Source organism: Gilliamella sp. LMG 34361, assembly GCF_984569075.1.
Map to the genome: position 1 here is coordinate 2129410 of NZ_OZ474903.1, position 57671 is coordinate 2187080.

Annotated in this window: 51 protein-coding genes and 2 pseudogenes (2 of these 53 only partly in view); 16 read left to right on the forward strand and 37 right to left on the reverse strand. The window is 34.5% G+C overall.

What is annotated here, in order from left to right; genetic code table 11:
• From AC5LXI_RS10080 to AC5LXI_RS10090, 3 genes and pseudogenes are all read left to right on the forward strand, one after another.
• Nucleotides 1-88, forward strand: the final stretch of a protein-coding gene (locus AC5LXI_RS10080; RefSeq protein ID WP_493442200.1) for an alpha-2-macroglobulin. The gene continues 5945 nt to the left of window position 1, outside the view; 88 of the gene's 6033 nt are visible here — the last part of the coding sequence; its start codon lies off the left edge, out of view; the stop codon is at nucleotides 86-88.
• A 108-nt stretch (nucleotides 89-196) separates the two neighbouring features.
• The gene (pbpC, locus tag AC5LXI_RS10085; protein ID WP_493442201.1) at nucleotides 197-2554 is read left to right on the forward strand and encodes a penicillin-binding protein 1C; all 2358 of its coding nucleotides are present in this window, start codon (nucleotides 197-199) and stop codon (nucleotides 2552-2554) included.
• A gap of 169 nt (nucleotides 2555-2723) precedes the next feature.
• A pseudogene (locus AC5LXI_RS10090) lies at nucleotides 2724-2933 on the forward strand (bifunctional aspartate transaminase/aspartate 4-decarboxylase); the annotation flags it as partial.
• Nucleotides 2934-2942: 9 nt separating this feature from the next.
• Here AC5LXI_RS10090 and AC5LXI_RS10095 read toward each other — a convergent pair.
• The 11 genes from AC5LXI_RS10095 to yejK all read right to left on the reverse strand — a co-directional run bounded on the left by AC5LXI_RS10095 (nucleotide 2943) and on the right by yejK (nucleotide 14448).
• Nucleotides 2943-3869 carry a hypothetical protein gene (locus tag AC5LXI_RS10095; protein ID WP_493442202.1) on the reverse strand — a complete coding sequence of 309 codons (927 nt, stop codon included), beginning with the start codon at nucleotides 3867-3869 and terminating at the stop codon, nucleotides 2943-2945.
• Between the two features lie 407 nt (nucleotides 3870-4276).
• Nucleotides 4277-5203, reverse strand: a complete 927-nt coding sequence (locus AC5LXI_RS10100) for a hypothetical protein (protein ID WP_493442203.1) — start codon at nucleotides 5201-5203, stop codon at nucleotides 4277-4279.
• Nucleotides 5204-5535: 332 nt separating this feature from the next.
• The gene (locus AC5LXI_RS10105; RefSeq protein WP_493442204.1) at nucleotides 5536-6462 is read right to left on the reverse strand and encodes a hypothetical protein; all 927 of its coding nucleotides are present in this window, start codon (nucleotides 6460-6462) and stop codon (nucleotides 5536-5538) included.
• A gap of 52 nt (nucleotides 6463-6514) precedes the next feature.
• Nucleotides 6515-6772 (reverse strand): hypothetical protein, encoded by a 258-nt coding sequence (locus tag AC5LXI_RS10110; protein ID WP_493442205.1) that lies wholly within the window; start codon nucleotides 6770-6772, stop codon nucleotides 6515-6517.
• Between the two features lie 54 nt (nucleotides 6773-6826).
• Nucleotides 6827-7438, reverse strand: a complete 612-nt coding sequence (locus AC5LXI_RS10115; RefSeq protein ID WP_493442206.1) for a hypothetical protein — start codon at nucleotides 7436-7438, stop codon at nucleotides 6827-6829.
• Between the two features lie 332 nt (nucleotides 7439-7770).
• On the reverse strand, nucleotides 7771-8697 hold the full coding sequence (locus AC5LXI_RS10120; protein WP_493442207.1) for a hypothetical protein: 927 nt from the start codon (nucleotides 8695-8697) through the stop codon (nucleotides 7771-7773).
• Nucleotides 8698-9031: 334 nt separating this feature from the next.
• A complete protein-coding gene (locus tag AC5LXI_RS10125; protein ID WP_493442208.1) occupies nucleotides 9032-9976 on the reverse strand; it encodes a hypothetical protein in 945 nt (314 codons plus the stop codon).
• A 334-nt stretch (nucleotides 9977-10310) separates the two neighbouring features.
• Entirely contained in the window at nucleotides 10311-11267 is a 957-nt protein-coding gene (locus AC5LXI_RS10130) for a hypothetical protein (protein WP_493442209.1), read from the reverse strand.
• A gap of 330 nt (nucleotides 11268-11597) precedes the next feature.
• The gene (locus AC5LXI_RS10135) at nucleotides 11598-12587 is read right to left on the reverse strand and encodes a hypothetical protein (protein ID WP_493442210.1); all 990 of its coding nucleotides are present in this window, start codon (nucleotides 12585-12587) and stop codon (nucleotides 11598-11600) included.
• A 4-nt stretch (nucleotides 12588-12591) separates the two neighbouring features.
• Nucleotides 12592-13434, reverse strand: coding sequence for a deoxyribonuclease IV (gene nfo / locus AC5LXI_RS10140; protein ID WP_493442211.1), 843 nt, complete (start codon nucleotides 13432-13434; stop codon nucleotides 12592-12594).
• A 9-nt stretch (nucleotides 13435-13443) separates the two neighbouring features.
• Entirely contained in the window at nucleotides 13444-14448 is a 1005-nt protein-coding gene (yejK, locus tag AC5LXI_RS10145; RefSeq protein ID WP_493442212.1) for a nucleoid-associated protein YejK, read from the reverse strand.
• 181 nt (nucleotides 14449-14629) lie between these two features.
• Between yejK and AC5LXI_RS10150 the strand changes: the two genes are divergently transcribed.
• Nucleotides 14630-16015 (forward strand): MATE family efflux transporter, encoded by a 1386-nt coding sequence (locus AC5LXI_RS10150; RefSeq protein WP_493442213.1) that lies wholly within the window; start codon nucleotides 14630-14632, stop codon nucleotides 16013-16015.
• Between the two features lie 106 nt (nucleotides 16016-16121).
• Here the strand turns inward: AC5LXI_RS10150 and AC5LXI_RS10155 are convergent, their stop codons facing one another.
• Nucleotides 16122-17156, reverse strand: a complete 1035-nt coding sequence (locus AC5LXI_RS10155; protein ID WP_493442214.1) for an SEL1-like repeat protein — start codon at nucleotides 17154-17156, stop codon at nucleotides 16122-16124.
• A 741-nt stretch (nucleotides 17157-17897) separates the two neighbouring features.
• On the opposite strand from AC5LXI_RS10155, the gene AC5LXI_RS10160 reads away from it, so the two are divergent.
• Nucleotides 17898-18104, forward strand: a complete 207-nt coding sequence (locus AC5LXI_RS10160) for a hypothetical protein (protein WP_493442215.1) — start codon at nucleotides 17898-17900, stop codon at nucleotides 18102-18104.
• A gap of 56 nt (nucleotides 18105-18160) precedes the next feature.
• Here AC5LXI_RS10160 and AC5LXI_RS10165 read toward each other — a convergent pair whose 3' ends face one another.
• From AC5LXI_RS10165 to AC5LXI_RS10175, 3 genes are all read right to left on the reverse strand, one after another.
• Nucleotides 18161-19069, reverse strand: coding sequence for a hypothetical protein (locus AC5LXI_RS10165; RefSeq protein WP_493442216.1), 909 nt, complete (start codon nucleotides 19067-19069; stop codon nucleotides 18161-18163).
• Nucleotides 19070-19239: 170 nt separating this feature from the next.
• Complete coding sequence (locus tag AC5LXI_RS10170; protein ID WP_493442217.1) at nucleotides 19240-20127, reverse strand: DMT family transporter; 888 nt, start codon at nucleotides 20125-20127, stop codon at nucleotides 19240-19242.
• A gap of 11 nt (nucleotides 20128-20138) precedes the next feature.
• Nucleotides 20139-21005, reverse strand: coding sequence for a YicC/YloC family endoribonuclease (locus tag AC5LXI_RS10175; RefSeq protein WP_493442218.1), 867 nt, complete (start codon nucleotides 21003-21005; stop codon nucleotides 20139-20141).
• 164 nt (nucleotides 21006-21169) lie between these two features.
• On the opposite strand from AC5LXI_RS10175, the gene rph reads away from it, so the two are divergent.
• The 3 genes from rph (at nucleotide 21170) to AC5LXI_RS10190 (ending at nucleotide 23798) form a co-directional block, all read left to right on the forward strand.
• Nucleotides 21170-21886: a ribonuclease PH gene (gene rph / locus AC5LXI_RS10180; protein WP_493442219.1), complete on the forward strand. Its 717-nt coding sequence runs from the start codon at nucleotides 21170-21172 to the stop codon at nucleotides 21884-21886.
• A 13-nt stretch (nucleotides 21887-21899) separates the two neighbouring features.
• Nucleotides 21900-22547, forward strand: coding sequence for an orotate phosphoribosyltransferase (gene pyrE, locus AC5LXI_RS10185; RefSeq protein WP_493442220.1), 648 nt, complete (start codon nucleotides 21900-21902; stop codon nucleotides 22545-22547).
• Between the two features lie 144 nt (nucleotides 22548-22691).
• Nucleotides 22692-23798 (forward strand): SIMPL domain-containing protein, encoded by a 1107-nt coding sequence (locus AC5LXI_RS10190; protein ID WP_493442221.1) that lies wholly within the window; start codon nucleotides 22692-22694, stop codon nucleotides 23796-23798.
• Between the two features lie 84 nt (nucleotides 23799-23882).
• On the opposite strand, the gene AC5LXI_RS10195 is transcribed toward AC5LXI_RS10190, so the two are convergent.
• Nucleotides 23883-24587 carry a GntR family transcriptional regulator gene (locus AC5LXI_RS10195; RefSeq protein ID WP_493442222.1) on the reverse strand — a complete coding sequence of 235 codons (705 nt, stop codon included), beginning with the start codon at nucleotides 24585-24587 and terminating at the stop codon, nucleotides 23883-23885.
• A gap of 173 nt (nucleotides 24588-24760) precedes the next feature.
• Between AC5LXI_RS10195 and AC5LXI_RS10200 the strand changes: the two genes are divergently transcribed.
• Together AC5LXI_RS10200 and AC5LXI_RS10205 are read left to right on the forward strand one after the other, a co-directional pair.
• Nucleotides 24761-26632, forward strand: a complete 1872-nt coding sequence (locus AC5LXI_RS10200) for a glucose PTS transporter subunit IIA (protein ID WP_493442223.1) — start codon at nucleotides 24761-24763, stop codon at nucleotides 26630-26632.
• Nucleotides 26633-26645: 13 nt separating this feature from the next.
• The gene (locus AC5LXI_RS10205) at nucleotides 26646-28082 is read left to right on the forward strand and encodes a 6-phospho-beta-glucosidase (protein WP_493442224.1); all 1437 of its coding nucleotides are present in this window, start codon (nucleotides 26646-26648) and stop codon (nucleotides 28080-28082) included.
• 80 nt (nucleotides 28083-28162) lie between these two features.
• On the opposite strand, the gene dinB is transcribed toward AC5LXI_RS10205, so the two are convergent.
• The 11 genes from dinB to ilvI form a co-directional block, all read right to left on the reverse strand.
• Nucleotides 28163-29218, reverse strand: coding sequence for a DNA polymerase IV (dinB, locus tag AC5LXI_RS10210; protein ID WP_493444288.1), 1056 nt, complete (start codon nucleotides 29216-29218; stop codon nucleotides 28163-28165).
• A gap of 65 nt (nucleotides 29219-29283) precedes the next feature.
• The gene (gene cptA, locus AC5LXI_RS10215) at nucleotides 29284-30984 is read right to left on the reverse strand and encodes a phosphoethanolamine transferase CptA (RefSeq protein ID WP_493442225.1); all 1701 of its coding nucleotides are present in this window, start codon (nucleotides 30982-30984) and stop codon (nucleotides 29284-29286) included.
• Between the two features lie 387 nt (nucleotides 30985-31371).
• Nucleotides 31372-32280, reverse strand: coding sequence for a LysO family transporter (locus tag AC5LXI_RS10220; protein ID WP_493442226.1), 909 nt, complete (start codon nucleotides 32278-32280; stop codon nucleotides 31372-31374).
• 104 nt (nucleotides 32281-32384) lie between these two features.
• Nucleotides 32385-33311, reverse strand: a complete 927-nt coding sequence (locus tag AC5LXI_RS10225; RefSeq protein ID WP_493442227.1) for a VirK/YbjX family protein — start codon at nucleotides 33309-33311, stop codon at nucleotides 32385-32387.
• Between the two features lie 217 nt (nucleotides 33312-33528).
• Nucleotides 33529-34830, reverse strand: coding sequence for a phosphopyruvate hydratase (gene eno, locus AC5LXI_RS10230; protein ID WP_065578227.1), 1302 nt, complete (start codon nucleotides 34828-34830; stop codon nucleotides 33529-33531).
• Between the two features lie 46 nt (nucleotides 34831-34876).
• Nucleotides 34877-36514 carry a glutamine hydrolyzing CTP synthase gene (gene pyrG / locus AC5LXI_RS10235; protein ID WP_493442228.1) on the reverse strand — a complete coding sequence of 546 codons (1638 nt, stop codon included), beginning with the start codon at nucleotides 36512-36514 and terminating at the stop codon, nucleotides 34877-34879.
• Nucleotides 36515-36795: 281 nt separating this feature from the next.
• Nucleotides 36796-37488, reverse strand: coding sequence for a Crp/Fnr family transcriptional regulator (locus tag AC5LXI_RS10240; RefSeq protein ID WP_065578225.1), 693 nt, complete (start codon nucleotides 37486-37488; stop codon nucleotides 36796-36798).
• Between the two features lie 128 nt (nucleotides 37489-37616).
• Nucleotides 37617-38777: an MFS transporter TsgA gene (gene tsgA / locus AC5LXI_RS10245; RefSeq protein ID WP_493442229.1), complete on the reverse strand. Its 1161-nt coding sequence runs from the start codon at nucleotides 38775-38777 to the stop codon at nucleotides 37617-37619.
• 32 nt (nucleotides 38778-38809) lie between these two features.
• Nucleotides 38810-39517 carry a purine-nucleoside phosphorylase gene (gene deoD / locus AC5LXI_RS10250; protein ID WP_065578223.1) on the reverse strand — a complete coding sequence of 236 codons (708 nt, stop codon included), beginning with the start codon at nucleotides 39515-39517 and terminating at the stop codon, nucleotides 38810-38812.
• A gap of 178 nt (nucleotides 39518-39695) precedes the next feature.
• On the reverse strand, nucleotides 39696-40190 hold the full coding sequence (gene ilvN / locus AC5LXI_RS10255; RefSeq protein ID WP_493442230.1) for an acetolactate synthase small subunit: 495 nt from the start codon (nucleotides 40188-40190) through the stop codon (nucleotides 39696-39698).
• A complete protein-coding gene (ilvI, locus tag AC5LXI_RS10260) occupies nucleotides 40190-41908 on the reverse strand; it encodes an acetolactate synthase 3 large subunit (RefSeq protein WP_493442231.1) in 1719 nt (572 codons plus the stop codon). The genes ilvN and ilvI overlap by 1 nt, the downstream gene beginning before the upstream one ends.
• Before the next feature lie 307 nt (nucleotides 41909-42215).
• Here ilvI and ygfZ point away from each other — a divergent pair, with 307 nt between their 5' ends.
• Nucleotides 42216-43091 carry a tRNA-modifying protein YgfZ gene (gene ygfZ, locus AC5LXI_RS10265; RefSeq protein ID WP_493442232.1) on the forward strand — a complete coding sequence of 292 codons (876 nt, stop codon included), beginning with the start codon at nucleotides 42216-42218 and terminating at the stop codon, nucleotides 43089-43091.
• A 55-nt stretch (nucleotides 43092-43146) separates the two neighbouring features.
• On the opposite strand, the gene AC5LXI_RS10270 is transcribed toward ygfZ, so the two are convergent.
• From AC5LXI_RS10270 to ppdD, 5 genes are all read right to left on the reverse strand, one after another.
• Nucleotides 43147-44313: a M20 aminoacylase family protein gene (locus AC5LXI_RS10270; protein ID WP_493442233.1), complete on the reverse strand. Its 1167-nt coding sequence runs from the start codon at nucleotides 44311-44313 to the stop codon at nucleotides 43147-43149.
• 187 nt (nucleotides 44314-44500) lie between these two features.
• On the reverse strand, nucleotides 44501-45235 hold the full coding sequence (locus AC5LXI_RS10275) for a prepilin peptidase (RefSeq protein WP_493442234.1): 735 nt from the start codon (nucleotides 45233-45235) through the stop codon (nucleotides 44501-44503).
• Entirely contained in the window at nucleotides 45235-46404 is a 1170-nt protein-coding gene (hofC, locus tag AC5LXI_RS10280) for a protein transport protein HofC (RefSeq protein ID WP_493442235.1), read from the reverse strand. Before hofC ends, AC5LXI_RS10275 begins: the two co-directional genes overlap by 1 nt.
• A gap of 6 nt (nucleotides 46405-46410) precedes the next feature.
• A complete protein-coding gene (locus AC5LXI_RS10285; protein ID WP_493442236.1) occupies nucleotides 46411-47526 on the reverse strand; it encodes an ATPase, T2SS/T4P/T4SS family in 1116 nt (371 codons plus the stop codon).
• Nucleotides 47527-47559: 33 nt separating this feature from the next.
• A complete protein-coding gene (ppdD, locus tag AC5LXI_RS10290; RefSeq protein WP_493442237.1) occupies nucleotides 47560-47991 on the reverse strand; it encodes a prepilin peptidase-dependent pilin in 432 nt (143 codons plus the stop codon).
• A 225-nt stretch (nucleotides 47992-48216) separates the two neighbouring features.
• Between ppdD and ampD the strand changes: the two are divergent.
• Nucleotides 48217-48774, forward strand: a pseudogene (gene ampD / locus AC5LXI_RS10295) (1,6-anhydro-N-acetylmuramyl-L-alanine amidase AmpD); the annotation flags it as partial.
• 15 nt (nucleotides 48775-48789) lie between these two features.
• Nucleotides 48790-49089 (forward strand): YqcC family protein, encoded by a 300-nt coding sequence (locus AC5LXI_RS10300; RefSeq protein ID WP_493444289.1) that lies wholly within the window; start codon nucleotides 48790-48792, stop codon nucleotides 49087-49089.
• 68 nt (nucleotides 49090-49157) lie between these two features.
• Here the strand turns inward: AC5LXI_RS10300 and mltG are convergent, their stop codons facing one another.
• The 3 genes from mltG to AC5LXI_RS10315 all read right to left on the reverse strand — a co-directional run bounded on the left by mltG (nucleotide 49158) and on the right by AC5LXI_RS10315 (nucleotide 53166).
• Complete coding sequence (gene mltG, locus AC5LXI_RS10305) at nucleotides 49158-50171, reverse strand: endolytic transglycosylase MltG (RefSeq protein WP_493444290.1); 1014 nt, start codon at nucleotides 50169-50171, stop codon at nucleotides 49158-49160.
• 6 nt (nucleotides 50172-50177) lie between these two features.
• The gene (alr, locus tag AC5LXI_RS10310; protein ID WP_493442238.1) at nucleotides 50178-51263 is read right to left on the reverse strand and encodes an alanine racemase; all 1086 of its coding nucleotides are present in this window, start codon (nucleotides 51261-51263) and stop codon (nucleotides 50178-50180) included.
• Between the two features lie 295 nt (nucleotides 51264-51558).
• Nucleotides 51559-53166, reverse strand: coding sequence for a hypothetical protein (locus AC5LXI_RS10315; protein ID WP_493442239.1), 1608 nt, complete (start codon nucleotides 53164-53166; stop codon nucleotides 51559-51561).
• A gap of 353 nt (nucleotides 53167-53519) precedes the next feature.
• Here AC5LXI_RS10315 and AC5LXI_RS10320 point away from each other — a divergent pair, with 353 nt between their 5' ends.
• From AC5LXI_RS10320 to AC5LXI_RS10330, 3 genes are read left to right on the forward strand one after another with little or no spacing between them, the layout of a single operon-like run.
• A complete protein-coding gene (locus AC5LXI_RS10320; RefSeq protein ID WP_493442240.1) occupies nucleotides 53520-53873 on the forward strand; it encodes an ArsC family reductase in 354 nt (117 codons plus the stop codon).
• Nucleotides 53874-53889: 16 nt separating this feature from the next.
• On the forward strand, nucleotides 53890-55023 hold the full coding sequence (gene dapE / locus AC5LXI_RS10325) for a succinyl-diaminopimelate desuccinylase (RefSeq protein WP_493442241.1): 1134 nt from the start codon (nucleotides 53890-53892) through the stop codon (nucleotides 55021-55023).
• Nucleotides 55024-55080: 57 nt separating this feature from the next.
• Nucleotides 55081-55266: a YpfN family protein gene (locus AC5LXI_RS10330; RefSeq protein WP_493442242.1), complete on the forward strand. Its 186-nt coding sequence runs from the start codon at nucleotides 55081-55083 to the stop codon at nucleotides 55264-55266.
• Nucleotides 55267-55293: 27 nt separating this feature from the next.
• On the opposite strand, the gene cysZ is transcribed toward AC5LXI_RS10330, so the two are convergent.
• Both cysZ and AC5LXI_RS10340 read right to left on the reverse strand, forming a co-directional pair.
• Nucleotides 55294-56085 (reverse strand): sulfate transporter CysZ, encoded by a 792-nt coding sequence (gene cysZ, locus AC5LXI_RS10335; RefSeq protein ID WP_493442243.1) that lies wholly within the window; start codon nucleotides 56083-56085, stop codon nucleotides 55294-55296.
• A gap of 97 nt (nucleotides 56086-56182) precedes the next feature.
• Nucleotides 56183-57671, reverse strand: partial view of a tRNA(Met) cytidine acetyltransferase TmcA gene (locus AC5LXI_RS10340; protein WP_493442244.1) — the 3' portion only. Its footprint extends 383 nt past the window's final position; the window shows 1489 of its 1872 coding nt (coding positions 384-1872); its start codon lies beyond the right edge, outside the window; its stop codon occupies nucleotides 56183-56185.

Here is a 57671-nt window from a genome sequence, read left to right on the forward strand (position 1 = left end):
ACCTCCAGCTTATGGTGAAGCAATGTATGATCGCGATATTCAAGCTGTATCTAAAGGTGGAAATAAGATTATTATTGAGCCTCGTTAATTAGTTACTGGCAGAGGGTCACGCCTTCCCTCTGCTATTTTGTATTTATTGCATGATTATTAACATTAGTTTTTTAATTTTATATCATCATTAGTGTAACTTAATAAAATGGTAAAAAAATCTAGGTATATTGGGAATATTATTGTTACCTTTATTATTCTTTCTTTAATCTTCATCGCCTTTCGTTTAACCCCTAACCCACCGTTAAACCAATCGCTAAATTTTTCCACTATTTTGTATGATGAAAACGACAAACTATTGCGCATAACTTTAGCAAACGACCAACGATATCGAACATGGACACCTCTGGAAAAAATTTCTCCACACATCATTAATGGCCTTCTATTACATGAAGATCAGTGGTTTTATTATCATTTTGGATTTAATCCGTTTAGTTTGATAAGAGCATTTGGAGCAACTTATATCGGGGGCGGTAATCGACAAGGCGCATCGACCATTACTATGCAACTGGCACGTATGCATTGGAAAATTAATACTAAAACAATAGCTGGTAAATTATTGCAAATATTTAGAGCTATTGAATTAGAGTTAAAATACTCTAAACATGACATTTTAGAAGCCTATCTTAATTATGCCCCTTTCGGTCGCAATATAGAAAGTATCGGAGCGGCATCGTTAATTTATTTTGATAAAACGCCTGATAAGGTTAACTTACCTGAAGCGTTAACATTGACGGTTCTTCCTCAATCACCTACTTATCGTATAGACAAGAAAAAAGGCATTGCAGGTAAAGCATTAGTTAATGCTAGACAACGATTATTTGAACGTTGGCAAGAACACTATGCAACCGAAGATAATATAGCTGCGCTATTTGACTTACCACTAATGATGCGTCAACCTGAGCAATTACCGTTTATCGCCCCCCATTTCACCAACCAAATACTTCAGCAACAAATTCAAAAAACTAATGCTGAACAACAAGTTATTAAAACTACATTAAAAATAGAACTACAAACAATTATTGAACAACAAGTCAGCGCCTTTATTGAACGCAATAAAATAAAAGGGATTTATAACACATCTGTATTGTTAGTTGATAACAACACAATGGAGGTGAAAGCATTAGTTGGATCTGCCGATTATTTTAATCGTAGCATTCAAGGGCAAGTTAACGGAACTGCTGCTAAACGTTCACCCGGCTCAACACTAAAGCCTTTCATCTATGCTTTGGGTATGGATCAAAGTATTATTCATCCTAGAACAGTAGTAAAAGATGTCGCAACAGATTTTGGATTTTATACCCCTGAGAATTTTGATCACCATTTTAAAGGTCCTATCTCTGTTACAGATGCGCTAATTCACAGTCGTAACATTCCTGCGGTATATGTTGCTGGTAAATTAAAAAAACCTTCATTTTATCAATTTTTAAAACAAGCCCATATTCGCGATATGAACACAGAAGATCATTATGGTTTAGCTTTAGTTCTTGGCGGAGGTGAAGTGACAGCCCAAGAATTAGCAACACTATATGCCATGTTAGCTAATCAAGGTATTTGGCAACCGTTAAGAATGACAAGAAATACCGATAATCAACCACATTTAACTCAGCGTCTGTTGAGTCCTGAAGCGAGTTTCATGACATTAGATATGTTATTAAAAAACACGCGCAATGAAGATATTTTAGCTAAAAAACAGCAATCTCTAACACCTATATATTGGAAAACAGGCACATCTTGGGGATTTCGCGATGCTTGGACAGCTGGAGGATTTAATAATTATACTCTTATTGTTTGGATGGGTAATTTTGATGGACATAGCAATAATGCTTTTATTGGTGCTAATGCTGCAGCTCCCCTATTTTTCAATATTATTGATTCAATAACAGCTTATTATCCAAATCATAAAGGTTATCAAAACGCAATTCCACCTAACTTAACACAAGTGGATATTTGTTTACCTAGTGGGAATTTAGTTACGCAGTGGTGTAAGATAAAGGGTAAAACATGGTTTATACCAGGTGTATCACCGATTAATATTGATACAGTTTATCGCCCTGTTGTGATTGATAATAAAACCAATAAAGTTGCTTGTCCTCCTTTCAATCCGAAAGATACACATGTAGAAGTTTATGAATATTGGTCTTCAGACTTAGTTAAAGTATTTGCTAAAGCAGGAATTCCCAAAAAAACGCCACCTAATAGTGCGCATTGCGAAACAACGCAAAATTATATAGGTTCTCCTCCACGGATTACTTCACCATTAAAAAACGTTGTTTACAAAGTAAGGTTAAGTAATAAAGAGAATGAGAAAATTACGTTAGATGCCATTGCTGATGGTGAGGTTAAGAAATTATATTGGTTTGTCGATAAAAATTTTCTTGGGAGTAGTTCAGTTGAAAACACACTGAATTGGGTTCCTAACAAAAGTGGTATTTACAAAATATCTGTAATCGATGATCTAGGGCGAAGCGACAGCAGAAAATTAAAAGTGGATTTAATTGATTGATTAATACAAGACTAATACTCTTACTAACGCTATAACAACATGATGTAGAACGTTAAAAATATAATTTACCAACTTGATATTAGCCGAAATCATTAAACACATTAAAATATATTATGTCCTTTAATTATTGCTTTTGTTTAAATTATCGCAACAAGGATCCAAGATCATCATAAAACTAATCGATTATGTTCAATATGCTAATTTAAGTCCATTTGAGTTAAAAGATAACTTAATTAAACAGGCGCAAAGCCATACTGACCAAATTATGTTGAACTCAGGCCGTGGTACTTCTAATTTCATCGCCACTTAGCCTAGGTAGTATTTCTTTCAACTCGGATTTTTTGCTATTGCAGCGCCTGAAATATCCTATTGTTATTTAAATGGTTGTTTAAAAACTACACCTATGAGGAGGACTATAGCAGATTAGATTTATGTCATGACCAGAAAAAGATGAATCAATAAAGTCTATTACTGGGCACTCTTTCACCCCCTTTGAGAAAAACCCAAACACGACTAATGGTTTATTTTTGAATAACTTTCCCGTCCATTGCTTTTTGTATTCATGATCTTTATCTTTGCCATTTAAAGGTAGACGGCCGTATAACAAACTTGAAGCATGGTCATCATTACGTAAGATTTTATTCTTCTCATTCTTAATTAATAAACTCCCACAAACAGGGTAATTGCTGTGAAAAGGAGGTTGCTTTAAATAGTAATGTAATCCATGTGCTTGGGCTAAATAATCATACTTTTTATCGCTAATTTTTTGCCAGTTTAATAAAGTTAGCTGCTGTTGAGCAAAAGGACTTTCCTTGCCAATATAAACAAACGTTGTATCATTAGGATTGTAATTTTGAGGTAGTTGGCTCAACGTTAATTCAAATCCAAAGTGATAATATGTTTCATCAATAGGAAAACAATCATCCTTTAATGCAAATATATCTAATTTACTAATGGGAAAACTATACAATTTATTATATTCATAATTATATACGAATAAGTTATCGGTTTCAGATATACCACTGGCAATCAAAAAATTTTGTCGATATTTTTGAGGTAATTGATATTTATAGTTATTATAACCATCGTCTATATCAGAAAATATTGGTTGAATAGATTGTTTTTTATAGCCTTCTTCGTCATAAATAACAATATGACTGCCCCAGAGTACCGATACAAAATAGAATTTTCGCTCGCTATCATCAACAAGATTAAGTTTAAATATCGCTAATCGCTCTTGTGTATTGCCAATTGCATAAAAGCTACAACTCAGTAAGAACAATATACATATCGATATTATTTTCTTTATTTGCATTTTATTCACTTCCCTATGTATTAATTCATCAATATCTGACCATTACGGCGAATCAAAACCAAATATCACTAAAGTTTGAATAATTTAATGTAGACAATGTAAATGAACGTGTAGTGGTGCTTTAAGTTATCCATCGCTATAATGTTGGTGGCGTTAACTTATACTCTAAACCAAATTCATTACGCGTTTTTACTTGTTGATAACTCCTCACAATCTATTGTTTAAAATCTCAAGTATGAGTTTGTCTTTTTCGCCGTTTTATTTTGTTCGTTTTTTCCATTTTTAAGAATAATTTATCTTATTTCTTAAAAAAGTTGTTCTTAATTAATATCATTTACAACTATAAAAACGAGAATCGCAGCGTAGCTTTATGTCACATTTAGAAAAAGATGAATCAATAAAGTCTATCACTGGAAAACCCAGTTGTTTTTATTTATGCAGCGTAACTTTATGTCAAATTTAGAAAAAGGTGAATCAATGAAGTCTATCACTGGGCAACCCATTATTGAGAAACACCCAAACACGACTAATGGTTTATTTTTAAATAATTTTCCCGTCCATTGCTTTTTGTATTTATGCTCTTTATCTTTGCCATTTAAAGGTAGAGAGCTGTATAACGGAGTTAAAACTTCATCAAGTAAGATTTTATTCTTATCATTCTTAACCACTAAACCCGCACATTCAGGGTAATAATCTGGGTACCAAGGAGATTTACCTAATGTCCATAAATTGTAATGTAATCCATGAGCTTGTGCTAAATAATTATCCTCTTTATCGCTAATTTTTTGCCAGTTTAATAAAGTTAGTTGCTCTTGAGCAAAAGGACTTTCCTTTCCAATATAAACAAACGTTGTATCATTAGGATCGTAATCTTGAGGTAGTTGATTCAACGCTAATGCAAATCCAAATAGATAATATGTTTCATCAGTAGGTAAACAATCGCCCCCTATTGCAAATACCTCCAATTTACTAATGGGAAAACTATATAATTTATTATATTCATAATTATATACGAATAAGTTATCCGTTTCGGATATGCCACTGGCAGTCAAAAAACTTTGTCGATATTTTTGAGGTAATTGATGTTTATCATTTTTACAATCATCCTCTATATTAGGAAATATAGGTTTAATAGATTGTTTTTTATTGCCATCTTTGTCATAAATAACAATATGACTACCTCGGAGTACCGATACAAAATAGAATTTTGGCCCGTTATTATCAATAAGATTAAGTTCAAATATCTCTAATTGCTCTCGTGTATTGCCAGTTGCATAAAAGCTACAACTTAATAAGAGCAACATACATATCGGTAATATTTTCTTTATTTGCATTTTATTCACTTCCCTATGTATTAATTCATCAATATCTGGCTATTAAGGCGAATCAAAACCAAATATTACTAAAGTTTGAATCATTTAATGTAGACAATGTAAATGAACATATAGTGGTGCATTAAGTTATCCATCGTTATAATGTTGGTGGCGTTAACTTATAATCTAAACCAAATTCATTACGCGTTTTTACTTGTTGATAACGCCTTACCATCTGTTGTTCAAAATCTTCAGTATAGGCTCGTCTTTATCGTCGTTTTATTTTTTATCATTTTTTCCATTTTTAAGAATAATTTACATTATTCCTTAAAAAAGGTTGTTTTTAATCAATATTATTTACAACTATAATATACAAAACGAGAATCGCAGCGTAGTCTTATATCATAACTAGGAAAAGATGAATCAATAAAGTCTATCCCTGGGCAGTCACCCCCAAACATTGAGTAAAAGCCAAACACGACTAAAGGTTTATTTTTAAATAATTTTCCCGTCCATTGCTTTTTGTATTCATGATCTTTATCTTTACCATTTAAAGGCATAGAATTTACTGAGTTTTTTACATAGTTATCGTTAAATAAGATGTTATTCTTCGCATTCTTAATAATTAAACTCCCACATTTAGGATAATCTAGGGAAAAGGGAGATTGCCTTAAATAGTAATGTAATCCATGAGTTTGTGCTAAATAATCATACTCTTTATCGTTAATTTTTTGCCAGTTTAATAAAGTTAGTTGCTCTTGAGCAAACGGACTTTCCTTTCCAATATAAACAAATGTTGTATCATTAGGATCGTAATCTTGAGGTAGTTGATTCAACTCTAATCCAAATCCAAATTGATAATTTGTTTCATCAGTAGGTAAACAATCGCTCTTTATTGCAAATACCTCTAATTTACTAATAGGAAAACTATACAATTTATTATATTCATAATTATATACGAATAAGTTATCCGTTTCGGATATGCCACTTGCAGTCAAAAAACTTTGTCGATATTTTTGAGGTAATTGATGTTTATCATTTTTACAATCATCCTCTATATTAGGAAATATTGGTTTAATAGATTGTTTTTTATTGCCATCTTTGTCATAAATAACAATATGACTACCTAGGAGTAACTCAACAAAATAGAATTTTGGCTCGTTATTATCAATAAGATTAAGTTCAAATATCTCTAATTGCTCTCGTGTATTGCCAGTTGCATAAAAGCTACAACTTAATAAGAGCAACATACATATCGGTATTATTTTCTTTATTTGCATTTTATTCACTTCCTTATGTATTAATTCACCAAATCTGGCCCTGTAGAGCATATCATTTACACATATAAAGACGATGAGCGCAGCGTGGCTTTATGTCAAATTTAGAAAAAGGTGAATCAATAAAGTCTATCACTGGGCAATCCATTCTTGAGAAAAAGCCAAACACGACTAATGGTTTATTTTTAAATAATTTTCCTGTCCATTGCTTTTTGTATTCATGATCTTTATCTTTGCCATTTAAAGGTAGAGTGCTGTATGCCTGAGTTAAAACTTCATCAAGTAAGATTTTATTCTTATCATTCTTAATCACTAATCTCCCACATTTAGGGTAATAATCTGGGTACCAAGAAGATTTCCCAAATGTTCATAAATAGTAATGTAATCCATGAGCTTGTGCTAAATAATTATCCTCTTTATCGCTAATTTTTTGCCAGTTTAATAAAGTTAGTTGCTGTTGAGCAAAAGGACTTTCCTTGCCAATATAAACAAACGTTGTATCATTAGGATCGTAATCTTGAGGTAGTTGATTCAACGCTAATGCAAATCCAAATTGATAATTTGTTTCATCAGTAGGTAAACAATCGCTCTTTATTGCAAATACCTCTAATTTACTAATGGGAAAACTATACAATTTATTATATTCATAATTATATACGAATAAGTTATCCGTTTCGGATATGCCACTTGCAGTCAAAAAACTTTGTCGATATTTTTGAGGTAATTGATATTTATCCTTTTTATAACCATCCTCTATATCAGGAAATATTGGTTGAATAGATTGTTTTTTATTGCCATCTTTGTCATAAATAACAATATGGCTGCCTTGGAGTACCGATAAAAAATAGAATTTTGGTTCGCTATCATCAACAAGATAAAGTTCAAATATCTCTAATCGCTCTTGTGTATTGCCAATTGCATAAACGCTACAACTTAATAAGAGCAATATACACATCGGTATTATTTTCTTTATTTGCATTTTAATCACTTCCCTATGTATTAATTCATCAATATCTGGCTATTAAGGCGAATCAAAACCAAATATTACTAAAGTTTGAATCATTTAATGTAGACAATGTAAATGAACATATAGTGGTGCATTAAGTTATCCATCGTTATAATGTTGGTGGCGTTAACTTATAATCTAAACCAAATTCATTACGCGTTTTTACTTGTTGATAACGCCTTACCATCTGTTGTTCAAAATCTTCAGTATAGGCTCGTCTTTATCGTCGTTTTATTTTTTATCATTTTTTCCATTTTTAAGAATAATTTACATTATTCCTTAAAAAAGGTTGTTTTTAATCAATATTATTTACAACTATAATATACAAAACGAGAATCGCAGCGTAGTCTTATATCATAACTAGGAAAAGATGAATCAATAAAGTCTATCCCTGGGCAGTCACCCCCAAACATTGAGTAAAAGCCAAACACGACTAAAGGTTTATTTTTAAATAATTTTCCCGTCCATTGCTTTTTGTATTCATGATCTTTATCTTTACCATTTAAAGGCATAGAATTTACTGAGTTTTTTACATAGTTATCGTTAAATAAGATGTTATTCTTCGCATTCTTAATAATTAAACTCCCACATTTAGGATAATCTAGGGAAAAGGGAGATTGCCTTAAATAGTAATGTAATCCATGAGTTTGTGCTAAATAATCATACTCTTTATCGTTAATTTTTTGCCAGTTTAATAAAGTTAGTTGCTCTTGAGCAAACGGACTTTCCTTTCCAATATAAACAAATGTTGTATCATTAGGATCGTAATCTTGAGGTAGTTGATTCAACTCTAATCCAAATCCAAATTGATAATTTGTTTCATCAGTAGGTAAACAATCGCTCTTTATTGCAAATACCTCTAATTTACTAATAGGAAAACTATACAATTTATTATATTCATAATTATATACGAATAAGTTATCCGTTTCGGATATGCCACTTGCAGTCAAAAAACTTTGTCGATATTTTTGAGGTAATTGATATTTATTTTTTTTATAATCATCCTCTAAATCAGGAAATATTGGTTGAATAGATTGTTTTTTATTGCCATCTTTGTCATAAATAACAATATGACTACCTTGGAGTAACTTAACAAAATAGAATTTTGGCTCGCTATCATCAACAAGATTAAGTTCAAATATCTCTAATCGCTCTCGTGGATAGCCAATTGCATAAAAGCTACAACTTAATAAGACCAATATACATATCGGTATTATTTTCTTTATTTGCATTTTATTCACTTCCTTATGTATTAATTCATCAATATCTGGCTATTAAGGCGAATCAAAACCAAATATCACTAAAGTTTGAATCATTTACTATAAGTAAAATAATGTAAATGAACGTGTAGTGGTGCATTAAGTTATCCATCGTTATAATATTGGTGGCGTTAACTTACACTCTTAACCAAATTCATTACGCGTTTTTGCTTGTTGATCACGCCTTACCATCTGTTGTTTAAAATCTCAAGTAAAGGCTCGTCTTTATCGTCATTTTATTTTCTTCATTTTTTCCATTTTTAAGAATAATTTATCTTATTCCTTAAAAAAGTTTTTTTAATTAATATTATTTACAACTATAAAAATGAAAATCGCAGCTTAGTCTTACATAATAACTAGAAAAAGATGAATCAATAAAGTCTATTACAGGGCAACCCATTTCTGAGACAAAGCCAAACACGACTAATGGTTTATTTTTAAATAATCTTCCCGTCCATTGGTTTTTGTATTCATGGTCTTTATCTTTGCCATTTAAAGGTAGATGGCTGTATATCGTCTTTGAAAGATAGTTACTATTAAATAAGATGTTATTCTTGCCATCCTTAACCACTAATATCCCAATTTCAGGGTAATAATCTCGTTCAAGGTAATGATCTGGGTCCCACACTTTCCCTAATGTCGCTAAATAGTAATGTAATCCATGAGTTTGTGCTAAATAATCATACTCTTTATCGTTAATTTTTTGCCAGTTTAATAAAGTTAGTTGCTGTTGAGCAAAAGGATTTTCCTTTCCAATATAAACAAATGTTGTATCATTAGGATCGTAATCTTGAGGTAGTTGATTCAACTCTAATGCAAATCCAAATTGATAATTTGTTTCATCAGTAGGAAAACAATCATCCTTTATTGCAAATACCTCCAATTTACTAATGGGAAAACTATACAATTTATTATATTCATAATTATATACGAATAAGTTATCCGTTTCGGATATGCCACTGGCAGTCAAAAAACTTTGTCGATATTTTTGAGGTAATTGATATTTATCCTTTTTATAACCATCCTCTATATCAGGAAATATTGGTTGAATAGATTGTTTTTTATTGCCATCTTTATCATAAATAACAATATGACTACCTTGGAGTAACTTAACAAAATAGAATTTTGGCTTGCTATCATCAACAAGATTAAGTTCAAATATCTCTAATCGCTCTCGTGTATTGCCAATTGCATAAAAGCTACAACTTAATAAGAACAATATACATATCGGTATTATTTTCTTTATTTGCATTTTATTCACTTCCTTATGTATTAATTCATCAATATCTGGCTATTAAGGCGAATCAAAACCAAATATCACTAAAGTTTGAATCATTTACTATAAGTAAAATAATGTAAATGAACGTGTAGTGGTGCATTAAGTTATCCATCGTTATAATATTGGTGGCGTTAACTTACACTCTTAACCAAATTCATTACGCGTTTTTGCTTGTTGATCACGCCTTACCATCTGTTGTTTAAAATCTCAAGTAAAGGCTCGTCTTTATCGTCATTTTATTTTCTTCATTTTTTCCATTTTTAAGAATAATTTATCTTATTCCTTAAAAAAGTTTTTTTAATTAATATTATTTACAACTATAAAAACGAAGATCGCAACGTAATCTTATATCATAACTAGGAAAGGATGAATCAATAAAGTCTATCACTGGGCAACCCATTATTGAGACAAAGCCAAACACAACTAATGGTTTATTTTTAAATAATCTTCCCGTCCATTGATTTTTGTATTCATGATCTTTATCTTTGCCATTTAAAGGTAGAGAGCTGTATATCGTCGTTGAAAAATAGTCATGATTAAATAAGATGCTATTCTTGCTATCCTTAACCACTAATATCCCAATTTTAGGGTAATAATCTGGGTACCAAGGAGATTTCCCTAATGTCCATAAATTGTAATGTAATCCATGAGTTTGTGCTAAATAATAATACTCTTTATCCTCTTTATCGCTAATTTTTTGCCAGTTTAATAAAGTTAGTTGCTGTTGAGCAAAAGGATTTTCCTTTCCAATATAAACAAAGGTTGTATCACTAGGATCGTAAATATCATTATGATCGTAATCTTGAGGTAGTTGATTCAACGCTAATGCAAATCCAAATTGATAATTTGTTTCATCAGTAGGAAAACAATCATCCTTTATTGCAAATACCTCCAATTTACTAATGGGAAAACTATACAATTTATTATATTCATAATTATATACGAATAAGTTATCCGTTTCGGATATGCCACTGGCAGTCAAAAAACTTTGTCGATATTTTTGAGGTAATTGATATTTATCCTTTTTATAACCATCCTCATTATCAGGAAATATTGGTTGAATAGATTGTTTTTTATTGCCATCTTTGTCATAAATAGTAATATGGCTGCCTTGGAGTAATTTAACAAAATAGAATTTTGGCTTGCTATCATCAACAAGATTAAGTTCAAATATCTCTAATTGCTCTCGTGTATTGCCAGTTGCATAAAAGCTACAACTTAATAAGAGCAATATACATATCGGTATTCTTTTCTTTATTTGCATTTTATTCACTTCCCTATGTATTAATTCATCAATATCTGGCCATTAAGACGAATCAAAACCAAATATCACTAAAGTTTGAATAATTTAATGTAGACAATGTAAATGAACGTGTAGTGGTGCTTTAAGTTATCCATCGCTATAATGTTGGTGGCGTTAACTTATACTCTAAACCAAATTCATTACGCGTTTTTACATGTTGATTACGCCTTACCATCTGGTGATTAAAATCTTCAGTATGGGCTCGTCTTTATCGTCGTTTTATTTTCTTCGTTTTTGCCATTTTTAAGAATAATTTATCTTATTCCTTAAAAAAGTAGTTCTTAATTAATATTATTTACAACTATAATATACAAAACGAGAATCGCAGCGTAGTCTTATGTCATAACTAGGAAAAGATGAATCAATAAAGTCTATCACTGGGCACTCTTTCGCCCCTACAAAGAAAAAGCCAAAAACGACTAATGGTTTATTTTTAAATAATTTTCCCGTCCATTGCTTTTTGTATTCATGATCGTTATCTTTGCCATTTAAAGGTAGACCGCCATAAAACGAACTGTAAACATGGGTATCATCACGTAAGATTTTATTCTTCTCGTTCTTAATCACTAATCTCCCACATTTAGGATAATCATCGCGTTGAGAAGGATGTTGCTTTAAATAGTAATGTAATCCATGAGCTTGAGCTAAATAATTATACCCTTTATCACTAAGATAGTAATGATGAAATTCATGAGCTTGTGCTAAATAATTATCCTCTTTATCGCTAATTTTTTGCCAGTTTAATAAAGTTAGTTGCTGTTGAGCAAAAGGACTTTCCTTGCCAATATAAACAAACGTTGTATCATTAGGATCGTAATTTTGAGGCAATTGATTCAACGCTAATGCAAATCCAAATTGATAATTTGTTTCATCAGTAGGTAAACAGTCGCTCTTTATTGCAAATACCTCTAATTTACTAATGGGAAAACTATACAATTTATTATATTCATAATTATATACGAATAAGTTATCCGTTTCGGATATGCCACTGGCAGTCAAAAAACTTTGTCGATATTTTTGAGGTAATTGATATTTATTTTTTTTATAATCATCCTCTATATCAGGAAATATTGGTTTAATAGATTGTTTTTTATTGCCATCTTTGTCATAAATAACGATATGACTACCTTGGAGTAACTTAACAAAATAGAATTTTGGCTCGCTATTATCAACAAGATTAAGTTCAAATATCTCTAATTGCTCTCGTGTATTGCCAATTGCATAAAAACTACAACTTAATAAGAACAACATACATATCGGTATTATTTTCTTTATTTGCATTTTATTATTTTTCCAGCTCTTTTAACCATGCTATTTCTTGTGCCCAAATATCCGGGTTAATCGTTTCAAGAATAAGAGGTATTTCATCAATCCGTGAGTCTTGCATAATAAATTTAAATGCGGCTTCACCAATGGTGCCTTTGCCTAAGCTGTCATGACGGTCAACATGGCTGGCAAGTTCGCTTTTAGCATCGTTTAAATGCATACCTCGTAAATATTTAAAACCGACAATTTTTTCAAACTCATCAAAGGTCTCTTTGCAGGCTTTTTCGCTGCGTAAGTCATAACCGGCAGCAAAAGCGTGACAAGTATCAATACAGACACCTACACGGCTTTTGTCTTCTACTTTATCGATAATTTGCGCAAGATGTTCAAATTTATAACCTAAGTTAGAACCTTGTCCAGCAGTGTTTTCGATAACCGCAACGACATCTTTAGTTTTATCTAAGGTAATATTGATTGACTCAGAAATGCGGGATAAACATTCATCAACCGAAATTTTTTGTAGATGACTACCTGGATGAAAGTTTAGCAAGGTTAAGCCTAACTGTTCACAACGTTGCATTTCGTCCAAAAACGCGGTGCGTGATTTTTCAAGTTGTTCATTGTCAGGGCTACCTAGGTTAATAAGATAACTATCATGCGGTAGGATTTGTTTACTAGTAAATCCATAGCGTTCACAACGCTTTTTGAAACTATCAATCACTGCTGTTTCAAGCGGTTTTGCATGCCATTGTCGTTGATTTTTGGTGAATAAAGCAAAAGCGGTTGCACCAATTTGATAAGCATTAATAGGAGCATTATCGACACCGCCAGCAGCACTCACATGTGCGCCAATATATTTCATAGTCTTTTCCTAGTTTGAGCCACTGTTTCGTTGAAGTTGATCTCGCAAATTAGGTGGTATACCTTTGATCACTAGTGAGTCAGTTTGCGGATCCCATTTGATACGTTCACCTAATAGTTCAGAATCAAAGCTTAAGGTTAACCCTCCTCCGCTACCCGAGAATTTTTTGAGTTGGCGTAGTGAACTACGGTCGACAGGGAAAGAGTCTTCTAGATCATATTCACTATTTTTGACAAATTCCATAAAATTCTTTTCGGCAGTAGTTGGCAGTTCGTTGGCAAGATTTTTCAGCTCAATCTCTTCTCCCGCTTGCAACTGCGCTTGGCAATAATTATAAACATTTTCACGAGCGTTAGTTTTATCTTGCTTGTCAAATTGCATTTCTTGGCAATAGTCATCCACCGCCTTAACTAAGGTTTTGTTTTGTGCTTTGGCATCTAGCCCCTCACTCGCCCCTAAGTAATCCATAAAGAAATCGGATACTTTTCGTCCTACTCGACCTTTTAAGAAGGTCAAGTAGCGTTTTGAGTTTGGGGCAGTTTCCCACTCGGTGATGTCGATACGAGCAATAATATCGGCATGATCAACATCTAAATATTGGGTTTGTGATATATTGAGTTGCTCATTAACTAACATACTTAAACAGCTATTTAACACAGCGATAATAAGGTATTCAACAGCAAGATATCGGTAGTGGCAAAAGATAACCGTACCACCTTCAGCAAATGGATATTTTGCCAGTTCATTGCGTAATTGTTTTGTAGATTCTTGGCTAAAATTAAGGAAATCTTGATTACCTGAACGTAGTTCTTTAAGTGACTGTTCAAAAAGACTTTCACTGTTAAATAATCCGTAAACTTTGCTTTTATTATTATATGTGCGGTTAATATCTTCAATTAAGTTGGCTACCGCTTGTTCATTGCTTAACAGAGAGTCACGAAGTTGTAATTCGATTTCCGTATCGCTTTTTCTTATTAATTTATGTAAAACAACGTTTTCTATTTGTACGCTCATGGAAATTCCTAATTAGCTAGACGATTTAATAGTGTCTATTTTATCAAAGCATTAAAAAAGTGCTATCATCAATTCTTATCTCTGTTAAACTAGACAAGATTATTCTAGTCAAGTTTATACTTTTACGTATATTGATTCTAAAAATTCTTAACAACTTTTAACCTTTATCAATGTGAATAAAATGACAAACTCACGCGATATTTATGATGATTTTAGACATAAGAAAATTAGTCTAATATTTTGGCAATATGCACTCCCTTCAATTATTGGGACGACGGTAAATACACTTTATAATATTATTGATGGAATTTTTATTGGTCATTGGATTGGTCGTGAAGCGTTAAGTGGTGCTGGTATTATTTTGCCAGTGATGAATCTTGCTGCCGGCATTGGCATGCTGGTAGGTATTGGTTCAGCTAGCCGAATATCTATCTTTTTAGGCCGAGGTGAAATTGATAAAGCTGAAAAAGTAGCAGGAACATCTTTTATGTTAACTGCCGTACTTAGTGGTATCACTTTAGCCTTACTACTCTATTTTATCGATCCTGTTTTACACTTTATTGGTTCAAGCCCAACCAACCATATTTATGCTCGTGAGTTTTTAGAAGTATTTTTACCAGGTAGTATTTTTATCACATTAACATTCAATTATAATAATATGATGCGCGCCAGTGGTTATCCGTTTAAAGCCATGGTAACCATGTTTATTAGTGTAATTGCCAATATTATTCTTGCGCCAATTTTTATTATTGCTTTAGGTTGGGGAATGCGCGGCGCCGCTTTTGCAACTACCCTATCAATGTTTATTAGCTTTCTGTTTGTGATGCAGCACTTTATTAGCAAAAACAGTAATATTAAATTATACCGTCGCAACTTTAGGCTCGATTTTACTTATATTAAGTCTATTTTGTCGATTGGTATGTCACCATTTGCTATGCAAGTGGCGGCATCGGTTGTGGTGGTTTTTATTAACTGGCAGTTAACACATTATGCACCAATATCGCATGTTTCAAGTGATGATGCGATCGCAGGTTATTCTAACGCTAACCGATTAATTACGCTGATTATCATGATTGTTATCGGCGTTAACCAAGGTATGCAACCTATTATTGGTTATAATTATGGTTCTAAAAATTATGCTCGGGTGAAGGAAACCTTTATCTACGCAGTTAAAATTGCAACCATAATTACCAGTGTCGGCTTTATATTAGGTTGCTTTATGCCTGATGTATTGGTTAGAGCATTTAGTTCTGATATGGATTTAGTGGCAATATCCGCGATTGCATTACGTTATACTACGTTTTCATTTGCGTTTGTCGGTTTCCAAATGGTAACAACCAGCTTCTTCCAATGTATTGGTATGGCGAGAGTCTCTATTTTGTTAAGCCTTTCAAGACAACTTTTAATTCTGTTACCAACTCTCTACATTTTACCACTATTCTTCGATTTAAATGGCGTTTGGGCATCATCACCAACCGCTGATTTCCTATCAACCGGTATCGCTTACGCTACGTTATATTGGTATTTTAAATCGATTAAACGAAGGCATTATCCAAAACATACCTAACATGCTTTAATAAAAAAGGGACATCATGACTAATGCTTGTCAATTAAATTTATGATAAGCATTAGGACTAAATGCCCCTTTAAAATTAAATTGTTAAATCGCTTACTTAATTCACATTTTGCTTATTCATGAACTTTAGACAAATTTCATGTTGGATACCCGCTTCACAACCTTTTTTAAACAATTCTATGGCTTTTTTAGAATCTTTTTTTAGACCACCATCGCCATTTCGATAAAGCACGCCCAAATTAAACAGAGCTTCTGGTTGACCTTGTGCAGCAGCTTTTTCATACCAGTATCGAGCTTTGAAATGATCTTCTTTAGTACCTTTACCAGTGAAATACATATCTCCTACATAATATTGCACATCTGCATTATCTTGTTCAGCCACTTTTTCATACCAATATAGCGCTTTAGTCAGATCTTTTTCAGTACCTTCGCCATCTTCATACATTTTAGCCAAATTAAACTGAGCCTTTGGTTGAGCTTGTTCCGCGGCTTTTTCAAACCAATATACTGCCTTAGTGAAATCTAATTCAACACCTTCACCAACTAAATACATGCATCCCAAATAATATTGGGCTACAGCTTGGCCTTGATCGGCGGCTTTTTTATACCAATATAGCGCTTTAGCAAGATCTTTGCTTACCCCTTCAGCAAAGAAATAGATGTTTCCTAAACGAACTTGTGCGTCAGCAAAACCTTGTTCAGCTAACTTTTCAAACAATTCTTTCGCTTTTGCTAGGTTTTTAGTAACTCCTTTTCCTTCTTTATATATATCGGCTAAATTATATAGGGCAACTTGATCATTTTTTGCTGCTGCTTTTTCAAACCACTCTTTAGCTTTAACATAGTCTTGTGGAACACCTATACCCAGAGTATACATATTGCCTAAATTAAATTCAGCCCCTGTATCACCTTGTGCAGCGGCTTTTTCAAACCATTCTTTCGCTTTCAAGGGATCTTGTTGAATCCCTTTACCTTGCACTAGTCTATAACCTAACTCATTTTGTGCATTCGGATCATTTTCTTCAGTTGCTAGTTTCAGTACTTCATCATAAGATAAATTATTTAATAATTGTGCGTTAGCAAATCCAACTAAACATAGAATTAATAATCCAAAAGTAAGTATTTTCTTCATATTCATTGTTCCTTTTCATCCATTAAAATTTAGCTATATTTATAATAAAAGAGGCACTACCTTACTAGTATTATCTATTTTATTTACCAGTAGAAACAAATTTTATAGTTTAGCGTTTTTTTAACCGCTTAAAATAGGTTAGCGGATCACTAGTTTCGTTAAATTATTTTATTATCTTGAGAGATTCAAGATAATATTAGCTATGTTAAAAAATTAATAATTAACAATATTAAAATAGAGTAAAACGAAAATCTGTCTAGCCTGTCACAAAACAGTGATATTGTCATCGTTGGTAGATAAATATAATCAGCTTTATATCAATCCAACCGACTAATGATAAATCTTCAGAGGCAATTAATACTGCCAAAATTGCTGCCTATATAGACCTTAATAGTTTCAAAACAATGGCTATATAGGCAGCAATTGATAATTTATACCATAAGTTAGATAATCGAGAAACATCAGGATCATTGCGATATAATTGTATATTAAGCTAATGCTAACCGACTAATTACACTGATTATGATGTTATCGGCATTAACCAAGGTATGCAACCTATTATTGGTTATAATTACGGTTCTAAAAATTATGCTAGCGTTATTACCAGTGTTATCTTTATATTAGGTTGCTTTATATCTGATGTATTAGTCAGAGCAATTTAGTTCTGATGTAGGTTTAGTGGCAATATCTGCCATTATATTAAGTTATACGACGTTTTCATTTGTCTTTGTAGGATGACAAATGGTAACAACTAGCTTCTTCCATTTTTTTGGTATAGCGATATTCTCTATTTTGTTAAGCCTTTCAAGGCAACTTTTAATTTTGCTACCAACGTTTTATATTCTACCATTATTTTTCGATTTAGATGGTATTTGGGCATCATCACCGATCGCTGACCTTTTATCAACCGGTATCGCCTATGCTGCGTTATATTGGAATTTTAGATGAATTAAAAGTCGACATTATCCGAAACATTAAAAAGGGGGCACCTTGCCCCCGTAAAATCATTTTAATTGATCACAAGCTTGTTTTAATAATTCATTAGTTTCATCATCGATATAGACATTTTTAACTAAAATTCCTTTTTTAACATCTCTTAGATCAAACTCTTTTTTATTTTTCCTCATTAATTTCTTTTTCTCTATGCTAAAAATACTATTCTGCTTGCATTGGGGACATTGACAATATTGGTATTCTAAAACATCGATAGTTTTTGTTGACTTGTCGACTTCGCTTGCAAGTAATTTTTCATTAACATAGAGTGTTGATTGCAATAAGACACCAGCATAATTATTAGTGACAAGGCTAGTAATATTAGATTCTAAATTTTCATTACTATACGAGAGAAATCGGAATTTTCTATACCAAACTCGACAATCTTCACAAAAATATTCGTTAAATTTAAATGCAGCAAGTAATGGATAGAAAAAGGCAAGCAATTCGATTAAATATATGATTTTCAACATGGAACCAGAAATATAACCTGTATTTGCACCTTTACTGATGATTATTTTGTGGATTGGAAGAATACCATTAAACATGAGGTCACATACCGTGAACGGTTTGAAAAACAGCTTAATATAACTCTTTGGACCCAGCGACATAAAGTTAATTTCAAATGCGCATACGCTTGAATAATATGCAAATAGACAGATAAAAAAAGCCATACACAAGTGAACAATGGTATTTCTTACTTTTGCTAACTTTGCAAGGTTATTTGTAATATAAGCTAATGTAAACCCCATCCCACCAACTAAAGCAATATTAATTACTACAATTGGTGAAATATAAGAGATAAATGAATAGATGATACCCAAAATTATTGCGGCCAAAATACCTGCTAATGTATAGCCAATAGTTAATAGCGGATCATATTTTTTTGAAGACTGATAATAACTAACTGTAAAACTCATTGTTTTATTCCTTTAACAATAAATGACAAATAAAAAGATTAATTTATAGCTAACCTAAAATGTTAATTGTTAATTTTTGTAGTTTTCCTCAAAATAAGAAGTATATGATTAATTTGACAGAAGCATTTTAAAGATGTTTGCGAAGAAGTAAAGATGATTAATGAATTGAGTTAGGTAAATTTTTTATTTAGGCTTGACGAGATAACCATTACTAGACAAATAAAAATCAACAATATGCCACCCCAACCGATTAATGATAAATTCTCACCAACAATTAATATCGCCAAAATTGTGGCTATCGCAGGTTCTAATAGCGTGATGGTGATAGCCATACTAGCAGATATTTTTGATAATCCATACCCATAACATAGATAACCCAAAAACATCGGAATCAATGCCATATAAACACCAACGGCTATATTATTCCATGTAGAGAAAAAAATCGAACCTGTGGTAACCATTACTGGGATCAATAATATTCCACCACAACCAAAAATCGCCCCCATTGCTGCTTTGCTACTTATCCCTTTTAACATTAATTGCCTTGCTGACCATGAGTAAAGCGCATAAGTAAAACCGGCAACTGATCCTAATAAAATCCCTAAACTAGGATAATTATATTGCGTTGTCTCGTTGCCTGAAAAGGCCAGTATAGTCATACCGGTAATCCCTAATAAGGCACCAATAACCCATTGTTTAGTGAACTTGAAATCACGACTTAAATATTCAATAATTGCTGACAAGATTGGCGCGGAACCTATCGAAACAACGGTGCCAATGCTAACACCTGATAAGCGCATAGAAGAATAAAAAGCTAAAGGATAAACGGCAACTGCTAATGCCCCTAAAATTAAATAGCGATAATGCGATCTTAGTGATGTGAGTTCTTGGTTGATGTTAGGTATAGCAAATCCACACTGCAATATTCCGCCAATCCCCATGGCGAAAGCGCCAATAAATAGAGGAGATAAAGTAGGGGCAAAAGTGGCTGCTGTGCCAGTTGTGCCCCATAATAGCGATGCCAAAATAACGGCAAAAATACCGAGATACCGATTCATCAACAAGCAAATTATTCGATATTTTGTACTTGCTCGCGGATTTGTTCAATCAAGACTTTAAGTTCGATAGCGCTAGCAGTAACATCCGCATTGATTGATTTTGAAGCAATAGTATTTGATTCACGATTAAATTCTTGCATCATAAAATCGAGTCGACGACCTACGGCCTCATTTTTCTTTAAGATTGCATAGGTTTCTTTGACATGAGTCATTAAACGATCTAACTCTTCAGCCACATCGATTTTTTGCGCAACTATCACAATTTCTTGTTCAAGACGAGAGCTATCAAGTTCAATATTGGCTTCTTCTATTTTGCTTTTTAAGCGCTCTTTTTGCCATTCCAAGATTTGTGGCATCCAATTTCGAATTTTATCAACTTCAACCGTTATCGCCGCTAAACGCTGAGTAATTAATTCACTTAAGGCTTGGCCTTCACATTCACGAACTGCGATAAATTCCTCTATTGCACTTTCAAGTAAAGCCAAAATTTCTTGCGAAATAGTATCCAAATTTTGTTCTTTGCTTGACATCACCCCTGGCCAACGTAAAACATCAAGTGGATTGATTGCTCCTGTTTGATATTCACGTTTAATCCAATCACCGGCAGTTAATATCTGTTTAGCAAGCTCTATATTTAATGATAACTCTTGATGCTGCGCTGCTGGATCGAGTTCGAAGCGTAGATTACATTCGACTTTACCACGAGTTAATCGAGCACGAAGACGCTCACGAACAATCGGCTCAAGCGAACGAAACTGTTCAGGCAAACGAATATAGGTTTCTAAATAGCGCTGATTGACCGAACGCAACTCCCAAGACGCACTACCCCATGATTGGTTTAACTCTTTTCTTGCATACGCAGTCATACTAGAAATCATAATAGGTTCCTAAATTTATAAAAAACTTGCTGGGCATTGTATCACAAATTCTGTATAATGTGCTCTTAGCTTAGGCTAAACATCAACGCTTTCTTGTTGATGTCCTCCTAAATGATTTAATAAGTTCAAAGATAAATTTTAAAATAAAACTGCTGGAGAATTGCATGCGCCCGTCTGGTCGATCCGCGGAACAAGTCCGCCCAATCAAAATAACCCGTCATTACACTAAGCATGCAGAAGGTTCTGTATTAGTCGAGTTTGGTGAAACAAAAGTACTTTGTAATGCAACAATTGAAGAATCTGTACCTCGCTTTTTAAAAGGTCAAAATCAAGGATGGGTAACTGCTGAATATGGTATGTTACCTCGAGCTACCAATTCAAGAACCCAACGTGAAGCGGCAAAAGGAAAACAAACTGGCCGTACGATGGAAATCCAACGCCTTATTGCCCGTTCATTACGCGCAATGATTGATCTAAAATTATTAGGGGAATATACCATTACACTAGATTGTGATGTTATCCAAGCTGATGGAGGCACTAGAACAGCATCAATAACTGGTGCTAGTGTGGCATTAGTTGATGCAATAAACATGATGTTAGCAAGTGGTAAAATCAAGCAAAACCCAATTAAATCTTTAGTGGCTGCCGTATCGGTAGGCATTGTTAATGGTGAAGCAGTGTGTGACTTAGAATATGTTGAGGATTCTAACGCTGAAACTGATATGAATGTAGTAATGACTGATGATGGTCGCATCATTGAAATTCAAGGTACTGCCGAAGGTGAACCGTTTAGTCATGAAGAATTATTAACTTTATTAGAACTAGCAAAAAGTGGCATCACAACTATTACAGAAGCACAAAAACAAGCTTTGAAAGATTAATTGGAGAGGATCGATGAAATCATATAAGAGTGAATTTATAGAATTTGCTTTAGATAGGCAAGCATTGAAATTTGGTGAGTTTACCTTGAAATCGGGTCGAAAAAGTCCTTACTTTTTTAATGCAGGACTATTTAATACCGGAAAGGATTTAGCGTTATTAGGTCGTTTTTATGCCGCTGCATTAATGGATGCAAATTTAAAATATGATGTCATCTTTGGTCCTGCCTACAAAGGTATCCCAATAGTCTCATCTACAGTTGTAGCTTTATCCGAGCACCACAATGTTGATGTACCTTATTGCTTTAACCGAAAAGAAGCTAAAGATCATGGTGAAGGTGGTAATTTAGTTGGTAGTTCTATTTATCAACAACGTGTCATGTTAGTTGATGATGTAATTACCGCTGGTACTGCAATTCGTGAATCAATGCGAATTTTAGAAGATAATCAATCTAAACTTGCTGGCGTATTAATCTGTCTTGATCGTCAAGAAAAAGGCCGAGGTGAATTATCCGCTATTCAAGAAATCAAACAAACTTATCATTGTGACGTAATTTCGATTATCACTTTAGATGATTTGATCCAATATCTTTATCGTGATCCATCACGTAAAGACCAAGTAGTCCAAGTCGAAGCTTATCGTTCTGAATATGGCATTAAATAACCAAGCGTCGTAAGACGCTTTTTTTATATTTGTAAACTTTTACAATTATTTGACAACTTTTCAAATAAATTAATTATCATTTGTCTTATCTTTCGACTTTAATTTACTTAAGCCCATTTCGCTAGACTGAATTAAGGAAATAAAATGAAAAAAAAATTTATATTAATTTTGTTACTCAATATAAGCACCATATTTCCATCTCAGGCAAACTATAACGAGTTAAACGCCAGTAACTCTTATTTAGAACTGCAACAATTAAAATATGGCAAAGATCTCATTCCTGTGGGGAAAATTAGTTCAAATATTATTGATAGTATTAAATTAAAACCTGATACAGTTGAATTTTCTATTACTTTAGAAACAGAAGGTGCAACACCTACTGAAGCTTCCGATCTTAACGTTGAGACAATGAAGGAATTAAAAAATTATCTAAACACACTTGATATCACCGACGATAATTTAGTCACCATAGACTACCAAAACAGTGTTAAAACAGTTGCGAAAGAAAACAATAAAGAAAATAACCATTATCAAGCGTTTCTTAATATTGTATTAACTATTGATGATAATGACAGTTTTATCAATCTAAATAAAGCCCTTGATAAATATAATATAAATAATATTTCTCAGCTTGAAGAAGAGAAGTTAACTAACTATTATCTGTTCCAAATTACTTCAGTCGCTAATAGTGAAAGTAAAGCAAAAGAAGATCTATACCAAAAATATACTAATATCGCCAATGATTTAAAAAATATCGGTTTAACAAATATTTCAATTAAGAGCTCGTTTGTCAGACAAATTGATACAAACAAAATTAATGAGCAACGTTATTTTGTTAATAACACTTTAAAAATAAAAACAAATAAACTCGATCTTATCGGTAAGATTATTACTAAAGCACAAGAGTTAAAAATGGAAGTCAATAATAACATCTCTTATAGCGTATCACCACAAGCCATTCAAACCGCAGTAAAAGAGCATGAAACTCTTTTATTAAACCAATTAACCACAAAAGTTGAACGCTTAATAGCTAAACAATATGTCGTCGGTGCACCTATTTCACTTGAATTTCAATCAAGATATCCTGAAGCAATTCATGAAAGAAATAACTTTAGCAGTAATCAAATGTTGAGAATGGTTTCAATGGCCTCTAGTGATATTGATGTTGATATTTATACACCACCTGAATATGAAATCACCCTAACCTTATCAGGCTCATTCGAAACGCTTAAAAAGGTCGAGCAAAACTAATTTGATGTAAGTTTATATAAAGTACTTTAGATTAATTAGATTTCATTTGGTTAATAATTTATTAACTAAATGAAATCTTGCTGACTATTTTGAATGACTTTGAACAAAGAATTTCGCATTATCGTAATGATAGATAATTTGTGAAAAATCGAAAGGTTCACCAGAAGAAGTATAAAAGATCTCTTCAACACATAAAGCGGGATCGCCGGCCTTTAAACCTAAATAAGGGGCGATATCTTGATCCAATTTTATGGCTTTAAAATATTTGTCTGAAAAACCGATATTGACCTTACAAATATCTTTTACATAACTAAAGATTGAGTTTTCAGCAATTTCTCTATTTAAATAAGAAACAATTTTTTTTCGATAATAAGATTGTTCAAAACCATATACCCTGCCTTCAACCAATCGTAGTCGTTTTATATAATAGACCTCTTCATCATCTTCACAATGCAAATTCTCTTTAACTTTAGTATTAGGTTGAATAACATCAACATTAAACACTAGTGATGAGCCAGGCAAATCATTTAGGTCGACACTAAAGCCATGGCTTTCTAAGAAATTGAGATAACCACGTTTTTTCGGCTGCCTAACAAAAATGCCACTGCCTTGTATTTGATAAATTACGCCGTGTCTTTCAAGACGATTGAGTGCTTTGATAATTGTAGTACGACTAACTTGATATTGTTGAATTAAACCCTCGATATTAGGCAATTGCGTATCTTTGGGCAGATTTTGTTGGTAAATTGCCTGCTGTATTTTCTTTGCCACATCTTGGTATTTTAACATTAGTTGTTCTTTATTATTGATATAAATAATTGATATTTTATACATATACTAGAATAAATAAATTGAATTTACTAGAAAACGGGATCTAGATCACAAACAATAAAATTAGTAATTAACAATTTTTATTTTAGGGATAATATAGGCTCTCTTACCTGTTGAAAGGAGCTTAATAAATGTCATCTAAAATTAGAGATTATGATAAATTAGCAGTTGATATATTAAATGAGTTGGGCGGTGAAAATAATATTGTTTCTGTCGCTCGTTGTGCAACTCGCTTGCGTGTCGTTACCCAATCCACTCCGGCAAATGCAAAAGAAAAAATCGCTAGCTTTCCGGGTGTTATCACGGTGGTTGAAAAAGGTGGACAAATTCAAGTTGTAATTGGTACTAATGTTGATAAAGTCTATAATGCATTTTCCAAATTGATGAGTGGTGACAACAAAGTAGATGTAAATAGCAAAAGCAGTATTTTAAATCGTATTATCGCGACAATGTCAGCGGTTTTTGCTCCATTTGTTTATGTATTGGCAGGTGCGGGGATACTGCAAGGGATCTTAATTTTAGTTAAACTAGCTTACCCAGAATTTGAACAAACTGGCACTTGCCAAGTATTTAGTTTTATCTCTTGGGCACCATTTACTTTTTTACCTATCTTTATTGCTATTACCGCTTCACAACATTTCCGTTGCAATATCTACATTGCGGTAGCATGTTGTGCGGCACTACTTTCACCAACATGGGCAGAGATAGCAAAACTTATTAAAGAAGGTGGAACATTTGATTTATTTGGTATACCACTATCTGAAACCACTTATATGTCAACCGTATTACCACCACTATTCTTAGTATGGTTACTCTCTTATTTAGAACGGTTATTAGAGCCTCGCTTACACAGCATTATTAAACCATTAATAATGCCATTGATCTGCTTAGTCATTATGGTTCCATTGACTTTATTAGTAATTGGACCAATTACTGCTGGAGCTGCGCACTATCTTGCAAGCGGGTACAACTGGATTGTTAACCTTGCGCCATGGATAGCAGGTGCAATTATCGGCGCATTTTGGCAAGTTCTTGTTATTTTTGGTGTTCATTGGGGTATTACACCCGTTATTATTGAAAATATTAACCTATATGGTAAAGATTCCTTCCAAGCCTACCAAACTATAGCCGTTATTGGCCAAGTCGGTGCAGCATTAGGATTCTATATCAAAACGCGTTCTACTGAGATGAAAGGAGTATCAATATCGGCTTTTGTCACCGGTCTATTTGGTATCACTGAACCGGCGATTTATGGCGTTAATTTACGCTTTAAAACACCATTCATTTATGGTTGTCTATGTGCTGCAATTGGTGGTATGGTCGCTGGTTTCTTTACACCTTACTACTACACTTATGCGGCATTACCTGGTCCATTAACTATTGTTAATGCAATTAATCCGGAACATTATGGTTCAATCATTGGTATAGGAATCGGTTCAGCTATAGCATTATTTGGACCAGTTATTCTTATGCAAATTTTGGGCACCAATGAAAACAAACAAAATAATGAAAAAATTGAAAACGACACACCAAAAGTCATTCTTGAAAAAATTGACATTACTAGCCCTATAATCGGTAAAGCCTTACCACTAAGTGAGGTGCCTGATCCTGCTTTTGCCCAAAAATTGATGGGTGACGGAATTGCCATTGAACCAACTGATAATCATGTTTACGCACCATTTGATGGTGTTGTTAGCGCGGTATTTGAAAGTTCAAAACATGCCGTCGGATTAGTTCTTGATAACGGCGTAGAATTATTAATTCACGTTGGTATTGATACCGTAAATCTAACTAATAATGAATTTAGTTACCATATCAGTATGGGTCAACAAGTTAAAAAAGGTGATAAGCTAATCAGTTTCGATCCCCAAGCGATCAAACAAGCGGGTTATCCATTAATTACCCCGATTATTATTGTTAATACAGATCAATACCAATTGATCACATTAACTGAAAATAAAGACGTAAATCTTGACGATATCATATTCGAAATTAAGCAATAACAAGGAACCAAAAATGACTAAAAAACCATTTTTATGGGGCGGCGCATTAGCTGCTCACCAATTCGAAGGCGGCTGGAATGAAGGAGGTAAAGGACCAAGCGTGGTTGATGTTATGACTGCAGGCGCACATGGTGTTGCAAGACAAATCACTCAAGATATTGAAGCTGGTAAATTTTACCCAAATCATACAGCCATTGACTTCTATCACCACTATAAAGAAGATATCAAACTTTTTGCTGAACTTGGTCTAAAATGCCTTCGAACCTCAATTGCTTGGACACGAATCTTCCCGAAAGGTGATGAACTAGAACCAAATGAGGCCGGTCTACAATTTTATGATGACGTGTTTGATGAACTTATCGCCAATGGCATTGAGCCAGTTATTACCCTTTCACACTTTGAAATTCCATTACATATTGCTCGTCAATATGGTGGATTCAGAAATCGTAAAACAGTAGAGTTCTTTGAACGTTTTGCTATTAGTTGTTTTGAACGTTATAAAAACAAAGTCAAATATTGGATGACTTTTAACGAAATCAACAACCAAATGGACACCAGTAACCCAATCTTCTTCTGGACTAACTCAGGTGTACAGGTTAAACCGGGAGAAAATCCACAAGAAGTACTTTATCAAGTTGCTCATTACGAATTACTAGCCAGTGCTAAAGCGGTAATAGCTGGTAAAAAAATCAATCCTAATTTTGAAATTGGTTGTATGATTTCTCACGTGCCAATTTACCCATACTCTTGTAACCCAGAAGATATGATGGCATCAGAAATCGCTATGCATCAACGCTTTTTCTTCCCTGATGTACATGTTCGTGGATATTACCCATCATATGCATTGAAAGAGTTTGAACGTGAAGGCTATAAACTTGATATCACCGAAGAAGACCTAGCCTGTTTAAAGAAAGGTACTGTTGATTACATCGGTTTTAGTTACTACATGTCAACTGTCGTAAAAGCAGATGTTAAAAACGACAACCGCGACAACATCGTCAATGGTGCATTACCAAATGCGGTTGAAAATCCATATATTAAAAGCAGTGACTGGGGTTGGCCTATCGATCCAGAAGGATTACGTTACACACTTAATCGCTTATACGATCGTTATCAACTACCACTATTTATTGTTGAAAATGGTTTTGGTGCAATTGATGAACTTGAGCACGACAACCAAATTCACGATAAACCACGTATCGAATACCTTGGTGCGCATATTAAAGCGATGCAAAAAGCGATGGATTACGATGGTGTCGACGTAATTGGTTATACCGCTTGGGGTATTATCGACGTGGTATCATTCACGACTGGCGAAATGAAAAAACGCTATGGTGTGATTTATGTTGATCGTGACAACGAAGGTAACGGAAGCATGAAACGCTATAAAAAAGAGTCATTTGAATGGTATAAAAATGTGATTAAGACCAATGGTCAAAGCTTAAAATAGCTATTTAATCACGCAATAAGAATAAAGGATCTGTTTTTAACAAATCAGATCCTTTCTTAGCAACCGACCTAAGCAAAACATCAAAATTTAAAAATCAACTGCTTTTCAACTTGTGGATCAATCAACGTCACATGGAACCCGATTAACCTAACTCCTCGATCATTACGCCTTTCTAACCAAACTTTATGAGCTTGTTCAATCAAATCAGCTTTATCCAACTTAGACCACACATGCTCTTGGGTTGTGAGCTGGAAATCATCAAACTTAAATTTCACACCTTGCCGAGCAATAGAGAGATCGGAACGAACTTTACTTAAACGCTTTTGTAACTCTTCAAAAAGTAGGTCAAATTGTGCTAAACATTCATCCCAACTATGAATATCATCGACCAAAGTGCGCTCTACCCCAACTGACTTACGTTGTCGATCGTTACAAACTTCGCGTTCATCAATCCCTTGGCAACGTTCATATAAAATACGCCCAAATTTACCAAAGTGATTAAGTAACTTTGTCAAATCATAATTAACCACATCTTTACAGGTAAACAGTCCTAACTCGCCTAATTTCTTCTCGGTCACCTTACCCACACCGGGGATCTTTTTAAGTGAAAGCTTCTCAATAAATGCCTCAACTTGATCAGGCGTAATCACATATTGTCCATTAGGCTTATTCATATCAGACGCTATCTTAGCCAGGAACTTAAGTGGCGCCACACCAGCCGAAGCGGTTAATTCAAGCTCCTTATAAATTGCTTGGCGAATATCTTGAGCAATTAACGTAGCTGAACCATGACAAAGTCTGCAATCGGTCACATCCAAATAAGCCTCATCGAGAGAAAGGGTTTCAATGGCTTGAGTATAACGCCTAAATATTTGATGAATTTGATTGGAAACTTCTTTGTAAACAGCATGGCGCCCAAGAATAACCTTCAGATTAGGACACAGCTTAATTGCCTGTGCCATTGACATTGCACTATGCACACCGTATTGACGAGCGATATAATTAGCAGTTGCTACCACGCCCCGCTTACGCGGATCGCCGCCTACGGCAATCGGCACGTTGCGATAGCGAGGATTATCTCTCATTTCGACAGCGGCATAAAAACAATCCATATCGACATGAATAATTTTTCGCATAAAAGGTGTAATGGCAGTAACTGTATAAATATACAATATCATACCTTTACTTTATCTGTAAATCTCTATTTAGGTAACTTATCGAAATCCGTTAATCCCTTTTTATTATGAGGATCACCGATCCAACGAATCGGTTGGGCAAAGTCCTTATTGACAATACTCCTTTCTGGTTGATAGTCATCAAAGCTAAGTCCAGCTAAATCGGACCAAGTATGAATCAAATCCTGAGTACTGAATTTTCGATTTACATAAGATTGAAAATTATTAGGGTGATTTGTCAGCCATTTAGGTGATTGCCATAGCATAAATGGAATGGTATACATCGCTCTCGTTGGTGCTTTCTCATTACGACCTAAAACATCATGCGGCGCAGTTTGATAAACATCCTCACCATGATCAGAAAAATACAAAATAAAACCATTTGCATCACTTGCCTTAAACAAATTAAACAGTTTAGTGATAACAAAATCATTAAACATGATGGCATTATCATAACTGTTATAAACATCCAACTTATCATCATCCAAATCAAAAGCTAAACCAGACTTATCATTAAAGCGCTGATATTCGTCACTTTCAGGATAACGTAGTTCATATTTCATATGCGTCCCTAGAAGATGGATAACAATGAATTTCTTTTCGGTAGGATCATTGAGCACACTTTTAAACGGTTCAAAAACCGAAGAATCATATTGCCTAGAACTTTGATTACGATCATTATTCATGTAAAACTGCTCATCAGCTTGCTTGGAAAACATTGTCAACATTGTATTGCGTTTTGTCATGGTTTGTTGATTGGTGATCCAAAACGTCTTATAGCCTGCCTGCTTCATCAAATCTATCAATGACGGCTTAGAAAGATACAAATCAGGATGTTGTTCATCAGCCAAAGTTAGCGCTTGTTGCAATATCTCAATAGTATAAGGTCTTGAAGAAACCACATCATTAAACACTACAAAATCAGGATTATCTTTCTCAAATTGCTCAATTAACGGCGTAGTATCACGTTCATAACCATAAATCCCCATACGGCTACGCGTGGTCGATTCACCAATCACCAGCACTAACGTTCTTGGCGTATTAGTATTAACATCTTTTAAATTCTCGAACTTAGGTAGGGATTGCAGATGATTTAATATATTTTCCATATTAGACAATTGTGAACGATAAGCGGCATAACTACTCAATAATTGCCATGGCACCGTGGTTTCCATTCGGCTGAGCAAATGCTTTGTTGCACGTTCAAACGAAGTCCGCTTTATCGCTATACTAATAAACAGCGGCGTCAACGCATAAACCATAATTACTATCGACACTAGCCATTTAGTCATATTTTTAACATAAACAGGTTTAACTTTAAACCACAGCACTCCCCCAACGAAACTATAAATCAGCAAAACTGCAACTAATTTGATACTCAGATATTGGGAAATAAATTCATGAGACTCGTTATAATTCGACTCCGCCATCACAAAAAAAACACTCTGGGAAAACTCCTGTCGAAAAATAGTGAAATAACCTATAGAAATCAGCGACAACCCACCAACAATAACCCCATAAATCGTTGCATATTTTTTGGTAAAATTAGGAAAAAACAGCATCGGTACTAGCCAAATCATGCTATAAATTAGCGAATCCCTCAGCCCAATAAAATTAGCATGCCCTGTGAGCGCAATATAAAGTTGCAAAGTACAAGAAAAGTAACAGAAATACAAAATAGCATAAATCAACGAACGCCAACTAAAATTTTTATCCAACTTTCGCATAGTTACAATTAATCGTAAATAAAATGAGTCACTAAATTAACAAAAGCAGATTAACAAAACCTTAAGAGGGAATTAATAATGGTCAATTACTGTCTTTTTGTGAAAGATGGGGGAGATAAATAAGATTTGAAAAAAGTGTTATTCAATTTTTTTAAAGAGCGAGACCTCTACCTACACGGCAATAAAAATAGAACAAGACATACTATACAAATTGTTTGAAAAAAGGAAAAGTGGAATTTTAGTTTGATAAACCCTTTTTTGAATTTGTTTTTAACTTATTAAATTTCTAAGATTTTGTTATTAGTTTAAAAAAAAGAGTTAGCAATAAGTTAATTTTTGAAGTTCTAAAACCCCATTCCTCAACTTTTTTGAGTTCTATATTGCCTTTTAAAACCCACCATAATTAAATAATGTCATAAAAATTGGCATGACTAGGGTTAGCAAAAAACCTTGAACGATTGCAGGAGGTACAATGCTAACACCGGCACCTTTTTGTAACATGGGTAAGGTGAAATCCATCGATGTAGCGCCACATAACCCTAATGTTGTAAGTTTATATCGCTTGATTAGGGTAGGAATTAGGATGATGGCACATAATTCGCGTAGAATGTCATTTAGGAAAGTTGCGCTACCTATAATTGGGCCGTGAGCTTCGGTCATGAGTATTCCCGATAGTGAATACCAACCAAATCCTGATGACATTGCCAATCCTACTCGCACTGGTTGAGACAATATTAGTGCAGCGATAATACCACCGAAAAAGGTACTTAATACCACAATTATAGTTGTTGCAATTCCGACTTTATTGAGTAGGATCTGCTTTAGTGAAATGTTGTTACTACGAAGTTGTATGCCGATAAAAAGTAGTAAAAAAACAAGGACAACCTTGGTTATATCTTCACTATATTGCCAAATAAATAGCGGAAAGAGTCCGGCAATAAAACCCGCAACTAGCGCAGTACATACTCGCAGTGATTCTAAGATCATTTTAAATCGTGACTCATATGTTTGGCTACTGTGTGTAGTGCGCCATGGTAAAAATATATCGACTAAGGCTAAGAAAATAAAATTACCACCAAAGGTACAAATAAAGATAATGCTGGTATAAAAAAGGATGACTTTTAAGTTGGCGGCAAGGTTATCAAGGTGGGCCAATTCGGTACCCATTATAAATAAGATAAAATAGATCATCCAACTTAGGATTTGGTTTATTTTGGCAATCCACTTTTGCTCTTTGAATTCAATCAAGTAACCTAGGCATAACGGCACTAAAGCAATAAGAATACCAAAATACATGTTTTATTCCTTACAATTATTTTTATTTAAAAAGTAAAACTTCGGTCTTTTTTATATCGCTTGTCATTTTAGGCAAACGATTTTTCGTATAAATATTGATAAAGTTAGATTAAAGATGTTAATTGCGTTTCAATTTTGTTCTTAAGTTCATCTAATAATGCATAACGATTGCGGTACTCAGAACGTTTTTTACTGGCAACCTCTTCTATTGATTTACGATTGATTTGTGTTGGTAAGATAAATAACGATCTTTCATCTTGTTTACCATCAATAGTTAACCAAAAATCATCATAGTCAGATAAAATCCTTTCTTGTCGACTATTATAGCGCCAATTGTTATAAACATGGGTTTTATTGCCTACTGCAATGATTTGTTCAAGTTGAAAATAACGAGCAATAATTAATGCTGCTTCCACCACAACGCGTTTAGGAAATAGTCCATAACACTGCTTTGTTGCTTGTTGTACTCGAGTACGGGCTTCGTGATGACCAGTGCCTTGTAATCCTGCTATAAACAGCGTTGACTTTTGTTGATATTGGGTAATGGTAAAAGTTAATGTGGCTAGATCAATACCATCATTATCATAAAAATATAAGCTTAGTTCACCTTCACGAGCAAATTTATTGCGCGCTTGGATGGCGATTTTTATGTTAGCTTCATTTTTTGCCGTTATACTTGCCAGTTGAAATGCTAAATCCGGGTTATAGAAGGCTTTAGTCATGCTATCAGGATGACAGGCTAGAAAGTCATAATGATAAGCAAGTGCTTCAAAACGTTCTTGTTGATTTAAACAAGAAGATAAATAAGGGCGCTGCAATTTGCAAGGCAAATTGGTTTGGCATGATAGAAAATAGCCAAGTAATGGATATTGTCTTAATTTATCCAATAATTTTAGCGTAATAGGACTTAGAAATAAAGTTCTTAAAAAAAATTTATAACGATAAGTCGGTTTAAGCCACAGTTCATTAAGCGGTAATTTACCTGTACAAAGCCAGTTAAAAAGTTGCCATTTACTTTTAGGCTGGGGCATACTCGTAATATTGTTCATAAGCAGAAAGATGTATTCGTAAATTTATAAAAGTTATATGTGGCTAAATTATCAAATATCAATTTGACATTAATTTTAGATGTTTTTAAATCAGCCAATAAGAGTACAACACAAGCTAAGCCTATGCAACCCTGTGATGTCATAAATAAAAAAACGGTGAACTATGTCACCGTTTTTATCCTCGTTTTAAAAAAACGAATTATTGGCCTTTAACTTCTTTTAAACCGTTAAATGGTGCTTTTGAACCTAATGCTTCTTCAATACGGATTAATTGGTTGTATTTAGCAACACGGTCAGAACGGCTCATTGAACCAGTTTTGATTTGACCAGCAGCTAAACCAACAGCTAAATCAGCGATTGTTGAATCTTCAGTTTCACCTGAACGGTGAGAGATAACCGCAGTATAACCCGCATCTTTCGCCATTTTAACAGCTGCGATAGATTCAGTTAAAGTACCGATTTGGTTAACTTTAACTAGGATTGAGTTAGCGATACCTTTCTCAATACCTTGTTTGAAGATTTTAGTGTTAGTTACAAATAGATCGTCACCAACTAATTGGATTTTGTTTCCTAATGCTTTAGTTTGGTATGCCCAACCTTCCCAATCGCTTTCGTCTAAACCATCTTCGATAGATACGATTGGATATTGTTCAGTTAAGCCTTCTAAGTAGTGAGTGAATTCTTGAGCAGTAAACTCTTTATTACCTTCACCTTTTAATACGTATTTACCAGTTTCTTTGTTATAGAATTCAGAAGCTGCACAGTCCATCGCTAAAGTAATGTCTTTACCTAATACATAACCAGCTTTTTCAACTGCTTCTTTGATGCAAGCTAATGCTTCAGCATTTGAACCTAAGTTAGGAGCAAAACCACCTTCATCACCAACAGCTGTGTTCATGCCTTTAGCGTGAAGTACTTTTGCTAAATTATGGAATACTTCAGAACCCATACGGATTGCTTCACGTACTGTTTTAGCACCAACTGGTTGAATCATAAATTCTTGTAAGTCGATGTTATTATCAGCATGCTCACCACCATTGATGATGTTCATCATTGGTAATGGCATAGAGTATTGACCTGGAGTACCATTAAGATCAGCGATATGTTGATAAAGTGGTACGCCTTTAGCTGCTGCTGCTGCTTTAGCTGTCGCTAAAGATACAGCAAGAATTGAGTTAGCGCCTAAGTTTGATTTGAAATCAGTACCGTCTAAGTCAAGCATGACTTGGTCGATAGCTGCTTGATCTAACGCATCTTTACCAACAACTGCTTTAGCAATTGGGCCATTTACGTTTTCAACAGCTTTAAGTACGCCTTTACCTAAAAAGCGAGATTTGTCACCATCACGAAGTTCTAATGCTTCACGTGAACCTGTTGATGCTCCTGATGGAACGATAGCAAGACCAACGAAACCACCTTCTAAATGAACTTCAGCTTCAACAGTTGGGTTACCACGAGAGTCGATGACTTCACGACCATGTACTTTAACGATTTTTGCCATGTTATTTTCCTCTATATGACAGATATGTACCTAATGTAAATATAAACTATTTTTGCTGCTGCTCTTGATAATCTTTGGCAGCTTTAACAAAACTACTAAATAATGGGTGCCCATCACGTGGTGTTGATGTAAATTCCGGATGGAATTGACAAGCAACAAACCAAGGATGTTCTGGAATTTCAATAATTTCAACTAATTTTTTATCAGTTGACAACCCTGTCACTTTTAAACCAGCTTTGACAACTTCTGGTAATAAATTGTTATTGACTTCGTAACGGTGACGATGACGTTCAGTTATCGACTCTTTTTTATACATTCGAGCAACTAATGAATTTGGCTCTAAGTGGCAAATTTGCGAACCTAAACGCATAGTGCCACCTAAATCACTATCTTCACTACGTTGAACTACTTGACCCGATTCGTCGCTCCATTCAGTAATTAGCGCAATAACTGGATTTGAACAATCTTTAACAAATTCTGTTGAATTAGCATCTTTAATGCCAGCAACATTACGTGCGTATTCAATTAATGCCACTTGTAAACCAAGACAAATACCTAAATAAGGGATTTTGTTTTCACGGGCATAACGTGCTGCCATAATTTTGCCTTCAACACCACGATAGCCAAAGCCACCAGGAATCAATATCGCATCTAAACCTTGTAATAATTCAGTACCGCGAGATTCAAGATCTTCTGAATCAATGTAACGGATGTGAACGGTTAAACGATTTTTTAAACCGCCGTGTTTTAATGCTTCATTCACTGATTTATAAGCATCTGGTAAAGCAATATATTTACCAACCATACCGATAGTTACTTCACCAACTGGATTAGCTTCTTCGTAAATCACTTGTTCCCATTCAGATAAATCCGCTTCTTTGCATTCAAGATGGAAGCGATTGCACACAAAAGTATCTAAATTTTGTGATTTTAATAATGCAGGGATTTTGTAAATCGAATCAACATCTTTAAGTGAAATCACTGCTCGTTCAGGCACATTACAAAATAGTGCAATTTTAGCTCTTTCGTTAGCTGGAATAGCCCGATCTGAACGACAAATTAATACGTCAGGTTGAATACCAATTGATAATAACTCTTTCACTGAGTGCTGTGTTGGTTTAGTTTTTACTTCACCAGATGAGGCAAGATAAGGCACTAATGTTAAGTGCATAAATAATGTGTGTTCACGACCAACATCAACCGCTAGTTGACGAATTGCCTCTAAAAATGGTAGTGATTCGATATCACCAACTGTGCCACCTACTTCAACGATAGCTACGTCATAACCTTTGGCACCATCAATAACCCGATCTTTGATGGCATTAGTGATATGAGGAATAACTTGGACTGTCGCGCCTAAATAGTCTCCTCGACGTTCTTTGCGTAAAACGTCAGAATAAATACGTCCAGTTGTAAAGTTGTTTTTTCGGCTCATTTTAGTGCGGATAAAACGCTCATAATGACCCAAATCAAGATCGGTTTCGGCACCGTCTTCAGTCACAAAAACTTCACCATGTTGAATTGGGCTCATTGTTCCCGGATCGACGTTGATGTAGGGATCAAGTTTTAGCATGGTGACTTTTAAATTGCGGGCTTCTAAAATTGCAGCTAATGAGGCTGCGGCAATGCCTTTACCTAAAGAAGAAACGACACCGCCTGTTACAAAAATATAATTCGTGACCATTAATACCAGACCATTATTAATTTAGTTGAACAATATAACATAAGTTTAAACCATAAAAACTAATGCAATATATGATGAATCAGACGGGAAAATAGTATAACAGAATATGGCTTAGCTCACAATTGAATAATTATGTTTAATCGGTAAACCACTCACTTTACCGACTAAAATCGTATCTATTATTTAGATAATCCGTCTAATATTAATCCCAATATAGTTAATATTTTTTTGATATCTTTTTCAGTAGAACGTTTTATTGGCGATTAACGATATAATTTAAATTACTTAGCGAATTTCCCCTTAAATTCGATAAACTCTTTAAGGTTATCGATATTTTTAATTTCTAATTTACCTGCAACTTTATGTACGATATCTAAGTTGATTAACTCATTAACAGCACGACGATAAACACGGTCAGTAGTGCCAAAACGTTCTGCTTCTAAATAGTTTTTTTGAAAGTTATTAACCGGGTGAATATTAAGGTGATGTTGATACATATCAAAAGCAATGTTGTAACAAATTGAATATAATGTTCTTTTTAAGAAGATATCTAAGGTTTCTTGATAATCAAAGGCGATAGCACTAGCGAAAAACAGTGCTAATTTAGGATGTTCAAGTAATGATTGATATAATTTATCAATACTAACGACAGCGATAGTTAATGCTTCTTCGGCGATAATATCAAATTGACATAGATAGTTGGTGAAGAACTCCATTTCGCCAAATATATGCTCATCGCAATCTACCGTACCTATATGAAATCGACGTCCATTATTGGCCTGATAACGTATTGAAATCGTACCATTATAAACAACAATTAAATTATCGACTTTACATCCTTGACGAAAAAGCGTAGTTTTTTCATCTACGATTTTTTTTTCAACAATACATTGCTCAATAATTGAAGCAAACAACTTATTATTATCTTGCCAATAATGACTAAAACGACCTTTATTTAATGATTTTAATTGCATATCACTCACACATTAATATAGGATAACGTATAGATACTTAATGAGCTACAGCGTTATCTTTTTCTAATTTGGCACAATTATAGTCAATAATAATAAAAGATATGCCATTTCAATCTAATCTATTATTTTTAATTATTGACCCTTTTCTTTAAAAGAATTGAAATCACCAACATAACAATAATAACAGCATAAAGTATAGGTATCGCATTCATGATAATTTGAATACCCAAATAGTTATATAATTTCGAGCTTATAGCTGGACTAAACATAGCCCCAGCACTACCACTAATTAAAATAAATGAAACATTTTTACTTGATGCTTTTTTTACAAAGGTCACGCCATAAGCCACAAAAGCGTTATATAAAGCAGAGCATACAAATCCATATCCATAAGTATAGTAACCAATATAATCAATATGTTCAGTATTGACGATCATCAGTGTCATTATGAAGGCTAATAAAATGATAGAAATAAAAAAGTGCTCAATTTTAACTCGCGTTACAATCGCCGTCGAAACTAATGCTCCGATTAAGGCTGCTGTCCAATATTGAGTAATAATGTTGCCTGCATCTTCAAATGAAATTGAAAATTTTTGGCTAACAAATAGAGGAGCCCAAGTTAAAAACGTATATAACGCTAACATAGCCAAAAATAAACCGAAACCAGAAGATATAATACCAAAGTTCCATTCAGATCGCTGATGCTTCTCTTGTTTTGCTTTAGGCTGATTAATTAAATCAAAATTAGTAAATAAAATAATGATTAACATCAATACTGCAACTATTCCAACCGTTAAATAGCTACTAGCCCAAGATAGATTATGAGTTAAAGCATAGGTAGTGATTAGCGGGAAAATGATACCAGCAATATTAAATGTAGCATCTTGTACCACTAACATTGTACTTTGTATCTTATCTTGCCAAGTCGATACCACAATAGTACCCGCGATACACAACCCTATTCCACCACACAATCCTATAAAAGTCATACAAACTTCAAGTATTATTAGCGAGTTGGTGATATATAAAATAAAGGAACTAATAACAATAATTGTATAACTAAGTAAGGTAATTCGTTTAATCCCAATAATATCGATTAAAAAGAAAGCCAAAATAGTTCCTATTAAAGCCCCACCATTTAATAAAGAAAAAATGAATGCGACACGGTTTACATCTGCATTAAAATTTTGCGCTATTGGTTCTATTAGCATACCAAACTGAGAGGCAAAACCAGCCATAATAAAGTTAGCTAAAAAACTAATAAGTGTGAGCGATAATTTATTTTTCATATTTCCATCCGAAAAAGGCAATAAATAACCAATTAAGATTTAATAGCCACGTTTAAAGCAAGTTTGATCATATTATTAAATGTCATTTGCCTTTCTTCCGCCGTTGTCTCTTCACCAGTTAAACAATGGTCTGAAACCGTTAAAATGGCTAACGATTCGACATTAAACTGTTGCGCAATCCCATATAAACCAGCAACTTCCATATCAATTCCTAGTACTCCTGATTTTTCTAATGTGCTAATTAACGTTTCATCAGGGTCATAATAAAGATCGCCACTAAACACATTACCTACTTTAACTGGTAAATCCATAGTATTAGCCATCTCATAGGCACGATGTAATAACGAGAACGTCGCCGATGTGGCAATATTATAACCATTCGCTCTTTTTTGATTAGTCATTGAATCCGTCCCTGCAGCCACGGCTAATATGACATCACGCATTTTAACGCTTTGCTGTGTGGCACCTAAAGAACCCACTCGGATAATACGTTTAACATTAAAGTCATTAATTAATTCATGCGCATAAAGGGTTATTGATGGAATCCCCATGCCATGCCCCATTACTGACACCGCAACGCCCTCATACAATCCAGTATATCCTAGCATATTACGTACATTACAAACCTCTTTAACATCGGTTAAGTAATTTTCTGCAATAAATTTTGCGCGTAAAGGATCGCCGGGCATGATAACGGTTTGAGCAAAGTCATTGGGATTAGCATTAATATGTGCAGTCATAATATTTCCTAAATAATAAATAAATTGCTCCAATTATAATAAAGATATTTTTGTTTCAACTAGGACATAAGTCCGAACCTGATGCGTTATACCACATTTTTAGGAAATTATTTGATGATTACTTTTTCATTTATAAAAAAAGCGCCTAGCGCGCTTTTCATTTTATTTAGATGATAACTTATTTGACCGTTTTTTCACTGCGTGATAAACCAATAATACCAGAGCGAACAATTTCTACTATATTACAAGTCTCACGAATAGAGGATAGAAATGATTCTAATTTTTCACTAGTACCTGATAATTGGACAATATAATGTGTTGCCGTCACATCAACAATCGAACCTCTAAAAATATCAGCACAACGTTTAACTTCATTACGTGCATCAGAGCTTTTAGCTGCAACTTTAACTAACATTATTTCACGTTCAACATGTGGCCCCTCTGTAAGGTCATTAACACGATAAACATTGACCAACTTATGTAATTGTTTTTGGATCTGTTCAAGCACATGTTCATCGCCAGATGTTTGAATCGTCATTCGACTCATTGTTGGATCTTCAGTTTGTGCGGTAGTAATGGATTCAATATTAAACCCACGCTGTGAAAATAAACCAATAATTCTTGATAATGCACCTGGTTCATTTTCAGTTAAAATTGATAATATATAACGCATTAGGTTCTCTCCGTTTTACTAAGCCACATCTCATTCATTGCCCCACCGCGAATTTGCATTGGATAAACATGTTCTGTCGCATCAGTCATGACATCAATAAAAACTAAACGATCTTTTATAGCTAGCGCTTTTTTAAGTTTAGGTTCCAGATCTTCTCGTTTATTAATTACCATCCCAACATGACCATAAGCTTCGGCAATCTTGGCAAAATCAGGTAATGACTCCATATAAGATGACGAATGACGACCTGCATAAATCATATCTTGCCATTGCTTAACCATGCCTAAAAAACGGTTGTTAAGGTTTAAAACAATTACAGGTAAACCATATTGCAAGGCTGTTGAAAGCTCTTGAATATTCATTTGAATACTACCATCACCTGTTACACAAACTACATGCTTCTTAGGGAATGCAAGTTTAACACCCAATGCAGCAGGTAAACCAAAGCCCATGGTACCCAGACCACCAGAAGTAATAAAATGACGAGGTTTGTCAAAGGGATAATAGAGCGCAGTAAACATTTGATGTTGACCTACATCGGTTGCAATATAAGCATCACCTTTGGTCAGCTTATATAAAACTTCAATCGCTTCTTGTGGCTTGATACTTTCACCTTCATGGCTATAAGCAAGACATTTGCGAGCTCGCCAATGCTCAATCTGCTTCCACCAATCAACTAAAGCATCTAGGTCACGTTCAGTACTAAGATCTTCAAGTTGTGTTAACATGGTTTCAACAACTTTTTTTGCATCACCTACTACAGGTATAGTTGCAGAAACAGTTTTGGATATAGACGTTGGATCAATATCAATATGAATAATTTTGGCTTTTGGACAATATTTTTCAACATTGTTAGTAGTTCTATCATCAAAACGAGCACCTATTGCAAAAATAACATCTGCATTATGCATTGCCATATTAGCTTCATAGACACCATGCATACCAATCATGCCTAAATATTTTTTATCTGTTCCGGGAAAAGCACTAATCCCCATTAACGTTGAAGTCACAGGCAGATTGAGTTTATCTGCTAGTGATTTAACCACATTGCTAGCGTCAGCACTAATTACCCCACCACCAATGTATAACACAGGTTTTTTAGCTGCTAATAAGGTAGTTAATGCTTTTTTAATTTGCCCTTTATGTCCTTGAGTCGTTGGATTATAAGATCGCATTGTTACTGACTTTGGATAATTATAATTATATTTGTTAGCTGGATTAACTATATCTTTCGGCAAATCAATAACAACTGGACCTGGGCGACCAGTAGAAGCAATATAAAACGCTTTTTTAATCGTTTCTGGAATATCTTTACTATCTTTGATTAAAAAACTATGTTTAACAATTGGGCGTGAAATCCCAACCATATCACACTCTTGGAAGGCATCATTACCAATTAAATTACTCGCGACTTGGCCAGATAAAATTACTAATGGCACTGAATCCATATAGGCTGTTGCAATACCTGTAATAGTATTAGTTGCCCCGGGGCCTGAAGTAACAAGTACCACACCAACATCACCTGTTGCTCTGGCATAACCATCAGCCATATGTACTGCAGCTTGCTCATGACGAACTAAAATATGCTCAATACCACCTAAGGTATGAATTGCATCATAGATATCCAGAACACTACCACCTGGATAACCAAATATCTGCTTAACTCCTTGATCAATCAGTGACTGAATGACCATTTCTGCGCCTGACAGTTTTGCCATGGTTGTTGCCTCCATTTATAACTTATTTGTCATTTTTGATTTATTTTGCATGAACTAATACAGAAAATCAATAAAGTCAATAATATAAGTTAATATCTTCTCAAAAATGGGTCGTAGTGCTCATTTTTGAAAGAAATAACTTGTAAAAGTTTATTTTATCTATTTTAATGCAACAATAGTGAAAAATTGATCGATAACCCAATTGACTGATTTTGAATTATTAAAAGCGTTTTCGCTTTTTTCCCCTCTTTTATATATGTTATTCATATTGTATTAGGGTTCTTTATAATTATAAAAGGTGTTTTTAATGGCCAATTCTTATTACAAACCAACCTCACTATCTGATTGGCAGTTAGTTAAAGTATCAGGTGTGGATAATCGTACATTTTTACAAGGACAAATAACCGCTGATCTTAGTCGTATCAACGAAAATTCAGCGTCATTTGCAGCACATTGTGATGCGAAAGGACGTATGTGGAGTAATTTTATATTATTTCAACGAGGTGAAGATATATTCTATATCTTACGTAAAAGTGTTGCCGAAAGACAAATTGCTGAATTGAAAAAAACTGCGGTTTTTTCTAAAGTAACAATAGAGGCTGTTCAAGGTTTAAATCTTGTCGGATTGGAAGAAGATGCAATTGATCCTTCCGTAATTTCAGCACTAAGTGAGCACAATTGTGTTACTATTGACGATGTTACTTATATCAAATTTACATCGCCTAACTTGCGAGTGATAAAAGTATCATCTGAACCATTACCAAGTGATTTACAACCGTCTGATCACTGGTTAAAACTTGAATTAGAATCGGGTCACGCTATTATTGATTCACCGAATATCGAAAGTCTACTTCCTCAAGCTTGTAATTTGCAACATTTCAAAGCGATTAGTTTTGACAAAGGTTGTTATTGTGGACAAGAGATGGTAGCTAGAGCGCAATTTCGAGGTGCAAATAATCGCGGACTTTATCTATTAAAAGGCAAAAGTAAGACTTTACCGATAATCGGCGATAAGCTTGAATATGAACTTGAAGGTCACTGGCGCGAAGGCGGTCAAGTATTAGCAGCATTAAAAATTGGGCAAAATGATGAAGTTTATGCTCAAGTTGTACTAGCTAATGGCATTGATATTGAAACAAAATTCAGAGTCAAAGGCCAAGCAGAGAGCGAATTATATTTATAATAACATATTGATATAGTAGGAATAATTTTATAATTATTCCTACTATTTTGACCTTTTAATTTCCTAATTCTTGATGAACGATATCAACAAAATATTCTGCACCTGTTGTTAAAATCTCATCATTAAAGTTATATGACGGATTATGAACGTTAGCACCTTCCCCTGCACCAATTTTAATATACACGCCAGGTACTTTTTGCAACATAAAGGCAAAATCCTCTGAACCCATTGTTGGTGGTGAATCAATAATAATCTTATCGTTATCGACAATTTTTTGAGCAACTTTAATAGCAATATCAGCTTGTTTAGCGTGATTGATAGTTGCCGGATAACGACGTTGATAATCCACTTCAGCTTTGGTACAAAATGTTAAAGCTGTTCCGGTTGCAATATGTTTGATTCGTTCTTCTGCCAAATCCTGATCTTCAACACTTAATGCTCTTACTGTACCACGAATCACCGCATGTTGAGGAAGTACATTCCAAGTGTCACCACTATGAATCTGTGTCACACTAACCACCAGTGAATCGGTTGGATTTAAATTACGGCTGACAATAGTTTGCAAACTATTAACAATATGAGTGGCAGTTAAAATGGTATCTTTACCTAAATGTGGTGCCGCCGCATGCGCACCGACACCGGTAATTTTGATTTCAAACACATCATAAGATGCCATTACTGGCCCATGATTAATCAAAAAATGGTTTAATTCCAAATTAGGTTGATTATGCATACCATAAATGGCTTCGATCGGAAATTTGTCAAATAGACCATTTTCCACCATCACTCGACCACCGCCTTCATTTTCTTCAGCAGGTTGGAAAATCACCACAACCGTGCCAAAAAAATCACGATGGGCACTTAAATATTTTGCCGCACCTAATAATGTTGCGGTATGACCATCATGTCCACAGGCATGCATTTTTCCAGGTATTTTCGAACAGTAATCGATTTTATTTTCCTCAACGATATCCAAGGCATCAATATCCGAACGCAAACCAATCGTACGACCTTTATTCTTACCATGAATCACCCCTACCACACCGGTTGGTGCAAAATCAGTATACAGTTCGTTAATTCCAAACGATTTTAGCTTTTCAATAATAAATTGTGTGGTCAGTTTTTCTTCGAACGCAGTTTCTGGGTGGGCATGGATATGATGACGCCACTCTATCATCTCATCTTTTAATGCGGAAATACTTTTGGCGGTAGTACTAGTCATTGATTATTCCTTACATTTAATAATAAATCTGAAAGATTTTACTAATACTATAATCCTAATTAGAACGGAGTAAAAATAACTAATTTTTCTAACGTTATCCTTTTTAGTTATAAGCAAAATAATACGGTAAATTGATAAAAAGATCAAATAGATATAGTTTTAAAAATCAATAAATTAAAAATCAAAATCAAAAGAGATAGAGCATTAGATAACCTGATAACAATAAAAAGGGGCCAAAGGCAATATGCATTGAGGTTCTGCATTTTGCCAAAATAAAATAGAGTATGCCAAATAATGACGCCATAATTACCAATATCGGCATAAATTGATAAGGTACCCATGCCCCCAAAGCCGCAGCAAGTTTAATATCACCATCACCTAAACCAATTCGTTTAGTTAGGCAAAAATAGCAGAAGGCGGGTAATTTAAGCATTAGATAACCATAAAAGATACCTGTTAAGGCATCGTTGATGGTTAATGAACACAGATTAAAATAGGACATCATCAATCCTGCCCACATCAATGGTTGAGTAAAAAAATCAGGCAGTAAAAAATGGTGAAAATCAATCAAGGCTAAAACAAAAAACCATGCGGCAAGTAGCATTAGTAAACCGCTTTGAAAATTGAGTCCTTTATCCAAGTAAATCAATAAAAATAATCCTGCTATGAACAGTTCAAAAAATAGGTAATAAAAAGCGATTTTATGCTGACAAAAATAGCAACGTTTTCCTAACATTATCCATGACAACACCGGAATCAAATGCCAAGCATAAAGTGAATGGTGACAATTCTTGCACGTAGAGCGAGGAACACTAATAGCCACTAAATAAGCAAACAAAGATTGCGACGGCAAATAACGCGAATAAGCAACTTGTAAAAAACTACCTACAGCAAGACCAATACAAAAAACCACTACAGCCATTAATGAATCACCTCTCCCATTTGAAATATCGGTAAATACATTGCAATAACTAATCCGCCAATGATCAAAGCTAAAAATGACATCAGTAATGGCTCAAATGATTTTACTAAATTATCGGTTAAGGTTTGATTTTGTTGTTGATAGTATAGAGATAAATTATTAAGCATCACATCAAGCGAACCAGACTCCTCACCAACATGAACCAATTGCACACATAGCTTAGGGAAATAAGGTGATAATACCTGACTAAACGCATTACCTTGCTCAATACCGTTAATCATTTTTCTAATAATGTCACGATAGTAATCATTTACTGTTGTATTTGCTGAAGCAATTAACCCTGTTAGTAATGGAATGCCAGCTTGCTGAGTGATCGCTAAAGTATGGAAGATTTGCATTAAACACTGCGACTGAATAACTTGTCCAATTAATGGCAACGTTAATTTTCGCCGATCAATTGATGACTGATAACGTTTTTTAAAAAAACGCTGAAATATAAAGTAACCAATCATTAGTGCTAATAATACAATTAATCCATTTTGTTGAACGCCATTTGCAAGGTCAATTACTAGCTGTGTAAAATAAGGTAATTGAGCATCAAAGCTCTGATAAATATCGTCGAATTTTGGTAACACAACAAACATCATCACCATAATAACCAGTATTGATACTGATAATAAAAAAAGCGGGTAACGCATTGCTTTTTTAATCTGTTTTTGTAATTCCAATGATTTTTCAAGATGTAAAGTTAACTGCTCAAAGCTGTGGTCTAATTGACCTGTTAATTCACCAATAGCGATAATTTCACAATAAAGTGCCGGAAATACCGAATGATGTTGATATAAAACTGTGGATAAAGTTTCGCCTTTGACTACCTGTTGACTAATATTTGCCAACAAATATTGCCATTGCGGTTTGGGCTGATCATCAATAAGTAATCTCAAACTATCAATGATCGATAAACCCGCTTTTAACATGGTGGCTAATTGTTTAGTGATAATTAACAAATCACTAGGCTTAAAACTCTTTTTAGTAATGATATTTCCGAAACGAATTTTAACCGCAATTTGCCCTTGCGATAATAACTGTTTTTTCACATCTTGCTTAGATGTAGCAATAATCTTATTTTGCTGAAAGTTAATGTCATACCAAAAATAGAGCCGTTTCATTCACAATTACCCAATGATTACCTCACCTAAAACTCGATTTAATTCAGCCAGCGTAGTAACGCCCTGCTGCACTAATTGATAGCCAGCTTGCATCAAGGTAACTCTATTTTTCGATGAGATGGGTTGATTAGTTAAAATCTGCTGTTGCACGTCTGGCGTGATGATTAACAGTTCATATAAACCCACTCGCCCTAAATAACCGCCAATACACTTTTCACACCCCATGGCAATAAAGTGTGGCGATGGTTGATTATCAATTAAAGCCTGTTCACTCGCAACCACTTTACAATGTTGGCAAAGCTTGCGCACTAATCGCTGTGCAATAACCAATTTTAAGCTAGACGATAAAAGATAATTTTTGATACCCATCTGATTTAATCGAATAATTGCTTCACTACTAGAATTAGTATGTAAAGTTGATAACACTAAATGTCCTGTTTGTGCGGCTTGGATAGCAATTTCGGCGGTTTCGTGATCACGAATTTCCCCTATCATCATCACATCCGGATCTTGGCGCAACAAGGCACGCAATATTACCGAAAATGTCAGACCAGCTTTAAAATTAATCGCAGTTTGATTGATGCCCTCTAAAGGAATTTCGATCGGATCTTCAGCACTACAAATATTTCGTTCAGCTTTATTTAATCGTTTTAATGCACTATATAATGTCATAGTTTTGCCACTGCCGGTTGGGCCAGTAACTAAAATCAACCCTTGCGGATAATCCAATATCTGTTTAAACGTAATTAGATCTTGTTCAGTTAATCCTAAATCATTAATAGTCAGCTCTGATTCATGATTATCCATAACCCGCAATACAATCTTTTCACCGTTGATCACAGGTAAAGTAGCGATGCGCATGGCATAGTTATTTATTACCAATTGACCATCTTGTGGTAAGCGATGTTCAGCAATATTTAAATTAGCCATAATCTTTAACCTAGCAGCTATCTGCTTAGCAAGACTTGGCGGTGGCGTTAGCATATTTTGTAAAACGCCATCAATTCGCATGCGAATTCGATAATATTGTTGATAAGGTTCGAAATGGATATCGGAAGCACGCTTTTCCAATGCTGATAGCAACAGTTTATTGAGACTTTCTACTACTTGACCTTCTTGCATAATCATCACGTTTATTATTTGAATTTAAAACCATTAAAATTTAAAAATATCTTCGCAAGCAGCATTTAAACTGTTATCAACAGGACTACTTGCACAAGTACGTGACCAATCTAAATTACCTAACGATGAGTTCAACTTTGGTGTTAATGTTGTGGTTAAGCTCGATAATGCACTTTTGCCAACGATAGTAATCACTCCATTAGTAACCGAGATCGAAGTCACATAGTTAGTCGATCTTGTGGTTGGCACGCCATTTGCCCCACTACTGCATTTATTTAATGCACCTTGTTCAACAACACAAATTTCAATTGCTGTTTTATATCCTGTCATTACTTGAAGCATGTCGGTTAAAGCGGCCTTTTTGACATAATTTTGATAAGCTGGCAAACCAATAGCGGTTAAAATGGCAATCACCACAATGGCAATCATTAACTCAAATAGTGTAAATCCAAACTGCCTGTGCATAAAATCCTCAAAGATTAATTGAATGTTTGATAGAGTGACTTTATAGCAAACTAAAAAAATGAAATAATAAGTAAATAGAAAATTTGGAAGTTAAAATGAAAATTAACTATCACAAATAACACTAAATTAATTAAAGTTGTGAACTCGATCGCAATACAGACTAAACGTATTGGAGCTATCATGCCCATAAAAACTAAACCTTTACAAATTAAATCATTAAAAAACATGACTTTAAAAAATTCATCTTTTAAAATCGTTGATGATTGGATTAAAAATGTCAAACAGGTCAAATCGCCTTATTATAACGATAGACCGACTAGTGAACCCATATCATTATTAGTTATTCATAACATCAGTCTACCGCCAAACCAATATGGCGGCCCTTATGTGGAACAACTCTTTACTGGTAAACTCGATCCAAACGAGCACGCTTATTTTGCGGACATCTACCAATTACAAGTATCAAGTCATCTATTTATAAGGCGTAATGGTGAAATTATTCAATTTGTACCATTTAACAAACGGGCTTGGCATGCCGGTAAATCAAAATTTGAAGGTAAAGAGAATTGTAATGACTTCTCAATTGGCATTGAATTAGAAGGATGTGATACGGATGATTTTACTGAAGTTCAATACCAACAACTTGCCAACCTCACCATACTATTACAACAAACCTATCCAATCAAAAATATAACTGGACATAGTGATATTGCCCCAGACCGTAAAACCGATCCTGGTCCTTGTTTTGATTGGAATTATTACCAAGCATTACTTACCCAACAAACGCAAATTAATGCCATGGTCAACCAAATTAACTTGATTAGAGAGGAACTAGAAAACCTAACCTTATGGCAACCCTCACCCCCTGCTGCTGAAGCATTTTTAAGTGAACAGCCATTTGCGCTCGACACCATGCAACCGCATGAATGGTTACAATGGATCTTTATTCCGCGCATGCAAGCTTTGATTGACGCCAAAGCTGAACTACCAAAATTTGCTCTTCATCCCTATTTTGAAGAAGCGTTTAAACAACAAGACATTGACGCTAATTACCTATTGACACTCATTAAACAGCTAGATGATTTATCGGTAAATTGATAAGACGGCAATTAAATAATATAAAACAAAAGGTAGGACAGCCACATTAGTGGCTGTAGAATGGAAAACTAATTGGTCATACGGCGGTATTCATTGACAGCTTGTTGATGATTACTGTAGGTGCTACTAAACGTATGCCCTCCTGTACCATTGGCAACAAAAAACAGATAATTGGTTTTAGCTGGATGTGCAGCTGCTTCAAGCGAGGCTAAACTAGGCATAGCAATTGGTGTAGGTGGTAGTCCGTCAATCACATAGGTATTATAAGGATTATCAGTATCAGTCAAATCTATTCGTCTAATTTTTCCAGTATAATTATCACCTAAACCATAAATAATAGTTGGGTCGGTTTGCAACTTCATATTTGCTTTTAAACGATTAACAAAAACCGAAGCGACATTAGCCCGCTCTGAACTAAGTCCGGTCTCTTTTTCAATAATGGAGGCAATAATCAACAATTCATAAGGTGACTTATAAGGCAAATCCTTGTCACGATTATCCCACACTTTTTGTAAATTACTCTTCATCGTCATATGAGCACGTTTAAGAATATTAATATCTGAACTATTTGCAGTATATTGATAAGTATCTGGCGACAACCAACCTTCAAGTTTTCCGCCTTCAATGCCTAACATCGTAGCTATTTCATCATGTGATTTACCAGTCAAGGTTTGTTCAATATTAGGGGTTTTACTCAATACATTCAACCAATCCTTTGCACGTTTACCTTCAACAAATTGCACAAAGAAGCTGCTCTCTTTACCGGATACTAACAACTTCAAAAACTCATCAACTGTCATATGAGGATGTAATTGATAAGTGCCGGCTTTAATCGAACTTAAAGAAGGGTCGAGTTTATATAAATAAGGCAATAAATAAGCTTGGTGCATTAATTCACTCGCCTTAACTTGTTCAACTAATTGATGTAAGGAAGTGCCATGTTTCAATACAAACATTTGATTGTCAGCCGTGACATTCATATGTTGCTTAGAAAATTGTTGCAAATAATAATAACCAATAGCTAACGAACCACCAACGATCAGAACCACTATCAACAACGTGTACAAAACAAATTTTTTAATCATAACTTAATCTTTATAACGAATTTTTGCGCGTGAAGTTAAGCGCGTTAATAACTCATAAGCACTAATTCCAGTATGCTTCGAGATTTGTTCAACAGGCAATTGCTTGCCCCAAAAAATGACTTCATCACCGGGTTTATCTTGGCAATGTTGGCCTAAATCGACCACAATCATATCCATAGAAACGCGGCCAACAATCGGTACAAGGCGGCCATTAATATATACTGGGGTATTTTCAGGAATATCACGTGGATAACCATCACCATATCCCATCGCCACAACTCCTAATATAGTATCTCTTTCACTTGTCCAAGTTTGACCATAACCAACAGCTTGGCCTTTTTTATGCTTACGTACCGCAATTAATTCAGACTTAAGCGTCATTGCGGGTTGTAAATCTGTAACCTCCTCATCAAACGGTGAAACCCCATACAACGCAATACCAACTCGAATCATATTATGATGAGAATCAGGCCAGGCAAGAATACCGCCGGAAGCCGCAATTGATTGCTGACAACCAATCAAATTACTATCAACCAAGCAGGCAAATTCATCAAAGCGAGCCATTTGCGTCTTGGTTTGTGATGAATCAAAATCATCAGCGCTACTAAAATGACTAATAATATTAATCGGCTGACGTACTGCTTTACAGCTAGCTAAACGATTGAACTCGCCAATAGCCTCATCAAAATTAAAACCTAAGCGATGCATACCAGTATCGATCTTAAACCAAACCGTAATTTCATTAGGAAAAGGAATCGTATTTAAATCATCAATTTGCCAACTTGAATGGATAACCGGTTGTAAATTAAAATCGAGTAAATCGTTAATATCATCGTGCGGAAAAAAACCCTCCAAAAGAACGATAGGGCTACGAATACCAACTTGACGCAAAGCTACAGCTTCAGAAATACGGGCAACGCCAAAACAATCAACTTTATCATCCAACAATTGGGCAACTTCTTCCATACCATGACCATAAGCATTTGCTTTAACTACCGCCATTAAAGTACGGTTAGGAGATTTTTGTTTAAAAAAGTCAATATTATGTAAAATTGATTTACGATTAACTTCTACTACAGCAATAGACATTTTGCATAACCTAACTAAGATATTAAGAAGTTATTGTAAAATTTGTTACTGATAATCACAAATAAAAAATCGACAATTTATACGATTTTGTAGTTCAATATGTGACGAAGTTAAAAAAACACACTAATCTCTGCATTATCACAATTCCTATTAATTTAATTATTTATACGCTCAATAATAAGAGGTGAAGTAGGATATCAAAAACCCCTTTCTTCAACTTTTTACTGTAAAAACCCTGTTCCTCAAATCACAAGCTCTCCCCAAAGGGAGCTTAAGTATTCTACCAGAGTTTACCTTAGTCAGAGCCAGGATCAGGCCATACACACAAACTATAGGCGCCATTTTTTCTAGCGAAATCCCAATTAATTTGACCATCAACCGAATATACATCTAATTGAAAGGGGTTATCAGATTCTCCTTCTTCATTGGTATCTAATTGAAAGGTTTCGTTAGATTCTTCGTGACCTATATCTTTAGTCCAATAACCATGGTGGCCAAAGTTAGCATTTTTGTAGAACTTTTCGTCGTCCATGTTTCCCCATTCTGAAAAAAAGCCCTTACCGATTACACGTTTGAAATAATTATCAGTTGCTTGTGGATCTGCACCAATAGCCCCCTTACAATACTCAATATATCCAGCACCCGAGCAAGCACCGTTTGTTAAATCTCTAACTCTAGGAATTCCATAACTTATTTTTTCACACCAATTTTTTGTATTATTATATCTATGACTTTCTTTTCCACGATTAACAAACCACTGCTTCAATACAAAACCATATTTAACAATTACGGGACCCTTGCTATCGTATCTACCGACTAGTTCAAATGTTAGTGGTAAATTAGGTTTAACTATTTCATCAGGAGTAACTGATTCCCATTGTAGTTTTTTAGCAACAGGACCTTCTAGTGTAACTCTAACGAGTGAACCATCACCATTAGCAAGTAAATCATCATTATTAGCTATGTTAGCAGTAATACCACCATCTTCTTTATCAACAGAAACCGACCAAACCAATGGCCGAGCGCCACCTATATCTAAATAAAAATGCAGCTTATTAGCACCAGTAGTCGGGAAATTTAAATCATAAGTAAGTTGTGGTTTGAATCCTTTATCAGGATCCCACATTGAAACTGGACCGTTAAAATCATGATCGTTAACTAACGGATTATTTTCTAAATTTGATCTAACAAAACATATTAATGGACTTGCTTTTGGATTTATATAATAGGTTACACTCCGCCCAATAATATTCTTTCCGTTAGGAATACCATACCTAGTTTTTAATATGGCATCTGTATTACTCAATGTCACTTTATAAGGTGCGTTACAAATGTCTAATCTAGCATTACGTGCCACAATCTGATTATTTTTGTCGGTCATGGTTAAATTTAAACTACCTGTAATTGTAAAATCTACATCTCCATCATCATCTCCCCAATAATTATTGGGTGCACCAAGAAGTGAACTTAATTCGACTGAATCAGAACCCGCTGGTACCAGTGTAACAATATCTGCGAGAGTTTCGTTAGTACTGGGCAGCTCGATAGGTATAGTTGATGAACGGTTCGTTACTGGCGTTATCTCGTTTCCGTCAGATAAGGTAATCTTGAACAATTCATCATCCAAGTTATTAACCTTGGTTTGACCGTTATCAAATGTTAAATAAGGAGCATTACCATTAATCATATTTAATGTTTGGGACGTTAAAGCTTGACTACTTGATGAAAAAGACAGCATAAAAGCTAAGCTTAAAATGATCTGTAAAAATAAAAAAGATCGTGATAATAATCTTACGAATTGATAGAAAAATAAGCTATTATTGAATATTGAACTTTGATTATAAGAAATATAGCAATGTAAATTGTAGGTTGGAAAAATTGGTGGTTGGAAGTTATAATTCATTTCGGTGATCCTGTTAAGTAATTCCATAATTAATTGAAATTCTCTTTACATATCGAATGAATACCATTCGATTACCTCACTTAAGAATACATTGGAAGTATAAGGATAGAAAAAGAACCACGCAATTCCAATATGTAATTTAAATTGTTAACTTTTGTTAAGCATCTAATTAAATTACGCATTTTTTAATTCATTAAACTTAATAATTTCTGGATTTAAAAAGCCTACTCCTCAATTTTATTGACCCAAAAATCATCTAGTTTCGAAACAATCCTAGGCCTTCACCTTTGTTTGCTGTCTTTTAGCGTTAGCTGTTATAATCACTTTTTCTATTGTTTTTTAGGAAGATAGTTATGTATATTATTTATGGAATTAAAAATTGTAATACCATGAAAAAGGCATTTACTTGGCTTGATGATCATCATACTAGTTATCAATTTCATAATTATAAAACGGATGGTTTGTCTGCGAAGTTGCTAACTAGTTTGTTAGACGTTGTTGATTGGCAGAATTTGTTAAATACTCGCGGTACCACATGGCGTAAACTGGAAGAATGTGTACGTAATCAGATTGATAATCAAGATGCCGCTATGAAGATTATGTTAGCCAATCCATCTATTTTAAAGCGCCCATTACTTGTTGATGGTAAGCGAGCTCTGTTGGGGTTTTCTGACGAGAGTTATTCGCAATTTGTTAACTCTAAATAATAAAATCGAGACCATTATGACTGAACCAGTTATTGCACTAACTAAGGCATTGATTGCTGAAAAATCGATAAGCCCCGATGATAAAAACTGCCAAACTATGATCATCGATCGTTTAAAACCATTAGGCTTTGTAATTGAAGAGGTGAATATTAATAAGACGAAAAACCTTTGGGCTTATCATGGTAATGGTAAAACCTTAATGTTTGCCGGTCATACAGATGTGGTGCCAGACGGTGATGAGAGTAAGTGGAGCTATCCACCTTTTGTGCCAACTATTGATGAGAATGGCGTTCTTTATGGTCGTGGTGCAGCGGATATGAAAAGTGGCGTGGCGGCGATGGTTTGTGCTGCTGAGTCGTTTGTTAAAAAATATCCTGATCATACTGGGAGAATTGCGTTTTTGCTCACCTCTGATGAAGAAGCTGATGCGACTGATGGTACAGTAAAAGTGGTTGATTTACTGATTCAACGCCAAGAACAGATCGATTATTGTATCGTCGGCGAACCTTCCAGTGACAGCATACTGGGTGATCAGATTAAGAATGGTCGTCGTGGATCTCTAACTGCCAATCTTGTAGTGCATGGTATTCAAGGTCATGTTGCTTATCCTCATCTTGCTGATAATCCGATTCATAAATTTGCACCAGCATTAAATGAACTGGTGAACACGGAGTGGGATAATGGCAATGAGTATTTTCCTCAAACCACGATGCAAATAGCTAATATTAATGGCGGCACAGGCGCTGAAAATGTGGTGCCTGGTGATTTGTCGGTACAATTTAATTTTCGTTATAGTAGTGAATTGACCGATGAGATGATTAAGGTTAAAGTCGAGGCGATTTTGCAAAAACACCGTTTAAATTATACCTTAAATTGGCGGTTGTCTGGTCATCCATTTTTAACGCCACAAGGTGAATTAACCGATGCGGCAGCAAGTGCGATTAAGACCTTTACGCAGCTTAATACCAAATTATCGACAAGTGGTGGTACGTCTGACGGACGTTTTATTGCTAAGTTAGGTTGCCAAGTGATTGAACTTGGTGTAATAAATAAAACCATTCATAAAGTGAATGAAAATGTGAATTGCCAAGATATTATTACATTACAGGCTATCTATATTGATATTTTAGAGAGATTGTTACTAGGGTAGATTTTAGTGTAATGTGTTCATATTATATGTTAAGTACTCATTCTTAAGGGGATTGAAATGGAGTGGCTTAAAGATTATTGGTGGGTGATTCTGATTATTTTAGTAGGGATCTTTATTAATACGATTAAAGCACTAAATAAATTAAGCTATAAGCACTATTTAGAAAAAAAGAAAGGGATAAAACCTATCCCTTATACTGATGATGAAGACGACGATTGGCCAAATCATCCTTTGCAAAAATAATTTATCAATTATCAAAAATCATTACTTTTACTGGCCAAAAATAGCTTGGTGACGATAACGATCAACCCACATCGCTGTCGAGCCACAAACCGCAATTGGCATAACAATTAAATTCAACAACGGCACCATAGTAAAAAAACTAATTAACATGCCAAATATGAGGTTATCAGCACGATCTTGTTTTAATAATTGGCGCATACGTTCGAAAGAGACTTTATGGTTATCAAATGCATAATCTGCATATTGGATGTTGATTTGCCAAGCAGTAAATAACAACCACACTATCGGAGTAATCGATTGCCCGATGACCGGAATTAGATAAGTTAGCAAAATCGGAATCGCCCATAATAAATAATAACCAAATTTTTGTAATTCACGCTTTAAGATGCGTGGTAAGTCTTTTAATAAGTTCATCCAAGATGTATTGGGTGCATTCACGCCTGTGAGTTGCGCTTCTACCTGTTCGGCTAGCAAGCCGTTAAATGGCGCAGCTATTATGTTAGTGATGGTGCTAAAGAAGTAACAAAATAAGATCGCTAAAGTTACAATCACAATAGCACTAATAATGTAACCCAACCAATGCAACCAACTCGGAATAAATGATAATCCCCAATCCACCATGCCAGTAATCGAAACAAAAAACCAATAGAATAACGACGACATAATAATAATATTGGCAAGCAATGGTAGAAATACAAAGCGTTTTAAACCTGGGCTAAACGCTAATGACCAACCTTGAATAAAGTAATCAATACCTGATTTTGATCGCTTATGGATATATTGATGTTGTGATTGATTTTCTAACTTAGGTGACGTCACAATGGGTTCCTTTTACTTAATATTGTCATCATTTTAAACGCAAATTAAATCGGACGGCAACTTGATTTCCACTTTTTGATCGTAAACTAATCACTATTTATTTGTGCTGATTTTCAAACCATATTTTTACTTTTTGTTTAATGGCCTTAATCATCTCATTTCGGCTGGTTAATTGGTTTGTTAATCCTGATCGGTTATTTTGTAATAATTCGGTTAATAATGACATTTTACTAACCTTTTCAAGACGACACAGTGCTGGATAGGATGCTTCAAACGGCCGATGGTAATAACAGAAACCTTGCAGTTCTTGATAATCTTGAGGTGTTAATGTTTGCTGATCATCAACAGTGATTAGCTGACTAAACGGTAAATCGATAATTACGTTTAGCCAGTAACCATTTCGCTTTAAATTTTGCGTTAAGCGTTGGCAAATTTCGTGACCTTGCTGAGTAATAGGTTTAATTGCCATCATTGAGTAACTACCGGAATTGGCTTGTTTATGGCTGGCAATATGCACTAAAGTAAAGCCACAAGCTTGCCAAAACTGGTAATTGGGCTCACTATAAGCAAAACTGACCGAGACAAAATCGTTATTATTTTTCATTGCTTGTTGATAGATCTGTTCTATCAACTGTTTGGCAATTTGTTGACGTCGATAAGGTTCGATAACTGCGATGCGGTTAATTCTGACTGATTTGAGTTTAGCCGCCAATTTTTCGCCAGCATGCGCAACCAATGATTGTGCAACAAGATTACCTTTTGGTCGACGTGTGCCTTTCCAAACTGCATCAATTAGTTCATCTGATAAGTTACCTTCATCAATTGTAATAGCAGCTGCAATCAGTTGATCACCTTTTTTTGCCTGCCAAACCATTAGATTTTGTGCATCAAAAAGTCGTCTTAAATCAACTAAAGTTGTTTGGTAGTGGGCTTTTTTTAATAAATAGTAGATCGACTTAAGTGTCTCGATATCGGCCCTTTCGGCAAGCGAATAGGCAATAGTTTGCTCATTAATTTGCGATTTTATCGTCATTACACCATTAAGCAGTAATTTATCGCAAAATTGCTCTAGCTGGTCGTTATCTTGCCAACGTATAGGCGAATTAAGATAAAATCGCTGTGTGGTTTGATTGTCTAATAATTTCAATAAAAAACCCTGCCCTGTTCCTTCGTAACCTTCCACTGTAGTAGTTAATAAGACTTTTGGTGCCAGTTGTAAAAGTTGCTCAAGCATAGGTACAGGTATCATCGCCGCTTCATCAATAATGAGCCATTCAAAAGATGGATATTCCACCATTTCAATAAGTTGATCGGGTGCATAAAATGGTGTTTCTTGTTTAGCAAACTGAAAAAATGTCGTTAATGCACTTTTACTGGGCGCAGTAACCCAGCAATTATGATGATGAGTAAACTGTCCAGCTAATGCTGATTTACCGCGTCCGCGTTTTGCAATTACGATATTTAAGCGATTATTGCTTTGTAATAATTGGTCCAGAACATACTGTTGTTGAGTTAAATCGTGTTGCTTATTTTGCAATGGCATGAACGTTAGTGGCTGTTTTGTGATATATTTTAATAAGGTTTGT

What these genes read in the sequence shown, in the direction of transcription:
- pbpC (WP_493442201.1), top strand. Translation starts at nt 197, where the DNA reads ATGGTAAAAAAATCTAGGTATATTGGGAATATTATTGTTACCTTTATT.
- AC5LXI_RS10095 (WP_493442202.1), bottom strand. Translation starts at nt 3,869, where the DNA reads ATGCAAATAAAGAAAATAATATCGATATGTATATTGTTCTTACTGAGT.
- AC5LXI_RS10100 (WP_493442203.1), bottom strand. Translation starts at nt 5,203, where the DNA reads ATGCAAATAAAGAAAATATTACCGATATGTATGTTGCTCTTATTAAGT.
- AC5LXI_RS10105 (WP_493442204.1), bottom strand. Translation starts at nt 6,462, where the DNA reads ATGCAAATAAAGAAAATAATACCGATATGTATGTTGCTCTTATTAAGT.
- AC5LXI_RS10115 (WP_493442206.1), bottom strand. Translation starts at nt 7,438, where the DNA reads ATGCAAATAAAGAAAATAATACCGATGTGTATATTGCTCTTATTAAGT.
- AC5LXI_RS10120 (WP_493442207.1), bottom strand. Translation starts at nt 8,697, where the DNA reads ATGCAAATAAAGAAAATAATACCGATATGTATATTGGTCTTATTAAGT.
- AC5LXI_RS10125 (WP_493442208.1), bottom strand. Translation starts at nt 9,976, where the DNA reads ATGCAAATAAAGAAAATAATACCGATATGTATATTGTTCTTATTAAGT.
- AC5LXI_RS10130 (WP_493442209.1), bottom strand. Translation starts at nt 11,267, where the DNA reads ATGCAAATAAAGAAAAGAATACCGATATGTATATTGCTCTTATTAAGT.
- AC5LXI_RS10135 (WP_493442210.1), bottom strand. Translation starts at nt 12,587, where the DNA reads ATGCAAATAAAGAAAATAATACCGATATGTATGTTGTTCTTATTAAGT.
- nfo (WP_493442211.1), bottom strand. Translation starts at nt 13,434, where the DNA reads ATGAAATATATTGGCGCACATGTGAGTGCTGCTGGCGGTGTCGATAAT.
- yejK (WP_493442212.1), bottom strand. Translation starts at nt 14,448, where the DNA reads ATGAGCGTACAAATAGAAAACGTTGTTTTACATAAATTAATAAGAAAA.
- AC5LXI_RS10150 (WP_493442213.1), top strand. Translation starts at nt 14,630, where the DNA reads ATGACAAACTCACGCGATATTTATGATGATTTTAGACATAAGAAAATT.
- AC5LXI_RS10155 (WP_493442214.1), bottom strand. Translation starts at nt 17,156, where the DNA reads ATGAAGAAAATACTTACTTTTGGATTATTAATTCTATGTTTAGTTGGA.
- AC5LXI_RS10160 (WP_493442215.1), top strand. Translation starts at nt 17,898, where the DNA reads ATGGTAACAACTAGCTTCTTCCATTTTTTTGGTATAGCGATATTCTCT.
- AC5LXI_RS10165 (WP_493442216.1), bottom strand. Translation starts at nt 19,069, where the DNA reads ATGAGTTTTACAGTTAGTTATTATCAGTCTTCAAAAAAATATGATCCG.
- AC5LXI_RS10170 (WP_493442217.1), bottom strand. Translation starts at nt 20,127, where the DNA reads ATGAATCGGTATCTCGGTATTTTTGCCGTTATTTTGGCATCGCTATTA.
- AC5LXI_RS10175 (WP_493442218.1), bottom strand. Translation starts at nt 21,005, where the DNA reads ATGATTTCTAGTATGACTGCGTATGCAAGAAAAGAGTTAAACCAATCA.
- rph (WP_493442219.1), top strand. Translation starts at nt 21,170, where the DNA reads ATGCGCCCGTCTGGTCGATCCGCGGAACAAGTCCGCCCAATCAAAATA.
- pyrE (WP_493442220.1), top strand. Translation starts at nt 21,900, where the DNA reads ATGAAATCATATAAGAGTGAATTTATAGAATTTGCTTTAGATAGGCAA.
- AC5LXI_RS10190 (WP_493442221.1), top strand. Translation starts at nt 22,692, where the DNA reads ATGAAAAAAAAATTTATATTAATTTTGTTACTCAATATAAGCACCATA.
- AC5LXI_RS10195 (WP_493442222.1), bottom strand. Translation starts at nt 24,587, where the DNA reads ATGTTAAAATACCAAGATGTGGCAAAGAAAATACAGCAGGCAATTTAC.
- AC5LXI_RS10200 (WP_493442223.1), top strand. Translation starts at nt 24,761, where the DNA reads ATGTCATCTAAAATTAGAGATTATGATAAATTAGCAGTTGATATATTA.
- AC5LXI_RS10205 (WP_493442224.1), top strand. Translation starts at nt 26,646, where the DNA reads ATGACTAAAAAACCATTTTTATGGGGCGGCGCATTAGCTGCTCACCAA.
- dinB (WP_493444288.1), bottom strand. Translation starts at nt 29,218, where the DNA reads ATGCGAAAAATTATTCATGTCGATATGGATTGTTTTTATGCCGCTGTC.
- cptA (WP_493442225.1), bottom strand. Translation starts at nt 30,984, where the DNA reads ATGCGAAAGTTGGATAAAAATTTTAGTTGGCGTTCGTTGATTTATGCT.
- AC5LXI_RS10220 (WP_493442226.1), bottom strand. Translation starts at nt 32,280, where the DNA reads ATGTATTTTGGTATTCTTATTGCTTTAGTGCCGTTATGCCTAGGTTAC.
- AC5LXI_RS10225 (WP_493442227.1), bottom strand. Translation starts at nt 33,311, where the DNA reads ATGCCCCAGCCTAAAAGTAAATGGCAACTTTTTAACTGGCTTTGTACA.
- eno (WP_065578227.1), bottom strand. Translation starts at nt 34,830, where the DNA reads ATGGCAAAAATCGTTAAAGTACATGGTCGTGAAGTCATCGACTCTCGT.
- pyrG (WP_493442228.1), bottom strand. Translation starts at nt 36,514, where the DNA reads ATGGTCACGAATTATATTTTTGTAACAGGCGGTGTCGTTTCTTCTTTA.
- AC5LXI_RS10240 (WP_065578225.1), bottom strand. Translation starts at nt 37,488, where the DNA reads ATGCAATTAAAATCATTAAATAAAGGTCGTTTTAGTCATTATTGGCAA.
- tsgA (WP_493442229.1), bottom strand. Translation starts at nt 38,777, where the DNA reads ATGAAAAATAAATTATCGCTCACACTTATTAGTTTTTTAGCTAACTTT.
- deoD (WP_065578223.1), bottom strand. Translation starts at nt 39,517, where the DNA reads ATGACTGCACATATTAATGCTAATCCCAATGACTTTGCTCAAACCGTT.
- ilvN (WP_493442230.1), bottom strand. Translation starts at nt 40,190, where the DNA reads ATGCGTTATATATTATCAATTTTAACTGAAAATGAACCAGGTGCATTA.
- ilvI (WP_493442231.1), bottom strand. Translation starts at nt 41,908, where the DNA reads ATGGCAAAACTGTCAGGCGCAGAAATGGTCATTCAGTCACTGATTGAT.
- ygfZ (WP_493442232.1), top strand. Translation starts at nt 42,216, where the DNA reads ATGGCCAATTCTTATTACAAACCAACCTCACTATCTGATTGGCAGTTA.
- AC5LXI_RS10270 (WP_493442233.1), bottom strand. Translation starts at nt 44,313, where the DNA reads ATGACTAGTACTACCGCCAAAAGTATTTCCGCATTAAAAGATGAGATG.
- AC5LXI_RS10275 (WP_493442234.1), bottom strand. Translation starts at nt 45,235, where the DNA reads ATGGCTGTAGTGGTTTTTTGTATTGGTCTTGCTGTAGGTAGTTTTTTA.
- hofC (WP_493442235.1), bottom strand. Translation starts at nt 46,404, where the DNA reads ATGAAACGGCTCTATTTTTGGTATGACATTAACTTTCAGCAAAATAAG.
- AC5LXI_RS10285 (WP_493442236.1), bottom strand. Translation starts at nt 47,526, where the DNA reads ATGCAAGAAGGTCAAGTAGTAGAAAGTCTCAATAAACTGTTGCTATCA.
- ppdD (WP_493442237.1), bottom strand. Translation starts at nt 47,991, where the DNA reads ATGCACAGGCAGTTTGGATTTACACTATTTGAGTTAATGATTGCCATT.
- AC5LXI_RS10300 (WP_493444289.1), top strand. Translation starts at nt 48,790, where the DNA reads ATGGTCAACCAAATTAACTTGATTAGAGAGGAACTAGAAAACCTAACC.
- alr (WP_493442238.1), bottom strand. Translation starts at nt 51,263, where the DNA reads ATGTCTATTGCTGTAGTAGAAGTTAATCGTAAATCAATTTTACATAAT.
- AC5LXI_RS10315 (WP_493442239.1), bottom strand. Translation starts at nt 53,166, where the DNA reads ATGAATTATAACTTCCAACCACCAATTTTTCCAACCTACAATTTACAT.
- AC5LXI_RS10320 (WP_493442240.1), top strand. Translation starts at nt 53,520, where the DNA reads ATGTATATTATTTATGGAATTAAAAATTGTAATACCATGAAAAAGGCA.
- dapE (WP_493442241.1), top strand. Translation starts at nt 53,890, where the DNA reads ATGACTGAACCAGTTATTGCACTAACTAAGGCATTGATTGCTGAAAAA.
- AC5LXI_RS10330 (WP_493442242.1), top strand. Translation starts at nt 55,081, where the DNA reads ATGGAGTGGCTTAAAGATTATTGGTGGGTGATTCTGATTATTTTAGTA.